Source organism: Lentibacillus salinarum, from assembly GCF_042679865.1.
Classification (GTDB): Bacteria; Bacillota; Bacilli; order Bacillales; family Amphibacillaceae; genus Lentibacillus; species Lentibacillus salinarum.
Window position 1 is genome coordinate 1 of the sequence record NZ_JBHTNH010000061.1, and the last position, 57,671, is coordinate 57,671.

The 57,671-nt window shown below is 42.8% G+C and carries 52 protein-coding genes and 3 pseudogenes (1 of these 55 running past the window's edge); 15 read left to right on the forward strand and 40 right to left on the reverse strand.

Annotated features, from left to right (window positions below):
• Window positions 1–90: 90 nt before the first annotated feature.
• The 5 genes and pseudogenes from ACFQ4A_RS18590 to ACFQ4A_RS18610 form a co-directional block, all read right to left on the reverse strand.
• Window positions 91–744, reverse strand: coding sequence for an arginase family protein (locus ACFQ4A_RS18590; RefSeq protein ID WP_382402893.1), 654 nt, complete (start codon window positions 742–744; stop codon window positions 91–93).
• 85 nt (window positions 745–829) lie between these two features.
• Window positions 830–1,627, reverse strand: a complete 798-nt coding sequence (locus ACFQ4A_RS18595) for an HAD family hydrolase (protein ID WP_382402894.1) — start codon at window positions 1,625–1,627, stop codon at window positions 830–832.
• Between the two features lie 19 nt (window positions 1,628–1,646).
• Window positions 1,647–2,157 (reverse strand): annotated as a pseudogene (locus tag ACFQ4A_RS18600) (maltose acetyltransferase domain-containing protein).
• 53 nt (window positions 2,158–2,210) lie between these two features.
• Window positions 2,211–2,347, reverse strand: a pseudogene (locus tag ACFQ4A_RS18605) (VOC family protein); the annotation flags it as partial.
• A gap of 215 nt (window positions 2,348–2,562) precedes the next feature.
• Window positions 2,563–3,945, reverse strand: a complete 1,383-nt coding sequence (locus ACFQ4A_RS18610) for a 6-phospho-beta-glucosidase (protein WP_382402895.1) — start codon at window positions 3,943–3,945, stop codon at window positions 2,563–2,565.
• A 160-nt stretch (window positions 3,946–4,105) separates the two neighbouring features.
• Between ACFQ4A_RS18610 and ACFQ4A_RS18615 the strand changes: the two genes are divergently transcribed.
• From ACFQ4A_RS18615 to ACFQ4A_RS18625, 3 genes are all read left to right on the forward strand, one after another.
• Window positions 4,106–4,987: a MurR/RpiR family transcriptional regulator gene (locus tag ACFQ4A_RS18615; protein ID WP_382402896.1), complete on the forward strand. Its 882-nt coding sequence runs from the start codon at window positions 4,106–4,108 to the stop codon at window positions 4,985–4,987.
• Between the two features lie 333 nt (window positions 4,988–5,320).
• Complete coding sequence (locus ACFQ4A_RS18620) at window positions 5,321–6,463, forward strand: helix-turn-helix domain-containing protein (protein ID WP_382402897.1); 1,143 nt, start codon at window positions 5,321–5,323, stop codon at window positions 6,461–6,463.
• Between the two features lie 160 nt (window positions 6,464–6,623).
• Window positions 6,624–7,142, forward strand: a complete 519-nt coding sequence (locus tag ACFQ4A_RS18625) for a hypothetical protein (RefSeq protein ID WP_382402898.1) — start codon at window positions 6,624–6,626, stop codon at window positions 7,140–7,142.
• Between the two features lie 108 nt (window positions 7,143–7,250).
• Here the strand turns inward: ACFQ4A_RS18625 and ACFQ4A_RS18630 are convergent, their stop codons facing one another.
• The 7 genes from ACFQ4A_RS18630 to ACFQ4A_RS18660 all read right to left on the reverse strand — a co-directional run bounded on the left by ACFQ4A_RS18630 (window position 7,251) and on the right by ACFQ4A_RS18660 (window position 12,183).
• On the reverse strand, window positions 7,251–7,901 hold the full coding sequence (locus ACFQ4A_RS18630; protein WP_382402899.1) for a transaldolase family protein: 651 nt from the start codon (window positions 7,899–7,901) through the stop codon (window positions 7,251–7,253).
• 32 nt (window positions 7,902–7,933) lie between these two features.
• On the reverse strand, window positions 7,934–8,734 hold the full coding sequence (locus ACFQ4A_RS18635) for an SDR family oxidoreductase (protein ID WP_382402900.1): 801 nt from the start codon (window positions 8,732–8,734) through the stop codon (window positions 7,934–7,936).
• 64 nt (window positions 8,735–8,798) lie between these two features.
• On the reverse strand, window positions 8,799–9,164 hold the full coding sequence (locus ACFQ4A_RS18640; protein WP_382402901.1) for a PTS glucitol/sorbitol transporter subunit IIA: 366 nt from the start codon (window positions 9,162–9,164) through the stop codon (window positions 8,799–8,801).
• A gap of 19 nt (window positions 9,165–9,183) precedes the next feature.
• Window positions 9,184–10,215, reverse strand: a complete 1,032-nt coding sequence (srlE, locus tag ACFQ4A_RS18645; RefSeq protein WP_382402902.1) for a PTS glucitol/sorbitol transporter subunit IIB — start codon at window positions 10,213–10,215, stop codon at window positions 9,184–9,186.
• Entirely contained in the window at window positions 10,215–10,775 is a 561-nt protein-coding gene (gene srlA, locus ACFQ4A_RS18650; RefSeq protein WP_382402903.1) for a PTS glucitol/sorbitol transporter subunit IIC, read from the reverse strand. Before srlA ends, srlE begins: the two co-directional genes overlap by 1 nt.
• Before the next feature lie 12 nt (window positions 10,776–10,787).
• On the reverse strand, window positions 10,788–11,222 hold the full coding sequence (locus ACFQ4A_RS18655; RefSeq protein ID WP_382402904.1) for a transcriptional regulator GutM: 435 nt from the start codon (window positions 11,220–11,222) through the stop codon (window positions 10,788–10,790).
• Between the two features lies 1 nt (window position 11,223).
• The gene (locus ACFQ4A_RS18660; protein ID WP_382402905.1) at window positions 11,224–12,183 is read right to left on the reverse strand and encodes a sugar-binding transcriptional regulator; all 960 of its coding nucleotides are present in this window, start codon (window positions 12,181–12,183) and stop codon (window positions 11,224–11,226) included.
• A gap of 175 nt (window positions 12,184–12,358) precedes the next feature.
• Here ACFQ4A_RS18660 and ACFQ4A_RS18665 point away from each other — a divergent pair, with 175 nt between their 5' ends.
• Entirely contained in the window at window positions 12,359–13,021 is a 663-nt protein-coding gene (locus tag ACFQ4A_RS18665) for an HAD family hydrolase (protein WP_382402906.1), read from the forward strand.
• A 95-nt stretch (window positions 13,022–13,116) separates the two neighbouring features.
• Complete coding sequence (locus tag ACFQ4A_RS18670; protein ID WP_382402907.1) at window positions 13,117–13,569, forward strand: hypothetical protein; 453 nt, start codon at window positions 13,117–13,119, stop codon at window positions 13,567–13,569.
• On the opposite strand, the gene ACFQ4A_RS18675 is transcribed toward ACFQ4A_RS18670, so the two are convergent.
• The 7 genes from ACFQ4A_RS18675 to ACFQ4A_RS18705 all read right to left on the reverse strand — a co-directional run bounded on the left by ACFQ4A_RS18675 (window position 13,566) and on the right by ACFQ4A_RS18705 (window position 23,834).
• A complete protein-coding gene (locus ACFQ4A_RS18675; RefSeq protein WP_382402908.1) occupies window positions 13,566–15,329 on the reverse strand; it encodes an L-lactate permease in 1,764 nt (587 codons plus the stop codon). The genes ACFQ4A_RS18670 and ACFQ4A_RS18675 overlap by 4 nt on opposite strands.
• A gap of 65 nt (window positions 15,330–15,394) precedes the next feature.
• The gene (locus ACFQ4A_RS18680; RefSeq protein WP_382402909.1) at window positions 15,395–16,177 is read right to left on the reverse strand and encodes a fumarylacetoacetate hydrolase family protein; all 783 of its coding nucleotides are present in this window, start codon (window positions 16,175–16,177) and stop codon (window positions 15,395–15,397) included.
• Between the two features lie 94 nt (window positions 16,178–16,271).
• On the reverse strand, window positions 16,272–17,732 hold the full coding sequence (locus ACFQ4A_RS18685) for an FAD-linked oxidase C-terminal domain-containing protein (protein WP_382402910.1): 1,461 nt from the start codon (window positions 17,730–17,732) through the stop codon (window positions 16,272–16,274).
• A 27-nt stretch (window positions 17,733–17,759) separates the two neighbouring features.
• On the reverse strand, window positions 17,760–19,163 hold the full coding sequence (locus ACFQ4A_RS18690) for a (Fe-S)-binding protein (protein WP_382402957.1): 1,404 nt from the start codon (window positions 19,161–19,163) through the stop codon (window positions 17,760–17,762).
• 232 nt (window positions 19,164–19,395) lie between these two features.
• On the reverse strand, window positions 19,396–20,712 hold the full coding sequence (locus ACFQ4A_RS18695; protein WP_382402911.1) for an FAD-binding oxidoreductase: 1,317 nt from the start codon (window positions 20,710–20,712) through the stop codon (window positions 19,396–19,398).
• A 418-nt stretch (window positions 20,713–21,130) separates the two neighbouring features.
• Complete coding sequence (locus ACFQ4A_RS18700) at window positions 21,131–21,583, reverse strand: hypothetical protein (RefSeq protein ID WP_382402912.1); 453 nt, start codon at window positions 21,581–21,583, stop codon at window positions 21,131–21,133.
• A 64-nt stretch (window positions 21,584–21,647) separates the two neighbouring features.
• Window positions 21,648–23,834, reverse strand: coding sequence for a malate synthase G (locus ACFQ4A_RS18705; protein WP_382402913.1), 2,187 nt, complete (start codon window positions 23,832–23,834; stop codon window positions 21,648–21,650).
• 142 nt (window positions 23,835–23,976) lie between these two features.
• Here ACFQ4A_RS18705 and ACFQ4A_RS18710 point away from each other — a divergent pair, with 142 nt between their 5' ends.
• Together ACFQ4A_RS18710 and ACFQ4A_RS18715 are read left to right on the forward strand one after the other, a co-directional pair.
• Window positions 23,977–24,861 carry a LysR family transcriptional regulator gene (locus tag ACFQ4A_RS18710; RefSeq protein ID WP_382402914.1) on the forward strand — a complete coding sequence of 295 codons (885 nt, stop codon included), beginning with the start codon at window positions 23,977–23,979 and terminating at the stop codon, window positions 24,859–24,861.
• A 45-nt stretch (window positions 24,862–24,906) separates the two neighbouring features.
• On the forward strand, window positions 24,907–25,476 hold the full coding sequence (locus ACFQ4A_RS18715; RefSeq protein WP_382402915.1) for a hypothetical protein: 570 nt from the start codon (window positions 24,907–24,909) through the stop codon (window positions 25,474–25,476).
• Window positions 25,477–25,625: 149 nt separating this feature from the next.
• Here the strand turns inward: ACFQ4A_RS18715 and ACFQ4A_RS18720 are convergent, their stop codons facing one another.
• Both ACFQ4A_RS18720 and ACFQ4A_RS18725 read right to left on the reverse strand, forming a co-directional pair.
• Window positions 25,626–25,841 carry a DUF2922 domain-containing protein gene (locus tag ACFQ4A_RS18720; protein ID WP_382402916.1) on the reverse strand — a complete coding sequence of 72 codons (216 nt, stop codon included), beginning with the start codon at window positions 25,839–25,841 and terminating at the stop codon, window positions 25,626–25,628.
• Between the two features lie 131 nt (window positions 25,842–25,972).
• Window positions 25,973–26,200 (reverse strand): DUF1659 domain-containing protein, encoded by a 228-nt coding sequence (locus ACFQ4A_RS18725; protein WP_382402917.1) that lies wholly within the window; start codon window positions 26,198–26,200, stop codon window positions 25,973–25,975.
• Between the two features lie 892 nt (window positions 26,201–27,092).
• Between ACFQ4A_RS18725 and ACFQ4A_RS18730 the strand changes: the two genes are divergently transcribed.
• Window positions 27,093–28,139, forward strand: a complete 1,047-nt coding sequence (locus ACFQ4A_RS18730; RefSeq protein ID WP_382402918.1) for an LCP family glycopolymer transferase — start codon at window positions 27,093–27,095, stop codon at window positions 28,137–28,139.
• Between the two features lie 70 nt (window positions 28,140–28,209).
• On the opposite strand, the gene ACFQ4A_RS18735 is transcribed toward ACFQ4A_RS18730, so the two are convergent.
• The 6 genes from ACFQ4A_RS18735 to ACFQ4A_RS18760 all read right to left on the reverse strand — a co-directional run bounded on the left by ACFQ4A_RS18735 (window position 28,210) and on the right by ACFQ4A_RS18760 (window position 35,035).
• Window positions 28,210–28,968, reverse strand: coding sequence for a 7-cyano-7-deazaguanine synthase (locus ACFQ4A_RS18735; protein ID WP_382402919.1), 759 nt, complete (start codon window positions 28,966–28,968; stop codon window positions 28,210–28,212).
• Window positions 28,969–30,765 carry an asparagine synthase-related protein gene (locus ACFQ4A_RS18740; RefSeq protein WP_382402920.1) on the reverse strand — a complete coding sequence of 599 codons (1,797 nt, stop codon included), beginning with the start codon at window positions 30,763–30,765 and terminating at the stop codon, window positions 28,969–28,971. It lies immediately after the preceding gene.
• Window positions 30,734–32,035 carry a lipopolysaccharide biosynthesis protein gene (locus ACFQ4A_RS18745; protein WP_382402921.1) on the reverse strand — a complete coding sequence of 434 codons (1,302 nt, stop codon included), beginning with the start codon at window positions 32,033–32,035 and terminating at the stop codon, window positions 30,734–30,736. The genes ACFQ4A_RS18740 and ACFQ4A_RS18745 overlap by 32 nt, the downstream gene beginning before the upstream one ends.
• 28 nt (window positions 32,036–32,063) lie before the next feature.
• Window positions 32,064–33,104: a glycosyltransferase family 2 protein gene (locus ACFQ4A_RS18750; RefSeq protein WP_382402922.1), complete on the reverse strand. Its 1,041-nt coding sequence runs from the start codon at window positions 33,102–33,104 to the stop codon at window positions 32,064–32,066.
• 99 nt (window positions 33,105–33,203) lie between these two features.
• Window positions 33,204–33,929, reverse strand: coding sequence for a WecB/TagA/CpsF family glycosyltransferase (locus tag ACFQ4A_RS18755; protein ID WP_382402923.1), 726 nt, complete (start codon window positions 33,927–33,929; stop codon window positions 33,204–33,206).
• A gap of 50 nt (window positions 33,930–33,979) precedes the next feature.
• Entirely contained in the window at window positions 33,980–35,035 is a 1,056-nt protein-coding gene (locus ACFQ4A_RS18760) for a glycosyltransferase family 4 protein (protein WP_382402924.1), read from the reverse strand.
• A 352-nt stretch (window positions 35,036–35,387) separates the two neighbouring features.
• Between ACFQ4A_RS18760 and ACFQ4A_RS18765 the strand changes: the two genes are divergently transcribed.
• The gene (locus ACFQ4A_RS18765) at window positions 35,388–36,110 is read left to right on the forward strand and encodes a glycerophosphodiester phosphodiesterase (RefSeq protein ID WP_382402925.1); all 723 of its coding nucleotides are present in this window, start codon (window positions 35,388–35,390) and stop codon (window positions 36,108–36,110) included.
• Window positions 36,111–36,164: 54 nt separating this feature from the next.
• Here the strand turns inward: ACFQ4A_RS18765 and ACFQ4A_RS18770 are convergent, their stop codons facing one another.
• A complete protein-coding gene (locus tag ACFQ4A_RS18770) occupies window positions 36,165–37,541 on the reverse strand; it encodes an outer membrane protein assembly factor BamB family protein (RefSeq protein ID WP_382402926.1) in 1,377 nt (458 codons plus the stop codon).
• Window positions 37,542–37,617: 76 nt separating this feature from the next.
• Here ACFQ4A_RS18770 and ACFQ4A_RS18775 point away from each other — a divergent pair, with 76 nt between their 5' ends.
• Window positions 37,618–37,887: a hypothetical protein gene (locus ACFQ4A_RS18775; RefSeq protein WP_382402927.1), complete on the forward strand. Its 270-nt coding sequence runs from the start codon at window positions 37,618–37,620 to the stop codon at window positions 37,885–37,887.
• Between the two features lie 71 nt (window positions 37,888–37,958).
• Window positions 37,959–38,699 carry a transposase gene (locus ACFQ4A_RS18780; RefSeq protein ID WP_382402928.1) on the forward strand — a complete coding sequence of 247 codons (741 nt, stop codon included), beginning with the start codon at window positions 37,959–37,961 and terminating at the stop codon, window positions 38,697–38,699.
• Between the two features lie 220 nt (window positions 38,700–38,919).
• Here the strand turns inward: ACFQ4A_RS18780 and tagH are convergent, their stop codons facing one another.
• The 5 genes from tagH to ACFQ4A_RS18805 all read right to left on the reverse strand — a co-directional run bounded on the left by tagH (window position 38,920) and on the right by ACFQ4A_RS18805 (window position 45,233).
• Window positions 38,920–39,705 (reverse strand): teichoic acids export ABC transporter ATP-binding subunit TagH, encoded by a 786-nt coding sequence (gene tagH, locus ACFQ4A_RS18785; RefSeq protein WP_382402929.1) that lies wholly within the window; start codon window positions 39,703–39,705, stop codon window positions 38,920–38,922.
• Window positions 39,706–39,720: 15 nt separating this feature from the next.
• The gene (locus ACFQ4A_RS18790) at window positions 39,721–40,542 is read right to left on the reverse strand and encodes an ABC transporter permease (RefSeq protein ID WP_382402930.1); all 822 of its coding nucleotides are present in this window, start codon (window positions 40,540–40,542) and stop codon (window positions 39,721–39,723) included.
• A gap of 50 nt (window positions 40,543–40,592) precedes the next feature.
• Window positions 40,593–42,107, reverse strand: a complete 1,515-nt coding sequence (locus tag ACFQ4A_RS18795) for a glycosyltransferase (protein WP_382402931.1) — start codon at window positions 42,105–42,107, stop codon at window positions 40,593–40,595.
• 127 nt (window positions 42,108–42,234) lie between these two features.
• The gene (galU, locus tag ACFQ4A_RS18800) at window positions 42,235–43,110 is read right to left on the reverse strand and encodes a UTP--glucose-1-phosphate uridylyltransferase GalU (protein WP_382402932.1); all 876 of its coding nucleotides are present in this window, start codon (window positions 43,108–43,110) and stop codon (window positions 42,235–42,237) included.
• Between the two features lie 11 nt (window positions 43,111–43,121).
• Complete coding sequence (locus ACFQ4A_RS18805; protein ID WP_382402933.1) at window positions 43,122–45,233, reverse strand: CDP-glycerol glycerophosphotransferase family protein; 2,112 nt, start codon at window positions 45,231–45,233, stop codon at window positions 43,122–43,124.
• A gap of 674 nt (window positions 45,234–45,907) precedes the next feature.
• Here ACFQ4A_RS18805 and ACFQ4A_RS18810 point away from each other — a divergent pair.
• The 3 genes and pseudogenes from ACFQ4A_RS18810 to ACFQ4A_RS18820 form a co-directional block, all read left to right on the forward strand.
• Complete coding sequence (locus ACFQ4A_RS18810; RefSeq protein ID WP_382402934.1) at window positions 45,908–46,195, forward strand: hypothetical protein; 288 nt, start codon at window positions 45,908–45,910, stop codon at window positions 46,193–46,195.
• 5 nt (window positions 46,196–46,200) lie between these two features.
• Entirely contained in the window at window positions 46,201–46,479 is a 279-nt protein-coding gene (locus ACFQ4A_RS18815; RefSeq protein ID WP_382402958.1) for a glycerophosphodiester phosphodiesterase family protein, read from the forward strand.
• Window positions 46,480–46,625: 146 nt separating this feature from the next.
• Window positions 46,626–47,666 (forward strand): annotated as a pseudogene (locus tag ACFQ4A_RS18820) (IS4 family transposase); the annotation flags it as partial.
• A gap of 95 nt (window positions 47,667–47,761) precedes the next feature.
• Here the strand turns inward: ACFQ4A_RS18820 and ACFQ4A_RS18825 are convergent.
• The 6 genes from ACFQ4A_RS18825 to ACFQ4A_RS18850 all read right to left on the reverse strand — a co-directional run bounded on the left by ACFQ4A_RS18825 (window position 47,762) and on the right by ACFQ4A_RS18850 (window position 54,523).
• On the reverse strand, window positions 47,762–48,115 hold the full coding sequence (locus ACFQ4A_RS18825; RefSeq protein WP_382402960.1) for a hypothetical protein: 354 nt from the start codon (window positions 48,113–48,115) through the stop codon (window positions 47,762–47,764).
• 224 nt (window positions 48,116–48,339) lie between these two features.
• Window positions 48,340–52,224, reverse strand: coding sequence for a CDP-glycerol glycerophosphotransferase family protein (locus tag ACFQ4A_RS18830; protein WP_382402935.1), 3,885 nt, complete (start codon window positions 52,222–52,224; stop codon window positions 48,340–48,342).
• Between the two features lie 506 nt (window positions 52,225–52,730).
• On the reverse strand, window positions 52,731–53,213 hold the full coding sequence (locus ACFQ4A_RS18835) for a transposase family protein (protein WP_382402936.1): 483 nt from the start codon (window positions 53,211–53,213) through the stop codon (window positions 52,731–52,733).
• Between the two features lie 338 nt (window positions 53,214–53,551).
• Entirely contained in the window at window positions 53,552–53,803 is a 252-nt protein-coding gene (locus ACFQ4A_RS18840) for a CDP-glycerol glycerophosphotransferase family protein (RefSeq protein WP_382402937.1), read from the reverse strand.
• A complete protein-coding gene (locus tag ACFQ4A_RS18845; RefSeq protein ID WP_382402959.1) occupies window positions 53,794–53,955 on the reverse strand; it encodes a hypothetical protein in 162 nt (53 codons plus the stop codon). The genes ACFQ4A_RS18840 and ACFQ4A_RS18845 overlap by 10 nt, the downstream gene beginning before the upstream one ends.
• Window positions 53,956–53,959: 4 nt before the next feature.
• Window positions 53,960–54,523, reverse strand: a complete 564-nt coding sequence (locus tag ACFQ4A_RS18850; protein WP_382402938.1) for a hypothetical protein — start codon at window positions 54,521–54,523, stop codon at window positions 53,960–53,962.
• A gap of 109 nt (window positions 54,524–54,632) precedes the next feature.
• On the opposite strand from ACFQ4A_RS18850, the gene ACFQ4A_RS18855 reads away from it, so the two are divergent.
• Window positions 54,633–55,436: a phosphatidylinositol-specific phospholipase C/glycerophosphodiester phosphodiesterase family protein gene (locus tag ACFQ4A_RS18855; RefSeq protein WP_382402939.1), complete on the forward strand. Its 804-nt coding sequence runs from the start codon at window positions 54,633–54,635 to the stop codon at window positions 55,434–55,436.
• A gap of 54 nt (window positions 55,437–55,490) precedes the next feature.
• Here the strand turns inward: ACFQ4A_RS18855 and ACFQ4A_RS18860 are convergent, their stop codons facing one another.
• Window positions 55,491–57,671 carry the 3' portion of a peptidoglycan recognition protein family protein gene (locus ACFQ4A_RS18860; RefSeq protein ID WP_382402940.1) on the reverse strand. 1,026 nt of this gene lie beyond the right edge of the window, so 2,181 of the gene's 3,207 nt are visible here — the last part of the coding sequence; its start codon lies off the right edge, out of view — the gene reads right to left on this strand; its stop codon occupies window positions 55,491–55,493.

Consider the following 57,671-nt stretch of genomic DNA (forward strand, 5'->3'; position numbering starts at 1 on the left):
AGGTGGTGAATGCAGAGCGAAGCAATCGAATCCATTCCCTTGTCCGGTTTTTGGTTTTAACCGGTAAATAATAGATTGGATGTAGCTCTATTATACTGTTTTTTCCATATTAAATAGCGGAGAGCCCAAATACTTAATGTTATTTTCTTCTACCCAATCCAATACTAGGTTACTATTCGTCTCCAACTCTTCTGTACGGGCAATTTTAATGCCCTTTCTCTGAATAAATTCCGTTTCATGTCTAGCTGTTGCTTCTAAGCCAGCAAGCATTATTTTTTTAGGATCGAAAGGTGTTTTAACTTGGCTTGCAAACGCTTGATCTCCTTCTCCTAAGAGATGTCCTAACACCATAGCATGAGCATTATTCATCTGTTTTGGCGTTGTAACATCAGGATGAGCGTCTATCCATAATAACCCTAATTCACCGTTATATCGTTCATTCATGTATGCCAGTGGAGCTTGATTAGCTAGGCAATCTCCACCGAACATGACAATACGATCCGGTTTATGGGCTTCAATGATATGATTAGTGGCTTCTAATTGTTCAAGAAGCTGACTTCTTGCCATAATCCCTTTCTCTTCAGATACTTTGCTGGTTTGGTTTACCGGGATCCTCACAGTGGGTTGTTCACTTTCCGGAGCCAGCCAAGCTAAGAGTTCTGAGCCTAGCCTATAGTTCGGGTTACATCCTCCTTGCCATTGCGGGAACAATAGCCTCAATGTTTTCTTCCTTTCATTACCCATTTAATCCCCTCTCCTTTTTTGTTTTAATCATTATAATTCTTCAACAGGTACAGTAAGTTTTGATATATTTTTTATTTCATCGCTATTATTGTAAAGCTAACAACCGAATGATTGTTTTCATGACAGCATCTTCTTCGTTAGAGCGGGTAATATAATTCGCAGCATCTTTTAATTCTTGAACGGCATTTCGGACAGCAAATCTATATGTGGCACGATTCATAAGTTCCAAATCGTTGTAACCATCTCCAAATGCCATTGTTTCTTCCCGTGTAACATTCAATAAACGCTGCAATTGTTCAACCGTCGTACCTTTATGAACGTTGGCATTTGCTATATCGATCCAAGCTGCTTCAGAGGCAACAATATAAGCCGATTCAAAAAAGGGAGACAGCTTTTCCTTCGTCTCAAAACTATTGCGTGATGGGTCGTGAACGGTAATCTTAACAAAATCACCTGTGATTTCTTTAAAATCAGAAACTTCCCTCACTTCCGCATAGGATCCTCTAACAATAGCTGCTTCTTCATCAGGAGTGTTTTCTTTTATAACTGCACCATTTTTTGTACATGCAATAATCGTATGGTCTAAGCTTATTTCCTCAAGGGAACGGATAATTTCTAGTCCCAATTGATTATTTAGCAGTGATTCATAAACAAATTCTCCGTTATGCTTGATTCGCGTTGCACTATCCCCTAAAATCCATAAATCAGTTGCATCTTCACCAAATAACTCTTCTACACGTTCACATTGCTTACCAGTAACAGGAGCAAAAACAACGCCTTTTTCGTTCATCATCTGTTTTACATCTTGGTACAGTTCCCTGTTAAAATCGCCGTCATTATTCAAAAATGTTCCATCCATATCCGTCAACACTAGTTTAATCATGTGATTTCACCCTCGTATCCTATTCTTCGATCTGTTTAATGACTCTTGCAGGATTTCCACCTGCGATAACATTACCCAGCACATCTTTTGTTACGACCGCGCCTGACGCGATGACGGCATTATGACCGATGCTGACGCCGGGGTTGATAACAGCTCACCCGCCAATCCAGATGTTGTCACCGATCGTTACCGGCTTTCCGTATTCTTTACCTGTTATCCGTTCAGTTGCATTTAGCGGATGAGTCGCTGTATAAATGTGAACGCCTAGTGCTATCAAGTAGTTATCACCGACCCGGATCACAAACATCGATAAAAACACAATCAAAATTAGCAAAAAATTTTCACCCACGTGTATGTTATAGCCATAGTCACAGCGAAATGTTGGCTCTGTACTCTTGCTGTCATCCGTCTCGAGTGACGCATTCACTAATCGTGTTAACCCTCTTGCGTTCATTCTTTTCTTAATTAACTCCGGGTCGGCAGGGTTTATAACATTCCCCATTCAACATTTTCTCTTTTTCTGATTGCATGTTTTGCATCTCCCTCAGTTCCCACTTCTCTTACACCGTCAATTCCAAGTGACAAACGATAGAAAATAAGATTCGAATTGCTTTTCTTTATTATGATACTTTGCGTTAATTTCCCATTAAAGTACGTATCAAAAAAAGTCTCCATCTCTTCTAAATCGTTGACCCAAATGGCCACATGCTCGATGTTCATCTCTTGTCACTCCTTGAATGCTGTCATATACCTTTTTAAAAATAATTCCGGGAGGGCACATAATCGATAACCCTCCCGATTATATGGCGGTGACGTTGGCAGCTGCTGAACCTATCGATTCACTCCTATTTTCATTTTGCAAGCGCTCCTTTGGTTATTATTAAAAACCCGCAAAAAGACACCAATGGCAATATCTTGCGGGTTTTATATATTCGTTAGTCTAAATCTTTCGCTACTTCATCTTCAACGGTAACGCCGGCTGCTTCCAGTTCTGCAATTTTTTCGGCAAACTGTGGTAAATAGTTTTTATGGGCAATTAATAGTTCATCTAATATACGTTTTGCCTTTTCACCACTTGAGATTAGCGGGTTTATCGTGAAAGCTTGCAATGCTACGCCATAATCGCCGGTCACTGCTGCTTCTTCCACGCATAACTCCATATTTTTCATTAATTGAAGCCAGCCTCTTTCCGCTGATTGCAAAGAACCGAAAGCAATTGACCTTGCCCCGGCAGCCCCGATATAGGCAGACACTTCAACAACATCATCCGGTGCCAAATCAGGTACAGCACCGTTATTTTTCGTTGACACAACCATATGCGTATTTTTGTTTGCATAGATGGAAGCAATCGTTTCACAAGCGGCATCTGAGTAATGGGCACCACCACGCTGAGCTAATTGTTCAGGTTTATAATCTAAGTCAGGATTCTTATACAACTCAAATAATTCTGCTTCGGTTTGTTTCACTTGCTGCGCCCTTGTCCCAACATTCGGATCATTGTATTCGTCAAGCATGTGCTTCAGCATTTCTTCAGAGCGGTAGTAATAACGATGATAGCCGCACGGAATCATATTCATCTGTTTCAATTGTTCAATGAAAAACGGAATATCGTGAATATTTGCCGGTATTCCCGAATCATTGCTATACATTTTATCAATTATTTCAGACGTAACATCATTTCCCTGTAAATCTTTCACCCGGTGCCAGTGGAAATGATTTAAGCCGGCAAAGGAATAGATTAGTTCATCCAACGTCTTTCCGATTAATTCCGGTTCAGCCATCATAGCGCCAACAGGAACATTGCACAAACCAAGAACCTTTTCCCATTTACCATAGCGAATAATGGCATCCGTAACCATTCCAGCTGGGTTCGTGAAGTTGATTAACCAGGCATTCGGGCATAATTCTTTCATATCTTCCACAGTGCTTAAAATAACCGGAATTGTTCGGAACGCTTTGAAGATGCCGCCAGCCCCATTGGTTTCTTGACCTGCCATACCATAGGATAAAGGAATCCGTTCGTCTTTTATCCGGGCATTTAATAACCCAACCCTAAATTGCGTTGTGACAAAGTCAGCATCCTTTAATGCTTCACGTCGGTCCATCGATAAATGAACTTTTACATCATAAGGAGACGCATCCCACATTCGTTGGGCCATCTTACCAACCGTTTCAAGTTTTTCCTTGCCATCATCTATATCGACAAGCCAAATTTCTCTTATTGGAAGTTCTTCATATCGTTTAATAAATCCTTCCATCAATTCTGGCGTATAGCTGCTTCCTCCGCCAATAGTGACAATTTTTACACCTTTTGACATACATCATTCCTCCCCTCCCTCTATTATAAAATAAAAGAAATAACGAACAAGGCAACAGAGCGCATCTCAATTGCCATTGACAAATTTATTTACAAAAAATGATTATTTTTGTGAATGCTATTTACAGCAGATCGTGCTATAGTATAAGTGGTGATGAGATATGTTACTAACGGAAAAGATGAAAGAAATTATTTTCTCTCCATCGGAAACGGAAATCGTTCATTATATGTTTGAACAACGGGAAAATATGAAAGATCAAACAACAAAACAGATAGCTGAAGCGACATATACACACCCATCTACGTTAATCCGCGTTGCTAAAAAACTTGGATACAGCGGATGGGTTGAGTTACGAAACATTTTTCTTGACGAAATTGACTATCTGAACAGTCACTTTCATGATATTGATGCCAATTATCCGTTCACCGAACATGACAATGTCATGACCGTCGCGAACAAAATGGCTTTATTAAACCAAATGACTATTAGTGACACGTTGTCCTTACTAAATCATGAGGCATTACAACAGGTAACCGCATTTCTAAATCAAGCAACAGATATCAAAATATTTTCGTTACATAACAATCTTCTCCTTTGTTATGATTTTAAATCAAAGATGATCAGAATTGGCAAACAAGTCAGCCTCTGTACGGTTGATTCTGCCTATGAAGCGGCAAACTGCAATTCGAACACATGTGCCATTGTGATCTCTTATACCGGAGAAACGACGGATCTGATCAATTTATTACCTATTTTAAAGAAACAGGGAACCCCTATCATTGCATTAACAAGCATCGGTGATAATACATTAACAAAACACGCTGACTATATTTTTAGAATCACTACTCGAGAAAAATTGTTTTCGAAAATAGGAAGCTTTAGCTCGAATGATTCCATCACTTTCCTTTTAGATGTTCTTTACGCATGTGTGTTTTCCAATGATTATAGCAACCATTTGGAATACAAAATTCGTATCTCCGAATATTTTGATCACCGGAAAAGTTCGAATGAGGTTATGCAAGAAGTTGATCACGATCATTAATCTCCAGCCCTTGTGAGATGAAAGGAGCATTCCGCGTGACGAAATAACATACATTAGGATCCGTACTACTGCCAAGACCCATCTGGAAGTTATTGTAGAACCACACACAATAGGCTTTCATCAGCACACCTTTCACTTGACTTTTTTTAGTAAATATTTACAAATATACAAAAAGGTGTGGGGAAATGAATCATTATGATATTGGTTATCAAGACTGATGACACACCAAAATACGAAGAACGAAAGTATAAAGATATCCTAAAGCGGAAAAATCAGGAAAAATACGAAGGTCGTTAATATTTCCAATGCATTTAAACGAAAAGGAGCATTACCATGGAAGTGAATCAATTCAACCCCAGGAAATTAAAACAAGCCAGGATTTTCCGTGGTCTCACGATATCTGAATTGGCACAATCGACTAATATAACAAAACAAGCCATCTCCCAGTATGAACAAGGCAAAATCACACCACGAGTAGAAACAATGTTTAAACTTGTTAATAAACTTAATTTCCCCCGCGAATTTTTTTATTCGTATGATACAACTACCGGATATAGTAGCTACACCTTTTTTAGATCGAAAGTCAACGTCAGTAAAAAACGGTTGAATGCTCAAGAACAAGTCGTCAATTTTCTGTTTAACGGCCAGCAATTTCTGGAGCAATATATCGAGTTCCCAATGTTAAATATACCCGATGTTCCTATTAAGGACTTTTGGGAAAAGGATGAAATAGAAGACCTGGCAGATAACGTCAGAAATATGTGGGGAATTGGTGACGATCCAATTCATAATCTCATTTTTGAATTAGAGCGAAACGGCATATTCATATCCGGCATATTGACGAATACACAGGAAATAGATGCCTACAGTCAAAAGAAAGTTATAAATGGACGGGATTATTGTTTTATGCTCCTGGCTAAAGATAAAAAATCCGCTGTTCGAAGACAATTTGATGCAGCCCATGAATTTGGCCATTTACTAATGCACAGCTGGATTGAGGAAGATACAGATTTAGAACCTGACGAAAAAAGGCGAATGGAAAAAGAAGCCGATTATTTTGCATCTGCACTGTTATTACCAAAAGAAGCATTTATATCCACCATATATAAATCGAAACTGGAAGAATATATCCATTTAAAAAAATATTGGATGGTTTCCATTAATGCCATGATTGTACGGAGCTATCACCTGAATTTAATCAGCTACACGCAGTATCAATATCTGCAGAAGCAGCTTTCCCGTAAAAAGATGCGAAAGAGAGAACCATATGATAATGTATTACAGCTCTCCAATCCGGGAATGTTAAAACAAGCAGTGACTGAATTATTGGATGATGGTGCCATTAAACCCATACAAATGATTAAAGAATTAAAAATGTTTCCGGGTCTGATCGAGGACGTATTAAATCTGAATCCCGGAACACTTGATGTAAACGCAGAGAACAAGAATACGTTAGAGCTAAAAAGAAAAATTTGAACTAGTATGTACCATGCAAAACACGTTGTTCCATTATCCGTTCGTTTTTAGCTTCATAATGCCCCTGTGATCAAAAACAGAGAGACTGATCTGGAGATTTATCTTCCGGGTCAGTTTCTCTGTAATGCCGCTCTCGCTCGGGTTGGGGCCGCTCTCGCTCGTGTTGAAGCTGCTCTCGCTCGAGTTGACCGCGCTCCCGCTCGACTCGGAGCGCCTCTCGCTCGAGTGCGGGCGCTCCCCGCTCGAGTTGGGGGTGCTCCCGCTCGAGTTGAGGCTGCGCCCGCTCGAGTTGACCGCGCTCCCGCTCGGGTTGGGGCCGCTCTCGCTCGAGTGCGGGCGCTCCCCGCTCGAATTGGGGGTGCTCCCGCTCGAGTTGAGGCCGCTCCCGCTCGAGTCGGAGCACCTCCCGCTCGAGTTGCCGTTGCTCTCGCTCGAGTTGACCGCGCTCCCGCTCGAGTCAGAGCGCCTCCCGCTCGAGTCAGAGCGCCTCCCGCTCGAGTCGGAGCACCTCCCGCTCGAGTTGACCGCGCTCCCGCTCGAGTTGCCGTTGCTCTCGCTCGAGTCAGAGCACCTCCCGCTCGAGTCGACCGTGCCCTCGCTCAAGTTGCAGCTCTCGCACGATTCAGGGCTGCATCGCACGGTTCGATGCAGCCCCTCCCCCAACTCACAAAAAAGTTGACCACCGCACAACGGCGATGGCCACTTCTAAACTATTCAACTACCATTCAACTAAAATGTATTCCGCTGCCGGCCTCTCGCAACGAGTCGTGCGGGTATACCATCCTTTTTACAAATCCTTAATCTTATTCCAGTCCTTTTGAAATTGTTCCATACCAGCATCTGTCATGGTGTTATGAAGCATTTTTTCAAAGTTGGCATATGAAATGGTTAAGGCATCAATGCCATTTTTCGATAAGTCCACCAGATGCTGTGAATTTCTAATGCTGGCTCCTATTATTTTCGTATCAAAACCAAGGTTCTCATACGCTAAATAGATATCATTTATGAATTGAACACTTGACCCGCCTGTGTCATCGATTCGCCCCAAATAAGGACTGATATAGGTCGCACCAGCTTTTGCAGCGAAAATGGCTTGAGGAATCGAATAAACTAACGTCGCGTTTGTCTCAATTCCTTTTTCAGAAATCCTTCTGATACCTTCCAGATTATCTAATGTGAATGGGAATTTAATCACAACCTTGTTGCTGCACATATTTGCAACCGTGAGCGCCTCTTCAACTGCTTTATCCGCTGTAGCTCCAGTTACTTGGTACCAAATCTTACCGTCCAGCTTTTCGTCAATTTCACGAATCAACTCAAATGGCGCGCTTTCTTCCTTGGATAAAATGGTTGGATTTGTGGTGATCCCGTCCATGAATCCTAACTTATTAACAAGGTCAATATGCTTTAAATTAGCCGTATCCAAATATAGTTCCATTTAATACATCCTTCCAGAATATTGAATAGCACCTATCCTCTTGATTTACCACCGGATATGTTAATCGTTGTACCCGTGATATAGCTGGAATGATCAGAAACCAGGTAGTTTGCCAAGTCGGCAATTTCATCCAATTGTCCAACGCGTCCTAGTGGAATCGTGCTGGCATAGTTCGTTCCTAATTCATCGACGCTGACATTTCTGGTGTAGGCCAACGCTTCATTATAGGAATCGGTGGTTAGACCGGTTTTTTCATTGATTCCCGGAGCAACTCCGACGACACGAATATTGTATTTGCCAAGTTCTTTTGCCCAAGACCTCGTGAAACCATTCAATGCACCTTTTGTGGCAGAATAACAGCTTTGACCGGATGAGCCTTCCATACCTGCCTCAGAAGTCATGTTAACAATGACGCCACTTTCTTGTTTTACCATATGTCTGCTAACTGCCTGTGCACATAGGAATGGGCCTTTTACGTTAACACCTGTCATGAAATCAAAATCAGATTCATCCAGTTCATATTCTGGTTTTTCACCTTTCACATCTACCAATAGTCTTGGGCGGTTTACGCCGGCATTATTGACTAATGCATCCACTCTGCCAAACTGTTCAACCGTATAGTCAACCATTGCTTCAACGCTTTCCTTGTTCGTTACATCACATTTGACTGTGTAAGAGCCGTTTTCACTTTCGCCGTTCTCAACGTTCAAATCTGCAACGACAACGTTGGCATTGTTATCTAACAACCGTTGTACAATATGTTTTCCTATGCCTGAATTTCCGCCGGTCACAATCACAACTTTTTCGTTTAAGTCAATCCATGATGTTGTCATAATCCAAACTCCAATCTCTATTTTTTCCTATAATCATTAGAAAGAAAAGTCGTGTTAAACGACTTTATCTTTCTACTTTAATGACATCGCCAATCGTCACTTCGTTAATTTCTTTATTTTCGAGTGACAGGGTACCAGGTAATTCGGCTTCTGTGGCACCGTCGAAACGTAATGTAATGTGCCCTAAATTGGCCAAGTTTTCATTGACCGCACTGCCGATAGCGGTAATTTCATATGAATTATCACCAATGATAAGACTGTCCCCCGCTTTTATATTTTCGCGAAGATCATTCTCTGAATGCAGTATACAAAATTCCGCGAGTTCCTGAGGGGCGTTATCTTTAAACATGATTAACATCCCTTGATCCAGAAATTCCGTTACTGATTCACCCAATTTGTTTACTTTTGTTTGATAAATGACTTGACTCATTGTTCACCATCATCCTTTTCTAAGATTCATACATTCCGAAACTTGCTAGCCATGCGATAAATACAGTTGGTGCCCCTGTTAAGAATCGTCCATATAATACTGCCGGGACCCCAACTTCAACCGTTTCTGGTTCTGCTTCTGCCAAACCAAGTCCTACAGGCACAAAGTCTGCAGCCGCTTGGGAGTTAATCGCAAAAACTGCTGGAAGCGCGTATTGAGGTGGTATATTCCCTTTTCCAATTTCAACACCGATTAATGAGCCGATAACTTGTGCAATAACTGCCCCAGGCCCAAGAAATGGCGACAATAATGGAAAAGATACAATTGCTGACAAAATAATCAGTCCCCATATACTGCCAGCTAAAGGCGAAAGGAAACTAGCAAATAGATCGCCTATTCCGGATTCCAAAATGATACCAATCAGCATTGCAACAAATGCCATAAATGGCAGGATTGTTTTAATAACTGTATCAACTGCTTCACGTCCGGCCTGATAGAAAACACCTACAACGTTACCGACACCCTGGCCAATCCGGGCCATTAAATTTGGTTTTGTTTGCTCACTGACTTTTTGTGTACTATCGTATTTTCGTTTTGGTGCATCCTCTGCCTGTGCGTTTTCCTGTTCTTCAGCAGTTTCTGTTGATTCCTGTGCTTGCGATTCAGTTGATTGATCCGTGTCAGCCAAAGCAATGTTGTTTGTTTTAACTGCGGAAGCGTAGATATCCTCTTTAATAAAGTCAGCCATTGGCCCGCTTGGACCCGTGGGTTTCAAATTAATCGTATAAATCCGCTTTTTTGGATAGATGCCAGCTCTTAATGTTCCACCGCAGTCAATAATGACACAGGCGATTTCGTTTTCAGGTACACTCGTATTAAAACCGTCAACCAGTTCGCCGCCGCTTAGGTCTGCGATTTTTTTAGATACGTCTGACATGGTACCGCCAGTTATATTGACAATCTTGTTTTTTTGTTCATTAACTGGAATGGTCAACGGACCGCCAAAACCGCCGGAACCGGCATGTACAGTAATTGAATAATATTCTGCCATTACGATACACCCTTTTCTGTATTCAAAGTTTTAGGAAGTTTAACGTTTTGTTGTTTCTCGACGTAGGTGACACATAAATCCGTGATCCATCCTCTTAACATGTTTGTCACAACACCAACTAATAAATAACGCAGCGCCAAATCAGTCGTTCCGAATCCCAGTTCCGTGATACCTGCAGCTACACCCAAGAAGACAAATAGTTCAGCTGGGTTAACGTGCGGAAACAAACCATTCATCGAGTGACAGGAATAGCTTGCTGAAGCATAATACCCGGGCTTATACTTTTCCGGCAAAAATCTGCCGAGAGATAATGTCATCGGGTTAAGCAAGAAGAATGTCCCGACAAATGGCAGAACCATATATCTGAGAAAAATATTTTTGGATGATGCCATGGCCAATTTATTGATTCGTTCTTCACCGACCAAATGAACGACGGAATTCATGGCTACTAATAACACAAGCAGCAACGGAACGATATCTGTAACAAAACTGACAAATTGTTCGCCGCCTGCTTCAAAAAGGCCAATAAACCCTTCTGCTAAATTTACAATGACGTCCATAGTAGTACCTCCTTATGATTTACTAAAGCTAGAAACTAACTTGCCAAAAGGGCTCTTGGAAGGTGGAATTTCTTCACCTTTGGAAACCTTCTTATAGATTTGAACAGCTTCATCAAATGCTTTTTTGGTGAAACGATCCATTTTGTTATAAACCGCTTTGTCTATATGGAGTAAATCCTGTCCCTCCAGAACGGAATAATCCTTAAATCTGGCTAAAATCGTAACACCTTGCATCTTCTTGGCTGTTCTAATTCTTCTTTTATTATCCAAGGACATCAAGAGAACAACGCCTGATCGCAAAATTCCTTTTGACCTGCCAATCGATACGCGCCCTTCAGATCTTAATTCGTTATAATGTTTGTTGAAATTTTTAATTTGCGTTGTTCCCAATAATGTTTGAAGAATCCATGCGATCATAATAGCAGCCATTACAAGTAGAATTCCCATATTATCCCTCCTTGTCTATCAATCTCTTAATCTCAAGAGCTGTTTCCTCATCAGTCACCAACGTGTTAATGAATTTTCCTTTCATCGCACCGATAATAGATCTTGCTTTCTCTTTCGAATAAGCAATTCCAATTGAGTAACGCAGGTTTTTCAGTTTTTCAAGTTCAACGGCAATCGTCCGTTCCGAAATAGATGAGGTAATGGATTCACCTTCAAGCGTATAGAAACGTGAACAAATGTCACCAATAGCCTGATGTGCCTCCAACTCTTCCTGATCCTGCTGGCCAAGGAATCCGGACCAGATCATATTAGATGATTTCAATTGCGCACCAATACCTACAATGGCTATGGATAATTGCTCCCAGAATTGAGTTATTTTTTTCATATAATTTGAATTTAAAATTTCATGAGCGGTTTCTCTCGATTGATGAACTGCTGCAGCATCTATAAAATGCGATTCGCCATTAAAAGCCTGAGCAAGTTTGTAGACAATGGCATTTACGTGAAAGTCAACTTCCATTTCGCCAGGACCACCTACTAGTGGGACACAGGTTACATTCTTGGGGTTTAATTCAGTCAGCTGATTTACCGTCGTACCCAAAGTTGTTCCCCAAGCAGAGCCAATCGTATCACCATCTTTAATCACACGATTCAGTAATTTGTTAATCGACTTTCCGATCTCTTCATTATCAAAATGATGACGCTCTTCGTTTGAAGGGACAATAACAACTTCCTTCATATCAAAATACGTTGAAAGTTCCTCTTCTAAATGAATTTGATCATTTAATTGACTTTGCACTGTTATTTTCACAATGCCTTCTTTACGTGCTTTCTTAAGCATCCTGCCAATCGTTGTCCGATATATACCCAATCTATTTGAAATCTCAGCTTGTGTATAATCTTCTTCATAGTATAGTTTCGCAATCTTATAAAGTAACCGTTCCTCTTCTCGATTCATCATCCACCTCCCCCTTGCGTTGCTCATATGTGCATATCATGCTCATGTGTGCCTGAAACTGCTTTCATTATATAAAGGTTTTTGTCGAATGTCAACGAAAAATGCGCGAGATTTTCTTTCTGTTGATAATGTAGTATGATAATAGTTAAATTGAACACAAGAAGGGGATAACGCCATCATGATTAAAGGCATTATATTTGATTTTGACGGATTAATTCTAGATACTGAAGTTATCTTATATGAAGCGTTGAATGGGATTTTTGTAGACCACGAGAGTCACTTACCAGTCTCCAAATGGCAGGAACAAATTGGAACCCAGACCGGTTTTTCGCCATTTGCTTATTTAGAAGAAATTACTGGGATTCGTGTTAATCATCAAGAACTTGAAACACGTTTGGATAATGATCTTCATTCGAGGTTATTGAAAGAGAAGGCACGTCCCGGGGTGAATGATTATCTGAAGACCGCTAAAAATCTGGGGTTAAAGGTTGGATTAGCTTCCAGTTCCAACTATGCGTGGGTAAGTAAATACTTAAAAAACCTAGACCTATTCCATTATTTTGACTGCATCAGGACCTCTGATGATGTCGTAGTGGTTAAACCTGATCCTGCTTTATATACTCATGCAGCAAAATGTCTTGGCTTAAAAACAGAAGAGTGCTTGGTTTTTGAGGATTCGGCAAATGGGGCGTTGGCAGCCAAAAATGCTGGAGCTAAGTGTGTCATCGTTCCAAATGATATCACAAGAGATCTAGACTTTTGTACAGTTGAGTACAGAATTGATTCAATGGCTGATAAAGGTTTGGCGCAAGTTTTGGCGATAGTGGACGCAAAAGACTAATGAGGATGCTATTAAAGTCGTAAAGGTCTAGTAGAGTGCTTCTTAAGGTTTTTGCTTAAAATGGCTCGCTCGAGTTGGCGATGCTCCCGCTCGAGTTGCGCCGCTCCCCGCTCGAGTTGAACGCGCTCTCGCTCGAGTTGAGCGCACCCTCGCTCGAGTTGACCGCGCTCCCGCTCGAGTTGACGACGCTCTCGCTCGAGTTTCGACGCTTCCCGCTCGAGTTGAGCTCGCTCTCGCTCGAGTTGAGGCCGCTCCCGCTCGAGTTGGCGCTGCTCTCGCTCGAGTTGCGCCGCTCCCCGCTCGAGTTGACCGCGCTCCCGCTCGAATTGACCGCACTCCCGCTCGAGTTGAGGCCGCCCTCGCTCGAGTTGACCGCGCTCCCGCTCGAGTTGGCGCTGCTCCCGCTCGAGTTGCGCCGCTCCTCGCTCGAGTTGACCGCGCTCTCGCTCGAGTTGGCCGTGCTTTCTAACGCCACCCATACCGCCCACCCCACAAAAAACAGCCCTGCCTCCTCCAGACAGGACTGCTTCCCGAAACATCCCAGTTAGGCGATATTCCGCTTATCCAACGCGGCCAAACGCTTGTTATTTGTTGCAATGAAGTAAATGGCGATGGCCCAAATAATCAGCGCTAAAATCGATCCGATGTTGACAATGCCTTTATCAGCCGTCCACATGATCGAGTAACCGATGGATCCGGCGAGTAGTGCGTAATACACAAACGGAATCAACGTTTTCCGGATAATGTGGCCTTCTTTGCCGACGAGCCCGACGACAGCAGATGCGGCGACAACGTTATGCACGCAAATCATGTTGCCTGCTGCACCGCCGACTGCTTGCAGGGCGACCATCCATGTCGGATCGCCGCCGATGCGCTCACCAACGCCGAACTGGAAGAGGGAGAACATCATGTTGCTGATGGTGTTGCTGCCGGCCACAAATGCGCCGAGTCCGCCGATGAACGTGGCAAAGATTGGATAGACGGATCCTGCTAAATCGGCAACACTCTCAGCAAGGACGAGCGGCATTTCCTGAAAGCCGGCCGCGCCGCCGTCTGTATTCAGAAAGACCTGGACCATTGGCACTGTAAAGACGAGTGCTGTGCTGGCCGAGATCATGGTTTTAGCTGAACTTTTCCAAGCGGTGGCAAATTCGTGTCCTTTCATGCCATGCATAAAGTATGTCAAAACGGCAACGACGATGAAAATGAAGCCTGGTGAGAAGAGAATTTCCCATTCTGCTGTAATATCTGTACCAAAAATATTCGGAATTTTTATGATAGCGGACTGGAGCCAGTCACCGACGACCGTCAGCCGTGAAATGATTAACAGGGCAGCGATCAGCACGTATGGTGTCCACGCCCGCCACATGCTGATTTTGCCGGCATTCACATCGGTCTGCTTTAATTCGACCTTGCCATTCCAAAGCGGGTCCCAGCGGTCTTTCGGTTCAAAATCCCACTCGTCGCCTTCTTTCGGCATCAGGAAGCCTTTTTTGGCGGCTGGTACAACAACCAGCAGGCCGATTAAGCCACCGATCATGGCCGGGAATTCAGGGCCGAGCAGATAGGCAACCAAGACATATGGAATTGTCATGGACAGTGATGCGAAAATGGCAAACTTCCATACCTGCAAACCTTCGCTGAATGATTTATTTTTCCCGAAAAAGCGTGTCAGAAGTGCAACTAGAAACAGTGGGATCAGAATACCCGAAATCGCGTGGAGCAAGGCGATTTTTCCGGCGAGTCCAAACACGAAATCAGACACATTGGCAATCTGACTCAGCGGCTCAACACCGGAACCGACACCGACAATGATTGGTGTCCCCACCGCCCCAAATGAGACGGGGGTACTCTGGATGACCATACCGGAGACAACAGCAGCCATCGCCGGAAAGCCAAGGCCCACCATGAGCGGTACCGCAACGGCTGCTGGTGTGCCAAAACCGGCCGTTCCTTCAATAAACGATCCGAAAAGCCAGGCGATGATAATTACCTGAATGCGGCGGTCCGGTGTAATATCCGTGAAACCGCGCCGAATTGTGTGCAGCCCGCCACTTTCCTGCAGGGTGTTCAAAAGCAGAATCGCACCAAAAATGATGAATAATAGCGTGACAGCAACGACCAGGCCGTTGACAGAAGCAGCGGCGACCTGCGGAAATCCTACTTTCCAGACAAAGAGTGCCAACAGGACAGCTACAATGTAGGATATCGGCATGGCTTTACTGGCCGGCCATTTAAGGCCTACCAGAAATACAGCAACGACGATAATTGGGAGCAACGCGAGAACGGCTAGGACTCCATTCTCCAAAGTAATCTCCTCCTCCATTCATTTTTTATATGCTAAAACGGCCGATTGACCGTTAGGCATCAACGTTACTGTATACTGACACCGGCCCTTTGTTCGACAGAATTATGCAGTTCGCCGATACCGGGGACCTGACACATGATGGCATCGTTTGCTTGCATCATTTCGGCGCCCAGTGGACTGCCGGTTAAAATGACATCTCCCGGCTGCAGTGTCATGACCGTTGATAAGTAAGCGATCATTTTTCGCATTGAAACAATCATGTGGGTTGTCGGGCTATCTTGTTTCTTGTCGCCGTTCAAATAAGCTTGAACGCTGATGGTGTCCGGATCGAGTTCTGTTTCGATGCAAGGGCCAAGCGGTGTGAAGGTATCAAACGACTTGCCGACCATCCAGTGGCCGTCTTCATGGAAATATTGCGGTGCTGTGACGTCGTTGGCCACGGTGTAGCCAAAAATATAATCGGTCACGTCATCCTCAGCAATGTGGCGGGCTGGTTTGCCAATCACGGCCGCCAGTTCGGATTCGAATTTTACCTGCTCAATGCCTTGTGGTATGACGATGGGCTGGCCGGTTCCAATGACCGATGAAACCGGCTTATGGAAAAATACCGGTAATTCCGGCGGTTCGGCTGGTAAATCGTTCTGGTTACCGACATAGTTTGCCCCGATTCCAATCACTTGCCTCGGTGTAAGCGGTTCCAACATTTCGACTTCGTTTGGCTCAAAAGGATGACCCGCCATTTCCCAATCTGAAAATATATCCCCTTTAATCGGCTGGATACCGGCGTCGGTGACAATTCCCTGTAAAATCGTTTGCTCGTTCTTTGGCTTAAATCTGATAAACTTCATCGTTCGATTCCTCCTGTTTTTGATAGAATAAAAGGCGATCACAGTAAATGACTTTATGGGGGACGGGCAGTCATCCGCCCCCCTTTCTGCCGCTTTAAACGCCTGCTGCTGTTTTCACGTCCTGTTTTACTTCAACACAGCGACCCGGCTCCGGAAAGAGTTTTCCCGGGTTCAGCAAATCATCTGGATTGAACACGTGCCGGATGTCTGTTTGTGCTGCCATTTCCTCATCACTGAAGATAAACCGCATTTCCGCTGATTTTTCGATGCCAACACCATGTTCACCGGTAATCGAGCCGCCAACATCGGCACAGACCTGCAAACAGTCCGACCCCGCTTTGGACGCCCGCTCGCTTTCCCCGGGGACGCTGGCATCAAACAGGATGAGTGGATGCAGGTTGCCGTCGCCTGCGTGAAAAATGTTCGCGATCCTTAGTTCATATTTGCGGCTGATGTCATTGATCCGTGCGAGCACTTCGGGCAAGCGTGTTCGTGGGATCACGCCATCCTGAACAAGGTAGTCAGGCGAAATTGCCCCCATCGCACCGAAGCCCATTTTGCGGTTCGCCCACCACATACTGCGCTCCGCCTCATCTTGGGCCACTTTCACTTCACGCACATAGTTGCGCTTACACACGGTTAAAATGTCATCGATCTGATCATCGATACCGGCCGCAATGCCGTCCACTTCAATCAGAAGAAACGCCGCAATGTCTTGCGGATGCCCGACCGGATAGGCCGAAGCCTCGACACCTTCAATCGCAATGTCATCCATCATTTCCAGCGCAGCCGGGATGATACCTGTTGCGATAATATCGGACACCGCCTGACTGGCATCATCAATATCGTCAAAATAGGCTAAGGCAGTTTTTTTGCCTTCAGGATTTTTCAATACGTTCACCGTAATTTTCGTGACGATGCCAAGGGTCCCCTCTGACCCGGTGAGAAGACCGAGCAAATCATAACCAGGCTGATCCGGGACACCGCTTTCACCAATATCCACAATATCGCCGTTAGGGAGTACCACTTCAAGGCCTAAAATATGATTGGTTGTGACGCCGTATTTCAGACAGTGTGCACCACCGGAATTTTCCGCGACATTGCCGCCAATCGTGCAGGCATTCTGGCTTGACGGATCGGGGGCGTAGTAATAGCCTTTATCCGAGATTGACTGGGTCAGCTGCAAGTTAATATAGCCCGGTTCGACAACAGCTTTACGGTTTTCCAGATCGAGGTGAAGCAGCCGTTTCATCCGGACAAGACTGATGATCACTTCGCCTCCCATTGGCGTCGCACCACCACTTAAACCGGTGCCTGCGCCGCGCGCAATGTATGGGATCGCCAGTTTGTTCAAACATTGGACGACATCCGAAACGTGTTGGCTATTCTTTACGAACACGACCGCCCGGGGCATTCCTCTTTCCATAGTGTAGCCGTCACACTCATAGGCCAGGAGGTCCCCTTTCAAATAGAGTACGTTTTCGTCACCAACAATGGCCATTAGCTGCTGGGCAATGGCATCCGGCTTTTGTTTCGCTTGCTTTTTTCGAAACATCTTGTTCACCCGCTTTCGGTTTGATTCCTATAACTCATATTCGTGCGCCTTCTGTTTATCTTTTTCATACGCCCAATCAAGGAGCTGGACGGTATGGACGACTTGCTCACTGCGGCCGTATTTTTGCACGCCCATCGCAATCTGCAGCATACAGCCGGGGTTGCCCATGGAAATCATATCGATGTTGTCCGGCACATCAGCCATTTTACGGTCAAGCAGCTTACCGGCCATCTCAGGATGGGTCAGGTTGTAAATCCCCGCACTTCCACAGCAGCGGTCCGCATCAGGCAGATCAACCGTCGCCACACCCGGGATGTCGTTCAGGATTTGCCGCGGTTCAGACCTGACACCCTGCCCGTGCGCCAGATGACAGGCATCATGATAGGTTACGGTGGTGTTCACCTCCGATTGTGGGCGTTTGAAATCATGGTCATATAGGAACTTGGTAATATCTTCAATTTTATCGGAAAATTCCTTTGCCAGTGGCAGCATTTCCGGATTGTTCCGAAACAGCTCATCATACTCCTGGAGCGCACAGCCGCAGCCTGCCGCATTGACCAGAATTTTGTCGTAGTCTTTGAACGCTTCAATGTTCCGTTTGGCCAGCTGTTTTCCGGTATCCCTTTCACCGGCATGAATATGCAGTGCCCCGCAGCAACCCTGATCCGACGGCAAACCAACCTCGAAGCCATTATGGGTGAGGACATGGATCGTCGCTTCGTTCACGTCGTTGAACATTTCATCCATGATACAGCCCGTCAGGATGGCAACACGCCCCTTAGGCTCACCTTCTGCCGGCACAACTTCAGGATAGCGGCCCAAAACCGGCTTCCCGGCTTCCGGAAGGGTTGCTTCCATATCTTTTAAATGATCCGGCATCACATTGAGTGCCCCCGTTTTCCGGACCACTTTTTGTAGACCACTCTTCTGGTAAAACCGCATCAAGCCGCCAAGTTTATTCATCCGCTTCTGATGCGGGAAAAATTTGTTGAGGACCGTCTTTTTAAACGTCCCAGTAACACCTGAGGCCGGCATCGCCTGATTGATCTGGCCGCGTGCTTCCTCGATCAGACCACCGACCTGCACATTGGCCGGGCAGGCTGTTTCGCACGCGCGGCAGTCCAGGCAGCTAAACACGGGATCGGCAAAGGCTTCATCAACACTGATTTTGCCTTCTGCCACCGATTTAATTAAATAAACACGACCGCGTGGTGAATTCTGTTCCTCGCCGGTTTCCTGATAGGTCGGACAAGCTTCCAGGCACAAACCGCAGTGGACACAGTCAGCCCATTTCGAGGCATCAGGAACATCCTCCCACAGATAGTTTCCGAGCGGGTTCGTCTGGCACGGTGGCTCGGTCGTGTCTGCCTGGTGACCTTCCGTGACGGCTGCGTGATGGAATTGACCAGCAGCCTTGGCGCCCTTCAGCATATCGCCGGGACCGTTTGCCGTAGCGGCAGCGGGATGGAATGGTTCTGCCTGCATATCGCTGGGGCCACCCGCCGTGACAGTATCGTGATTGAATGGTTCTGCCTGCATAGCACCACGGCCACCCGCCGTAGCGACAGTGGGATGGAGTAGTTCCGCCTGCATATCGCCGGTTGCAGCGGCTTCGCGTCGGCCGGCCTTGCCTTTCAGCATATCCGCTAAGCCCATACGCATCTTAAATACCTCCTACAAACCGTTGTCGGTTCAGTATTTTCTTCGGATCATTCGTCCGTTTAATGCCTTCCAATAATGAAAAATAGGATGGCTTTTCACCCCAGGCAGCAAATGACGCCCTTAATGTGAATGGCAAATGGGTGGCGACGGCGTATCCATGCCTTTTTTCCACCGCTGAACGAAGCGCTTTCAGATAAGCGATAAGGTCTTCCGGATACCCGTTTATATAAATACGGGAAATCCCGTGACCGGCACCGCCATGGCCTTCCACCGACACATGATACGTCGCGGCAAGTTCTGCCGCCTGTTTTAAAAGCCCCGGAACATCGGCTGGCTGACTGCCAATTTTGACAGCCGCTTGGGTGTTGGCGTCGTTCGGTTCATCATGATGACCATTCGGGGCCAAGCGGCGGAATTGCTTCCACCAATCGCTTGCTTCTTCCTCATGCAGCACTGTCTGCCTGACATTGGATGGCAAGTTGTCGTTGACCCATTTTTCCTGCTGGCTGACGGCTTTTTCCTGATCTTCAAAGGCAATGGCCAGTGTATAAGCGCGCTGGCCAGTTATTTTTTCAGCGATCGTGGGCGTTAACACTTCAAGTGAGACCGGTTCCATCATCGAATCCAAAATGCGAGCGGCAAACGGATAAATGTCTTGTTCATGGCCGTCCGGAAAATGCAACAGTAACAGGCCTTCATATTTGGGCAGCGGGCGTAATTTCAACGTGATTTCGCTGATGACACCGAGCGTTCCCATCGCCCCGATGAACACCTTATTCATGTCATAACCGGCAACGTTTTTGACCACCTTGCCCCCTGTTCGAATCACCCGTCCGTCCGGGTAAACAATACGTGTTCCGATAACATGATCCCGCGCCGACCCATAAAGCAACCGCTTGGGGCCACTGTCATTGGCTGCAATCACCCCGCCGATCGTTGCCAGCTCCGGCCAAGCGGGATCAAGCGCCAGACACTGCCCTTCTGCAGCAAGCTGGTCAGCAATTTCCTGAATCGTTGTGCCGGGCCTCACGGTCATCGTCAGATCACCGACCGAGTGCTCGACAATCCCTTTGAAATGGGCCAGCGAAAGCAAAATATCCGCCTGCTCCATGGTGCCGCCATAGCCCCGCTTCGTACCGCCCGCCATAATATTTACCGTTAGCTCGTGATCGTTGGCATAGGCCAGCACATTCGAAATATCTTCTTCGGAATACGCTTCAATGATCTGATGACCGCCATTCCCAAGCATATGACCCGTGTCATCATGTTGTTTAATCTGTTCTTCCGGTACAACCGCTTCGATCGTTGATGGCATCATGTGGACCCCCCTTAAGTTAATTTGTTATATAACACGTCGACATGTGCCGCTTGCAGAATTATTCGATTAAATGGCATTAGACAGCCATTTGTTTTATCTTCAGTAAATCAATGTTCTATAACAAAGTCAAGGTTGTTTTTTAAAAAGTGCAAAAATTGATGATATTCGCGGGCTAATTATACCGATCGACATGCTCGTTGCTGTCAGTTGTTAATCGTGCTGATGGGTTGTTCACTTGAAGCATGCTGGTGCATTTGGTGTGGTTACTGCGCACGCTTGAGTTGACGTGGCTCCTGCACGATTTGGTGCTGTGCTCGCTCGAGTTGGCGGCGCTCCCGCTCGAGTTGGTGCTGTTGCTGCGCGATTTCGGCGGATGCTGCGCGACTTGATGCGGTTGCTGCGCGATTTAGTGCGGCCGCTACCGCTCGAGTTGCGCCGCTCCTCGCTCGAGTTGGCACTGCTCCCGCTCGAGTTGTGCTGCTCCTCGCTCGAGTTGGCGCCGCTCCCGCTCAAGTTGGCGCTGCTCTCGCTCGAGTTGGTGCTGTTGCTGCGCGATTTGATGCGGTTGCCGCGCGATTTCGGCGGTTGCCGCGCGATTTCGGCGGTTGCTGCGCGATTTGATGCGGATGCTGCGCGATTTCGGGCGGGTGTTGCGCGATTTCAGGCGGCTGCCGCGCGAGTTGGTGCGGTTGCCGCGCGATTTGATGCGGATGCTGCGCGATTTCGGGCGGATGCTGCGCGATTTCGGGCGGGTGCTGCGCGATTTGGTGCGGACGCCGCGCGATTTCGGGCGGGTGCTGCGCGAGTTGATGCGGTTGCCGCGCGATTTCGGCGGTTGCCGCGCGATTTCCCCCTCGACGCGATCGATCATTCCTTAATAAACCAACAGGAAAAGATGAGAGGGGTGCCTCCCATTTTCCTGCTGGCTTTTACGTTTACCTTGCTGTATCGGCCATTTCCTTTTCTTTTGCTTCAATCCGGCGCTTATGCAAAATGGGTTCGGTATAGCCGCTTGGCTGCTCTGTTCCTTTAAAGACAAGGTCACAGGCGGCCTGGAATGCGACCGAATCATCATAATCTGGTGCCATTGGCCGGTAAGTGGGATCGTCGGCGTTTTGCCTGTCAACGATTTTGGCCACTCGCTTCAATGTATCCAGCATTTGCTTCTTGGTGCAAACGTCATGATAGAGCCAGTTGGCGAGCATTTGACTGGAGATGCGCAATGTGGCACGGTCCTCCATCATCCCAATATCATTAATGTCCGGCACTTTGGAACAGCCGATACCCTGCCCCACCCAGCGGACAACATAGCCGAGCAGTGTTTGCGCGCTGTTGTCCATCTCTTGCTGGATCTCATCAGCGGTCCACCATTGCGCGTCGCCGGCAACCGGAATCTGTAAAATATCGTCGCGGTAGTTGTGTAGCTGTTGTTCGATATTTGCCTGCACCTGCTTAACGTCAACTTGATGGTAATGCAGCGCATGCAGGGTGGCAGCTGTCGGTGACGGAACCCACGCTGTGTTCCCACCGGCCTGCAGATGACCGACCTTCTGCTTTAACATATCAGCCATCAAGTCCGGCATCGCCCACATGCCTTTCCCGATTTGTGCTTTACCTTTCAAACCGGCAGCCAGACCGACATGGACGTTATTGTTCTCATAACCGTTTAGCCAGACTGATGATTTCATATCCCCTTTGCGGATCATTGGGCCCGCTTCCATGGACGTATGAATTTCATCACCTGTTCGATCAAGGAAACCGGTATTAATAAAGACAACACGGTCACGTACTTCATTGATGCAGTTTTTCAGGTTCAAAGATGTGCGGCGTTCTTCATCCATGACGCCAATTTTCAGCGTGTTGCGCGCCATGTCGAGCATGTCTTCAACCCGGCTGAATAATTCATTGGCAAACGCGACCTCATTGGAGCCATGCATTTTCGGCTTGACGATGTAAACCGAGCCTGCATTAGAATTCTGATAAACCCCATTAGCGAGCAGACTGTGTTTGGCCATCAGGCTGGTGAAAACACCGTCCATAATGCCTTCAAACATTTCCTCACCGTTTTCATCCAAAATCGCACTGTTCTGCATCAAATGACCGACATTGCGGACAAACATGAGCACACGGCCGTCGAGGGTGATTTCCCCGCCGTCTGGAGTAGTGTACGTGCGGTCAGGATTCAGCTTGCGCGTCACGTCTTTCCCGCCTTTAGTGAACGTGGTGGTTAAATCACCTTTGTTCAGTCCGAGCCAATTACGGTAAACGCGTGTTTTATCTTCAGCATCGACCGCGGCCACCGAATCTTCACAGTCCATAATGCTGGTTGTCGCTGATTCCATGAAGACGTCTTTCACGCCAGCCGGATCGGTTTTACCAATGGCATGGCTAGCATCAATCTGGATATCAATGTGCATACCGTTATTCCGGAGCAAAACCGCCTCAGGACTCTCAGCCGGCCCTTGGTAGCCGGCAAATTGTGTTGCATCCTTAAGCCCGATCGTTTTGCCATTGTCGAGTGTCACCTCAAGTGTGCCGCTGGTTACGGCATAGCGAGTCGCGTCTTTGTGGGATGCTGACGCGAGTGGTGCGCGCTCATCAAGGAAAGTTTTCGCAAAGGCGATCACTTTTTCCCCGCGGACCGGATTGTAAGTACTCCCTTTCTCGGCGCCGTCTTCTTCGCTGATGACATCTGTTCCGTAAAGCGCATCATAGAGGGATCCCCAGCGCGCATTGGCAGCATTCAAGGCGTAGCGGGCATTATCAATCGGCACCACCAACTGCGGCCCGGCCTGCTTGGTGATGACGTCATCAATGTTTTCCGTCGTAATCTGAAAATCAGCCACCTCGGGCTCCAAATAGCCAATAGCCTTAAGAAACGCTTGATAGCTGTCAGCGTCCGTCACATCATGCTCTTTGTGCCACTGATCGATCTGCTGCTGGATCGTTTCCCGTTCAGCCAGCAACGCTTTATTTTTCGGCGTCAAATCAGCAACGAGCTTTTCCAGATCCCGCCAAAATTGGTCGCGGTCAAGCCCTGTCCCTGGCAGCGCCTCTGAATTGACAAAGTCATAAAGTTCTTGTGCCACCTGCAAATTCCCTGCTCGAACGTATTCTGTCATGCCGACTCCTCCCCTTTGTGCTTTTCTATAGTTTATTATAAGCCGGTCAGAAACAGAAATATATATTTTGCATGAATACTATTCCATTTGATTATACCTTGACGTATAATAGGCATAATCAAACCTAAAGGGGTGTCTCGCTATGGACATCAGGCAAGTCGAATGTTTTGCGGAAGTCGCCCGGCAATTGAATGTCACCCAAGCCGCCAAAACACTGCATGTCTCACAGCCTTCCTTGAGCAAAACGATCAAAAACCTGGAACGGGAGCTCGGCGCACCACTTTTTTACCGCGGATCACAGAAATTGGCACTCACGGACGCAGGTGAAGCCTTCCTCGTCAACGCAAAAAAATTGCTCGCTGCCTATGATAACCTGACGTCTGAGCTGAACGATGTCATCGATTTAAAACGCGGCGAAATCAAAATCGGCATTCCACCCATCATCGGCGCCGCCTTTTTTTCGCCATTTATCAGCCGCTACAAAGAAGCCCATCCATCGATTGATCTGTTATTAACGGAAGTCGGCAGCAATAAAATCCGAGAAGGCGTCAGCGAGGGCGCGCTCGATATCGGCTTAATCTGCAACCTCCCCACCCATAAAAACAAACTCGACATGATTCAGCTGTTAAATGATCCGCTCATGCTGCTTGTACATCAGGACAACCCGTTAGCGGAAAAACAGACGATTGACTTTGCGGCAATTGAACATGAGCCGCTCATTTTGTACCGGCATGATTTTTCCCTCCATGACAAAATCATGCAAGCATGCGCGGAGTACGGCTTTGAACCGAAAGTCGTCTGCGAAAGCTCACAAAAAGACTTTATGATCGAGATGGTCGAAGCCAAACTGGGTGCGACACTGCTCCCGAGCCGCATCTGCGGGCAAATTGAGAATGAACAGCTCGTGGCAATTCCGTTTACCCGGCCTGAGGTCAACCTCGAACTCGGCATGATCTGGAATAAGGAAAATTATTTGCCGTATGCCGTAAGAGAATTTATCAACATGTCGGAAGCGATTAACGTGTGAGTGGTAGTGCTTGCTAGCGAGTGAAGGGGGGGAGTTCGCTCGAGTTTGGCGGCGCGCTCGCTCGAGTTGGCGGTGCTCCCGCTCGAGTTGACGCGCCCCTCGCTCGAGTTGCGCCGCCTCTCGCTCGAGTTGGCGGTGCTCCCGCTCGAGTTGACGCGCCCCTCGCTCGAGTTGACTGCGCTCCCGCTCGAGTTGCGACGCTTCTCGCTCGAGTTGGCCGCGTTCCCGCTCGAGTTGCGACGCTTCTCGCTCGAGTTGCGCCGCTCCTCGCTCGAGTTGCGCCGCTCCTCGCTCGAGTTGCGCCGCCCCTCGCTCGAGTTGGCGACGCGCTCGCTCGAGTTGGCCGCGCTCTCGCTCGAGTTGCGCCGCTCCTCGCTCGCGTTGGCCGTGCTCCCGTTCGAGTTGGCCGCGTCCCCGCTCGAGTTGACCGCACTCCCGCTCGAGTTGAGCGCATTCTCGCTCGAGTTGGCGACCCTCTCGCTCGCGTTGGCTGCGCTCCCGCTCGAGTTGGCTGCGCTCTCGCTCGAGTTGCGCCGCTTCTCGCTCGAGTGGCGCTGCTCCCGCTCAAGTTGCGCCGCCCCTCGCTCGAGTTGCGCTGCTCCTCGCTCGAGTTGAGCCCACTCCCGCTCGAGTTGCGCCGCTCCTCGCTCGAGTTGGCCGCGCTTCCGCTCGAGTTGCGCGGCGATCCCGCTCGAGTTCCTCCCCAGCCTAGCGCCCTCCATACATAAGGGGCGCTGAATTTTCAGCACCCCTTATTATTTGCCTTAATCCAATTCAATTTCTTCAACAGTCCGCTCAACAATCCGTGCTTCTTTGATGGAGACGACATCGCCGCCTGATGATGTGAAGGCATTCTGATTGATGATTTCGTCCATCGCTGCTTTGATGGCTTCCGGATCGGCCGGCTCGACCGGCTTTTCCAGTGAGTAGGTTACCGTCTTGTCATCGTCATTTAAAAATTTCAATTCCAATTTTTTCATCGTGTCACCTCCTGTCTATATTTAATCAGTCCTCTGTCACTTTGCTCACCGCCCAACGATAGCATTCTTATTTGATGCCGATCCCCCAAAATCGTTGAGCGGCTGGTGGCGTCATGCGCTCCTATACTTTCCTATTCTTCCCCGCTGATTTCGGAACTGTCTGTCCGTTCCACGTCCAACAGCGGGCGCTCCTGCAATGATGTGACAGCATTCGCGATTGCGTAAAGCTCGTCGGCTGTCGCTGTCGTCTTCACATTGTTGAAGCCTTTCGTTTTATAAAGCTGCTCCCCGGTCTCCTCATCCACACCATCATCCAAAATCAGGCGCAGGCGGGAATCGATTAGTTGCTGCTCGGCCATGTCGTTCACCTCCTTTCACCCCTACAATCGTTCGAAATAACAAAATGGGGGCGTGCTCCTGCAAAAAAAATTTTTTAAAGAAACACGCCCCTTTTGCCGGGTTGGGGACGATTATAGTTAAAAGAAGGGGAATTTTCAGCGGCGGCCAGAAATCAGCATAGATCGTGTATGGAGGGGTACAGGCTGCTCGATCGGCTTTGCACACCATTAGATAGAAGGCGCAAGATTGAGTGGTGTTGTCGGCTATTCAATCGGTTTTGTGTTTGCTCGATTGATTGCAGCGCAACCTCGGCAGGTTTATGTCCCGCCCGATTGATCTCCCGATTTAGCGCTACGCTCGCCCGGTTTAGCACAACGTTCATTTCATGTTGTGCGCAGATTGATCGGTTTTAGTGCACCTTTATATCTTTTAAACCAAAATCATGCCTTAACCTTACCCAATTGTGTGAATAAAATGTTAAAATAGGACATAAGTACGTTATTCACCACATAAATTTTGTTCTGAGTATCAAACAGACATTTAATAAACAGGATTTCTCGCTAGACGTCCAGAATCGCCTAATGCGGCTTCATTGTTAGGTGATTTAAAAAAATCCACTAATTTTTGAAACGTTTTTAGCCGTCCATACGTCTAATCTGATGACTTTTTTCGACATGACATACGATTATCATACGATTTTAATAAAATTCTAATTTACTTACGTGCCATTTCATAGTAAAATTAAGTTTGGTTTTTCATTATAATGCTTTAATTTATATATAGGATGACCTTATAAGAAACATTTCGACACGCACTACAAAATTAGTCGAAATATGCTATGACATTTTTAACGGATTTTCGTCCGATAATCGTATCTGACTAAGATGGATATGATCAGAGAGGAATTTTTTTATGACTGATGATTCAAGAAAGACGTTGCGAAAACATAAAAAACGCAAATTGCGAAAGCGAGCCTTCTTTATATTAATCCCTTTATTCGTGATTGTCGTCGGTTTATCTTATGCAACTTATTTGTATGTAAAAGCGGATTCGGTGCTGTCGGACTCTTATGAGGATGATGGCAAAGAGAAGTCTGATTTGCGGGAAGAAAAAGTTGATCCGACCGAGGACAATGTTTCGGTCCTGATTGCCGGTGTTGATGCGAGTGATGTTCGCAAAAACGCGGAAGATTCGCGCACTGATACACTCATGCTTGCCACGTTGAATAAAAACGACCAAAGTGTCAAAATGCTGAGCATCCCACGTGATTCACTCGTTTATATTCCGGAAGTCGGCCATGAAGATAAGATCAATCATGCCCATTCTTATGGGGGAATAGAAGCTACCCGTGACACGGTTGAAAACTTACTGGATATTCCGGTCGATTACTATGTGAAACTCAACTTTGAAGCGTTTATCGATGTGGTCGATGCCGTTAATGGCATCACCGTTGATGTCCCATATGAACTCCATGAACAAAATTCGAAAGATGTCCAGGGCGCCATTCATCTTCTCCCCGGCGAACAGGAGCTGAACGGCGAAGAAGCATTGGCACTTGCCCGGACGCGGAAATTGGATAATGATATTGAACGCGGAAAACGCCAGCAGGACATTATCAAAGCGGTTGTCGACAAATCGGTTTCCATGAGTTCCTTACTCAAATATGATGATATTATAGAAGCGGTCGGCAGCAATATGTCAACGAATATGACATTCAGTGAAATGAAAAGCTTCGTGTCATATGGAACAGCCGGAAAAGATCTGGATTTTGAGACGTATACTTTGGAAGGTACAGACTATCAGCCAAGCAGCACGTACTACTGGCAAGTGGATCAAACCGCACTTACGGAGACAAAGCATATGTTAAAACAGCATCTCAACCTGGAAACAACCGCTACCGTGTCTGAAGAAGAAGGAAGCTCATCAACCACTTCAGATGAGTCTAACAGTTCTTATTAGTATATCAGCCAGCCTGAAATTGGGCTGGCTTTTTTGAATCCGGAAACGCCGACTATCGTGTCTGTTTGTTTCACCTATTCGCTTCCACCAATCGTTTAAATTTGCCAATCCCTCGTTTATAGCCCTGCCACATCATAAATTTGGCTTTGTCAGCTGCGTTCGGCACAGGTACCCGCCGGCCGAGTCCTTCCTCACGTGTATATTGACACGGGTTGCATAAACCACAGGCACGCCCACCTTTTGTTGGATTGTGACAAAACCAGGTTTGTTCCATCATGTGCCGGAAACCGGACTTTTCGGCTGCTGCGCCCATATCCAGTTTCGTCATATGCAACAACGGAAAGCGATAACGTGAAAATAGCTTCAATGCAGTATCGGAAAGACTATCCGTCATCTGATAATAGCTGTCGTTGTCTCTTTCCTTTAACACGACATCATGCTTGATAAAATTCATCACGTTATCGTCCTCATGAATGCTTAGTTCAAGATCGTCAAGCTTCAAAAACTCGGTATAACGGGCAAGCCAGTCATGCTGATCGCCTAAATGCGCCCTCGACGCCAACTCATGATATTGTCTTGTAATCTCGTCATGGACCGGTATGCCTGTCCGCTCAATCGTGATCGTCTCTCTTATGTGTTTTCCAGCTTCCGGGTCCGACTGCTGCATCATCGCTTTAATCTGCTCCATTGTCTTTAATTCCATGGCGGTTGATTTCCGGCGCCGGTCAAGCACATAAAAGGGCTGGACGGTTTCCTGCTTATTCAACACGACATCCAGCACGCGGAATGTCGAATCCCAGCCGCCTGTCCAAAGGATGTTGTGAATCATTTAAGAACGCCCCTTCCTTTGATGTTGCCTGTACAGCGTTTGCATCAAGTTAATTTGCTGTATTTCTTCAAGTTCTTGAACCATTGAATGGGGATTTGTTTTATTCATTCCAGGGACTGGTGGATATCTACCGCTTGCATACTTAGTCAACGCCTGCTGCCATTCCGGACTTTTCATGACTGTTTGCCATGCAGCCCATGGTCCTTGATGGCCTTTAATCCGGCCTGTTCGAACACCGGCTTCCCTTACAGCCCACATTACAAATTCAACAAATGCATTCACGTACCACGGAAAATAAGGCAGTCGTCCTTCGCTGTGCAGCAGCCATTTTGTCGGCTTGAGCTGCCACTTGAATGCCTTGTGGAACAGCCGTCTATTCAATTTCCAACGTTGCGGGACGGCAGCACTGATTTTAACGACGTCGTTGACCATAAACGGTTCATAGCTCCGGAAAAGCCGACGGTTGACATGCCAATTGGGAATATTCATGTTCATCGAGCTTGGCCACAGTTGAAACCATTCATCAGCCGACCCAGGGCGAAATTGTTTGACATATTGCCAATGTTCCTGTCGCCGCTCTGTTAACGCCCCCAATACATCAGTAGAAAACAGCCGGCTTCTAACCGGTGTGCGCCTAGAATGGCCAGGCTGCTTCACCTGAGGCAAAAACGGCAAACGGCTGGAACCACGCAGCTTTTGAATACGGGCACCCTTCAATAGGGCATCCGAAAACAAGCCCCCGAAAACAGCCGTATATGTATTCAGCTGACACCTTTGATGAAAACCATATGTATGGGCGTGAAAATATTGTGATCCGCCGCCAGCCAAATCCGAACTTGGTGGCAACATCGTTAAATAATGCAGCTTGTCGCGGGTGGTCAGATGAAACTCAACGCCATAAGCACTTGCAGCTTTTTTGGCCTGTCTACCTTCCCGGTTCATACTATCAAGAAAAATAAACCCATTCGGTGTCTGATCAGCATTTTCTGTCAACAGACTGGCTATAACGCGTGAATCCTCACCGCCACTGATGAACTGGGCAACTTCTGTCACATTGTGTGTCAGCTTTTGTATGTCATGTTGCACATGCCTTTGTAAGTCTTGCGCCGCCTCCTGAATCGATGAGTAGTGATATGTCTCGTCCGGAATCCAATAAGGTTCGTGCCGCCATCCTGCAGTACTATCCCTCATCACATGTTCCGAAGCAGGGGCGATTTGTCGTATCGTCGTATAAACCGTATAAGGAAACGTCACGACGCCATGCAGTAAAAAGTCTACAATGGAGACAGCGTCGACCTGCTCCAGTTGACCGGATGCTTCTGCCAACATGTCAACATGCGTGGCTAGCATTACCATTTCGGTATTTTCATAGGTATACACCGGGATAAAACTCATGAGATCGGTCACACAGATAACCTTTGACGATTGTTTGTCGATCATTAGGACAGCAAAAGGCCCGCTCACATCGTCATCCCATCTCATCTTGCCGTCACGAACGCGTCTGTAAATAGAATGCGTCCCCGCCACATCAGAGCCATTTTCCAAAAACGTATTGTCCCGGAAATATAAAACGGGCCCCCCAATCACAACACAAATAGACGTATTCGTTTCATATGGCTGAAAACCGTTGTACAGATTGTGGCTGACGGCTAAAGAGCCCCATTCGCCGTGAAATTCATGGACTTCAGGCCAATCTTGATGGTATATGCCTTTGATTGCCTCTGCTAATTTTCCCTTGTCAACCGGTCTTCTGGAAAAAATAAAATCACTCATCATTACCGCCATCCGACTGTTCATGATCATAATGCCTGCTCTTTTGCAATGTGATGCCTATCAAACCACTATTCAGTATGGCCCCTGATACGCCAAAACATGCAATCGCGGTTAAATCACTTGCGAAAATATAATAGCCGGCTGCCAGAGCCGCAATCCTCGTAATTAACATGATGATGGTAAATCGTAAATGAAATGCTTGAGCCGACAACACGGGAAGGGCCATCACACTTGGCCGGTTGATAAATCCGAAAAACGTCCAAAGGGCCATCCATCGCGCATATTCCCCTGCCGTCACCCAATCGGCGCCGAACACAAAACTGAACAGCCAGGGACCAAATATGATGACGGTCCCGAATGGCCCGACCCCGACAGCTGCCAGGGAAAGGGTGGCCTTCCTAATCAATCCCGTCACGTTTTCCCCATTGTTTGCCGCTTCGGAGACCCTTGGATAAAACACATCTCCGACCGATTTGCCAATCAATTGGACTGGCAAGCTGAGCACTGATTTACCGATCGCATAAAAACCTGCTGAAGCCGGGCCGAAAAAACCGGACAACAGTAACGTCGGCAAACTTTGTGACGAGGCATTGATGAAGACTTCAGGTGCTCGGTAGGCCGGAAAGTCCCAATGCCGTTTGGCAACTGACTTAATTGACGAGCGTGGTTCCCGATGATGCTGTTTTTCTGCCGGTTTGGCGAACAACATCAGCAACAGTGCTTTGACACCCTTCGACAGAGCGGATAGGACAATCAGCACAGATGCGAATGGGTAAAAGAAGCCAACACCCACTTTACTGCCCTGAATGATCACGGCTTGCACAACGGTCATTTTCGCCGTGATGGCAAATTGTTTCGTCCGGATAAGCCACTGCTCAGCCGTTTGCAGCAAACCGGCAAACAGCATGACAACCGGGATTAAAAATAAAAACGACGCCACATCCTGCAACTGAAAAAGCTGAACAATCGATGTCTGAAAAAGCAGTAGAACAACAGCTGACGCAACAGCCATCCCCACTGTCACCGCGAGCGACAACCGCAACAGGGCCCATGCATCTGTCTCCCGCTTCGGCAGGACGATCGCAATCGGGTAAGTTAACGCGGCAACGGGACCCACAATACTGACAATCGCGGTAAAGACACCCATTAAGCCATATGCTTCCGGTCCATACAGACGTGTGATCAGGGGTGATAGGGCCATGATGACAGCCTGGGCAGCAGCCGTCCCGCTAGCCATGACCGCGACATCCCGTACAAATGGCTTCTTGGTTAATCGCCTCATTTTACGCTTCAACCCCACACCCCTTTTTCCAACGTTGGTGTCAAATCCATAGCACATTATAAAGATGCTTCGGCACCATATAGCTTAAATCTTTCGCCCACGTTCGCATCTTGCCATCGTTGCAGATTCTCCGGTACACGTAGAACTTTTGTTGTAATGACAGCTTGCGGCGGTTCAGGACAGTAAGCACGGCACTCTTGACCGCCTCTTTGAATAACGTCCCGTCAAAGATTTGCTGACGCTTATTATGTATGATCATTTTATTCAGCACATCAGGCAGCTTCATAACCGTTTGGTCGCTCAGATCACGCACATAATTGTCATTAAAAAAATCATTAAATACGTGAAGCTCGTCATCGGTCAGATCAAACTGATAAAAATCGAGAATATCATGGTGTATTGCATCATTGACCTGCTTTCTGCGGGTAACTTTCGCCGATTTTGACTGTCGGGTGACATTGGCATGCCCTGTCCGGTATTTCATCAACACCTCAGGCAGGATGGACAGCCGGCCAACTTTTGACAGCTGAACCCAAAGATCATAATCCTGCGCCACAAAATAAGCTGAGTTGTAACGGATACGATGCCTTCTTAGTGTCGCTAGCCGGATAAACGCCGTCGGATTGCTGATCTGATTCAAGAACAAGAGACGCGCACGAATTTCTTCAGGTTTTATCGCTTTTGGCTTCAGCGTTTTCGTGATTTTCCCGCCGACTATCTCATAATAACTACCGAGCGCATCTATGTCCGGATGATGTTCCATAAACGCAACCTGCCGTTCAATTCGGTGAGGATGCGCCATATCATCAGCATCCATCACCGCCATATAGCGCCCTTTGGCTTCCCGCACCCCTCTGTTGCGTGTATATGGAATACCGCGGTTCTGATCGTTTTGCAGAAAGGTAATCCGGGAATCTATATATGCCCGCACGATATCTGCCGACCGGTCGATTGATCCGTCATCGATAATGAGAATCTGCAAATGCATATATGACTGCTGCAATATACTTTCCAGTGCCTCATGGATATAGCTTTCAGCATTATAAAGCGGTATGAACACCGTCACCAGCGGCTCTTTCATTTGGTTATCTCCTTATGTAAAGCTGCTTCATTTAGTATGCAACAATTGACACTTGAATAAACCCGCCTCCAACGTAAAAAGAGCCAGTGCTCCACAGCACTAGCTCCTTTTAAAGACAATCCGTATTATAAATTCAAATACCTTCAGAATTCGTTTCCAGCGGAATGGCTGCTTCAGCAAGCGGTAAAGCCACTCCAAGTTCAGGTTGATCCATATATCCGGTGCGCGCTTGGCGGTACCAGCCAAAACGTCAAAACTGCCGCCAACCCCCATGAAAACACCTTTGGAAAACATCTCCTTGTGTTCAGCGATCCACAGCTCCTGCCGTGGAAGGCCTAACGCCACAAATACGAGATCAGCACCTGAGCGCGCAATAGCGTCTGAGACTTCAGGGTCATCGACATCAAAAAAGCCGTGATGCCGACCAGCGACGCGAACGTTGGGGAAGTTCCTGTTCACTTCAGCAACGGCCTTTTTATTAACTGTTTCTTCAGCGCCCAAGAAGTAACAGCTTAGACCATGTTTATCGGCATATCGAAGCAAATCTATCATGACATCATAGCCAGCTATCCGCTCCTGAAGTGGTTGTTTCATAGATTTAGCCGCCAACAAGATTCCTGCACCATCTGGAACGACATAATCTGCCTGTTTAACACTTTTTTTATAAGCAGGATCTTCTCTGGTCTGCATGACAATTTCCGGGTTGGCCGTGACGATAAAGCATGGTTGTTCATTCATTAAGCGCGGCTGAATAAACGCGCGCAGAAATGTCTCTTTTGTCGTATTCAGAAAATCTATATCCATTATCGTCACATAATGACTCATGATTGGCACCTTTCCAGTAAAGCATCGTCAGCAGTTGGCCCCATCCGATACTAAGGGCGCTGCCGCAATCCTTTTACAAAGTTTGTCAGCGGTTTGTAGTCGCTGTTGATCATTTCCAGATTTTCAATCAATATTTGCATGGTTAATAATGTAATCGAAAAAATTAAAATCGAACCCCACACCGTCGTCATTGAAAATAATATCGCGGATACACAGAACATGCCGCTAAGTGCATAAATGAACAGAACCGTCTGTTTATGGGTAAAGCCTGCCCGGATCAGTCTGTGATGCAAATGAGCACTGTCAGGTCTTGAGATTGGCTGTCTGTTGATGAAGCGGCGTATAATGGCAATCAGGGTGTCGGATATCGGCACCCCAAGAATAAAAATCGGGATGATAAACGAAATGACCGTGACATTTTTAAACCCGAGCAGCGCCAGCACTGAAATCATGTAGCCCAAAAACAGGGCACCGGTATCACCCATGAAAATTTTGGCCGGAAAAAAATTATAGCGCAAAAAGCCTGCCGTACTGAAAAAGAGAATGAATGCCATCGTAGCAACGTACACATTGCCCATTATCACGGCCATCACCGCCAGCGTCAGCAATGCAATGGAGGAGACCCCGGCAGCTAGACCGTCCAAGCCGTCAATCAGATTAATCGCATTGGTCACACCAGCGATCCACAGTATGGTCACGACCGAACTGAAGAAACCAAATTCAATCTCCCCGCCAAACGGCAAATTAATGAATTCCACCTGAAGTCCGCCCCAGAACACGACGAACACCGCGACAGCAAGCTGTGTAAGAAATTTTACTTTCGGTGATAAATCAAGCACATCATCCAAAAACCCGAGCGCGATCATGACAATCGCTCCAGTCACAATAGCCAAATGGTATTCACCTGTAGGCTGAAGAATAAGCAGTCCAGTCATAAAGCTTATAAAAATAGCCAGCCCGCCCAGTGTCGGGATCGGATCTGTATGCATTTTCCGATGGTCCGGTTTATCAGTTGCATTCAGCCGTTTTGCAAATTTTATCAAGAGTGGTGTTATGACGAATGATACGAGCATTGTTATCATAGCTAAAAGCACAATGGTTACCATTTAGCGCACCTCATTCAAAAGCTCTCTATAATAGACGTTCGAAATCATATAAATGTTTCGGAGTGGTTTACATTCAATTTACATAAGCAATTCAACTATACATTATAAACCTTTTTGTCGAAAGTAGCTATAGAAAATTTCGTATTTCCAGTCTCGTATGTCCATTTTGCTACCATACCCATCTAGTGACATTATCATGCATGTTGGATTGAATACATGAATGAAACATTTTGAAACATTTACGTTGCCCGGCTATAATGTAATTGTTCATACGACCAAAAAACAGAACAGCATTTAGACATTGATTCCAGTGACGTAATAAGTCACCATTCATAGAATTGGAGTGTTCCATATGGTACTTAACTTTGCCCATCGTGGCTCACTGACAGAGGCTCCGGAAAACACGCTGCCGGCATTTCAGAAAGCGATTGACCACGGTGCGAAAGCAATTGAATTAGATGTGCAGTTATCCAAAGACAATCGTTTAGTCGTTTCCCACGACCATAAATTCACCCGATTCAACAAAGACGTCACCGGTCTTATCAAGGATTATACGCTTGCGGAAATCAAACAAATCGATGTCGGCTCTACATTCGGAGAAGCGTATTCCGGAACAAGCCTCCCAGCACTTGAGGAAGTCCTGACCATTTGCCCGAAAAATATTCGGTTAAATATCGAAATTAAAAATATCCCTGTTATTTATGAGGGGATTGAACAGATTCTGCTCGATACACTGACAGCCTATAACAGAACGCAAAACGTGATAATCTCTTCGTTTGACCATGTCGCTTTGCAAACGGTTCAGACCATTAATCCCAGCGTCGACCTTGGTATGCTGTTCTATTACCGGATGTTGTACCCGTGGGATTACGCGGCAACAAGCGGTTTGAACATCCGCAGCCTTCATCCCAATCAAGTCTATGTTGATCAAACGTTTGTTCAGGAATGCAAACGCCGGGGTTTTGAGATTTATCCGTTTACAGTTAATCATTTTGAACGGTATAAGGAACTTGTCAGTTTTGGTGTTGATGGGGTGTTTTCGAATGAGCCGAGGGTGTTTGGTTCTTCTAGCTGACTTGACGACATCAAAAAAATTAAAAACCCTGCCAAGACAGGGTTTTTTACGTCATCATGACCGTCTGCGCCTCAATATATAAATAAGTATGCCTATTAGCACAATCGCAAGAACGCCTACAACAATATACTGGATCAAGCCATTGCCTTCATCCGTATTAACATTACTTTCACTTTCCAGCGCAGAGTCCTGTTCGATCTTTTCCTCCATGCCGAAGTCTGACAGCGGAACAGCATAGACATTCGAATCTTGACTGCCTATTATCAGTGTATCATTCATAATAATCGGTCCTGATGGTGCCAGCGTGCCATTCAGCTCCTTGGTCCCGACTACTTCACCGGTCTCTGTATCTAGTGCATAAACCATGCCTTTTGTATTGGAGAAATAGACAATACCGTCTTGTGCAACTGGTGGAGCTTTCATAATTTCATTCTCGTACTCCCACTGCTTCTCTCCTGTCTTTAAATCATAGGCGTAAAATGTTTTGGTAATCGGGCTGCCAACAAAAATCGTTCCGTCATAAATGATTGGTGCACCGGACTTATTATTTTTAACAAATTCCCCTTCACCGAGACTTTCTTCCCAAATGATATCACCGGTTTCAGTATCCATTGCGTATAGCCAGTGTTCCGGATTGTCACTGTCACCGGTCAATGCTGTTGTTACAACGATATTATCTGAAACCACCGGGGGAACATCATCCAATCCTGCAAAGACATTCGGAAATTCTGTCTGCCATTTGATGGTATCACTTGTTAAATCGTATGCGGAAAATTCATAAGGGAGTGGACCACTGCCACCTACGTATAACGTATCTTCAGTCAGATTGGGAGCTGACATGCTTATAGTTGATCCGATTTCTGTCTTATGTAATTCTTTGCCGCTTTCCAAATCCAGCTTATACAAATGCTTATCCCCGGTCGCAGCATATACTGAGTCATCATAGTATACCGGTGTCGGCATTACCTCGCCTTCCGTATTATACTTCCAGAGTATATCACCGGATTCAGCATCCAGTGCCAATACGCCATTTTCTCCGGTTCCCCGAATACCATTATCCTGGAAGTAGCGATTTCCAAAGCCTACAAACACTTTACCGTCATGGTAGATCAATTCTGAATGCACCCAGTTTGGTGCTTTATTCTGCCATAATTTCTCACCAGTTGTAATATCAAAAGCAAACAAATCACCAGTGTTATGATTACCCACAAAAAGTTTGTCGGCGGCAACAACCGGGGTGGCCCTAACTTCATCAGCTGTTTTAAATGTCTGATACTCCAGCGGATCAGAACCATTATCAAACACAGCATTTTTATCATTATTTAAACGGTATTGATGCCATTCTTCCGGGCCAAAAACCTCAGCACTAATATTTGTTGGCAGAGCTAACCATAATATAATACACAATAACCACAAACTTATTTTTTTCATACCCAATCCCCCCTTGTATATGTTTAGACCTCATTTTTAGGTCTCTAAAAGCTAGTCTGACCCGGGACGAAGAGAAATGATCGCTCAGTCGGTTTCACGTTACCACCAATCGTCCCGGCATCAAGAAGTTACAGGATCCATCACCAAACTTGTCAAGAAGCATGGATTCGAACAGATCCTATTTGGTCTGGAACACACTGGCGTTTACTCGACGCATACGGCCATGTATCTAACCCGCCATCTGGACTTTGGCATCCAGCATAGAAATGTCTATAGTTTAATCGAGGTCTTATCAAGCAATTCAAGAAATCCAACTATCTGGATGCCCCCAAAAATGATCGGCTAGACGCCTGGTTCATCGCCGCCAAACTGCGGGCCGGGCATTTGCCGAAACCTTTTACATGGAGTGAACCGCTTATGACACTACAACGACCGACGCGAGCTCGTTTCCACTTGATGCAGGATCTGACGCAGGAAAGCAACTTCCTGATGACGAATTTGTACTTAAAGTTCAGTGATTATACGATCACTGGACCATTTAAACAGAACAAGTTGTCAGCCACATCTCTTGCGGTCATGGAAAAATTCGTGTCGGAACTGATTAGCATGCCGTTGGACAGGCTGATCGAGTTTCTCGTCCTGCACGGAAAAAACCGTTTTGACGACCCGGAAGAAGTTGCCCGCTCCTTACAGAAGGCAGCACGTTCTTCCTATCGTTTGCCTGAGTCCATGACAGATTCTGTCAACCTTGCCATGGCCTCAAGCATTCGGGTAATACATGTCGTTCAGAAACAGCGATTAACGATCATTTGGGAACCATCCCGCAAACGCTGGACACGGTTCCGGGAATCAGCCCGATATTTGCCCTCCGGAATCCTGTCCGAAGTGGACATCAATGACTTTAGAGGCCAACAAGAATTGGCAAAGTATGGCGGCCTTGCCTGGAATCAAAACCAGTCCGGTAAATTTACCGCCAAACGAACACGGCTCGTTCATTCCGGCAATCACTACCTGAAACACTATCTTCTCGAGGCGGCAAACAGTTTCGGGTGCACGACCCTGTTTATGCCCAGTACTATGCTAAAAAATAAGCGGACCCAAAAGAATTTGCCGATAAAAGTGCCCTTGCGCTTACAGCTTGAAAACTGGTGCGGTTGATCTTTTACCTGCTGAAGACCAACCAAATTTACCACCAGGAAGGGGGAATCCGACAGAAAAATTAATGAATCTACCGTTCAACATGATTCCACCTATTATTTGACATTAATGTTAATCCCTGTAAATCACTTAGGGTGGGCTAAGTAACACCACCTTCAATGCAGCAGGATTTTTGAAAATTTATCTTGACATATTACCGCTGCTCTATTTTTTAAACTCATTATTTTGATCCGTGTATAGATTTTCTTTTATAATCTTCACGTTCTTTTTTAGACATTTTTTTAAACTGTTTTAGAAATTCCTCGTATTTCGGAATAATTTCTTCAACAGGGCCAAAATCTTTTACCATACCATATTCCAACCAGAGAATTTTATCACAGAACTCCTTCATTTGCCCGATTGAATGGCTGACAAAAATCATTGTTTTTCCTTTTTTCTTAAATTCCTTCATCTTATTAAGACTTTTCTCTGCAAAGGCTTTGTCACCAACTGAAAGAGCCTCGTCAATGATTAAAATGTCTGGATCTATACTGACTGAAATTGAAAAGCCTAATCTCGATTTCATTCCACTGGAATAAGCTTTAACAGGCTGATCAATAAAATTACCAAGCTCAGAAAATTCAATGATATCTGGTTCCAGCTCTTTAATCTCTCCTTTATTGAAGCCTAACATCAAACATTTCAATTCAATATTGTCCCTACCAGTCAAATCACCTTTTAACCCTGAAGCAACAGCAATCAGTGAAGTTTGGCCATTCACTTTTACTGACCCGGAGGTTTCAGGAACAATACCAGCAATGATATTAGATAGTGTTGACTTCCCGGAACCATTTATCCCGATAAACCCAACAACATCACCTTTCTCAGCTTCAAAATACACATCAGTTAGAGCGAAAAAATCTTTCCCATAACTTTTTGGAGTTAAAAGATCGAGCATTCGCTCCTTTGTACCATTATACAGTTTATATTTTTTAGTTACATTTTTAGCGATAATCGCTTTTTCCATTACCTTCACTTACTTTCATAAGAAATCAATAAAGTGTCTTCTGAACTTAACATGGATTTTTGCTCCAAGTAGGAATAAAACAATAACCAGTCCCCAAAAGAAAAGTGTATATTCCCAATGGGTTATAAAATACCAATCCACTCCAAACAATGCATATCTATAGCCTTCAATTAGGTAATAAAGCGGATTGAGCTTCATTAAATTCATTAGAGTATTAAATTCACTAAGCATTGATAGTGGCCAAAGAACGCCGGATAAATATAGCATCATTCGTAATGTAGAATTTAAAAGCATATGGACATCCCTAATGATAGTAGATAAGGTTGATGTTATAAGGGATATAGCAAAAAATAAACAAAACGATGCAAAAATAAAATAAACGAGCTGCAGATAATATATATTTAAAAAATAACCAGCAAACTGGAAAATTACAATTATTACACCTAACATAAATAAATGGACATAAAACTTAGAGAATATGACGAAATTAGGTATAACACTCATTGGAAAATTCATTTTTGAAAGCATGCGCAATCTTGTATAAATGGATTTTGATCCTTGGATGGTGGACTGATAAAAGAAAATCCAAAGAAAAAAGGCAGCTAACAACCAAGCAAAGAATGGTACTTCGACCCCACCTACATAAACAGGGTCCCGCTCTCTCAAAGTACTGAATACAAACCAATATATAACGACTTGAATGGCAGGATTAATAACTTCCCAAGCCATCCCCAGGTAATTATTCCGGTTATGACTTTTTAACTCATACAAAGAAAGTCTTCTTATTAAATAAAAGTGCTGTATTTGCTCACGTATCACCGTCAATGCAGTTTTCATTATGATACCCTCTCTGTATCTTGATGGCATATGACATAAATAAGACCAGTTTATATGCTACTTATTAATTCATTCCATCTCTTGGTATAATCCTCTAAACTAAATCTCGTTTTAACATCTAAAGCTTTAATTGACAGCTTTTTTCTTAAATCTTTGTTTTCCATTATTTTTACAATTTTATTTGCCAATTCCTCTTTATTCCCTTTTGGAACAACAAAACCATCTACTTCATCCCTTACAATGTCTGATGGCCCATACTTCGAGTTATAAGTAACAACAGGAGTTCCTGCAGACAAACTTTCTGTTAACACCATACCAAAACCTTCGTAATCTGATGTCAGAATCGAGCAAGCTGCTGATTTATAAATTGCCGATGCATCCAATGCAAATTCTTTAAGTTTTACATTATCCTGTAATCTTAACCTTTTTATTAATTGCTGTAAATTATCTTTTTTCTTTCCAAATCCATATATATAGTACTCTGCGGACGGGATTTTTTCAACAACGAACTTAAATGCCTCTATTGCTTCATCCAATCTTTTTTGCTCTACATACCTTGCTAATGTAACTGCCTTATATGGGTTATATTCTACTTCCTTCCTAACATCATGCGTTACATGTTTTGCTGGGTGTGGAATAACTGTGAGATTATTATTGTCATTTCCAAATAAATGCTCTACATCTTCTTTTTGTTCCTCTGTGAGAAAGACAACCTTATCAAAATGGTTTAAATTATCAAATAACGTCATATAATTTTTTTTAATCTCCGCTGTGTTATCAAATGGCTTTTTAAAATGGTTATTATGGACAACTGCAACTCTTTTTAAATTATTATGTCCCAGCTTTAATGCCAATTTATCCATATCACGTTTATCAGTCATAATCACTGGCGTTTTGATTTTTTTAATCTTTTTTTCGACCCAGCTTTTTTTCAAAGATTCCATTGATTTAAATTCTTTTGGGGTTTTATCAAAGACATTAACCCTGCCTGTTTTTCCAGTTTTCGGGTCTATCCATATCGTTGCATAACATTTTCCCTTGTTATCAAAGTAACGGTCTATACTTGGTTTATTTATGGTTATATCCATATGCCTTGTTCGAACTAAATAACCTTGTTTGTTATATTCTTCTCTCCTTGTTCGGTGCCTTCCTTCATTCATGTAATCTATAAATAACACATTTCCTTGTTGGTCAAAACGTTTATACTTCACATAGAAGCCGTTTTTATAATAGCGGTATGATGAGTTTGTTTTCTGTTTTTCATCCTTGAATACTATAAATCCTTTTTCATTTGCTGATTTGTTTACTTCACTTTTTTTGTGACGCTCCTTATGGGAGTTTAGGTCCACAAACATGTTATGTACCTCTATGTTTCGGTTCAATAGTCCTTTATTATATATTTCTTCAATTATCTCTTTATGGTTTTGCTGAAATGAAAACGTTAAAATAACGACCTTATTGAATTTCCTAGCCAAAGTGTTTGCCCTTGTGAACATAGCCTTTGTCAAGCCGCCTCTAACAATGTCTATAGAATTACTTAAAATAATTGGTGTTATTTTTTGCACAGTATTCTCCCCATTTCGAAAAAGTGATATCTTTAGATCACATATAGTATTCGTCATTTCTCTCAATTTGTGGGTTTGTTTATACGCATGTTTAAAAACGTATCACAGCATGATACGTTTTATTCAGTTATATTACTGTTTGGTTTATATTAACTTCTTTTAGGTAATTTAACAATGGTTCACGCAAATCGTCATGCGTTAATGCAATTTCTATCGTTGTTTTTATAAATCCAAATTTCTCTCCCACATCGTATCTTCGACCTTCAAACTCATATGCAAATACCTTCTGCATCTGGTTCAGCTTTTCAATCGCATCGGTTAGCTGTATTTCACCTCCCGCACCTATACGATGCTCTTCTAAATAGTCCAATATCTCGGGTGTTAATATATACCTGCCTATAATCGCTAAATTAGACGGGGCAGTTCCCTGAGGGGGTTTTTCAACAAATTTGCTGACCTCATAACGGTCTCCTGCATTATTGACAGGGTCAATTATTCCGTATCGATGTGTATCAGATTCAGGAACTTGCTGAACACCAATAACAGAAGAATTGGTGGCATCATATTCATCGATGAGCTGTTTAAGACATGGTTTTTGGCTTTGAACAATATCATCTCCAAGTAAAACAGCAAACGGTTCATCGCCTACAAATTTCTTTGCACACCAGATGGCATGCCCCAATCCCTTAGGTTCCTTTTGCCTGATATAATGTATATCAACATTTGCCGATGCTTTCACTTTTTCGAGCAGGTCAAATTTCTCTTTTTTCTTTAAGTTTTCCTCTAATTCAGGTGCATAATCAAAGTGATCCTCAATGGCCCGTTTCCCTTTCCCCGTAACAATCATGATATCTTCAATGCCAGAATTTATTGCTTCATCCACTATATATTCGATTGTGGGTTTATCTACAATCGGAAGCATTTCTTTTGGCATAGCTTTCGTGGCCGGAAGGAATCTGGTCCCTAATCCTGCAGCTGGAATGATTGCTTTTTTTATACTCATATTCATTCTCCTTAAAATACTTTGTCCACGACTCTTTTAGAGGCATTTCCATCCTCCAGATAACAAAACTTTTTATAAAATTCTTCAGTAGTTTGTGATGGTTCAAAACCATTTTGCTCGATTTTTTTAACTTCATTAATGATTTGTTCTGTTGTTTTAACCAATGGACCTGGAGCCTTACTTTCCAAATCGAAATAAAACCCGCGTAAATTATCACGATAATCCTCTATATCATAAACATAAAAAAGCATTGGGCGTTTGAGATTTGCATAGTCAAAAAACACAGAAGAATAATCAGTTATTAGCAGATCCGCAACCATATACAATTCCCTGATATCTTCATGTTTCGAAAAGTCATATGCAAACCCCTCATAAGTTGATAAATCAATATTCTCTGCGACAAGGTAATGTAATCTTAGTAAAATAATGTACTCATCACCTAATTCCTCTTTCATCAAAGCTATGTCCATCCTCAAATTAAACTTATATTTACCCTTTTCATAAAATTGATTATCCCGCCATGTTGGAGCATACAGAATTACTTTTTTATCTCTCGGGAGATTATTCGCCTCTTTCAAATCACTGATCGTTGCTTCATTATTGTCATTTAATAAAAAGTCATTGCGAGGATAACCTGATTCAATCATGGTCCCATTAAACTGAAATGCCCTTCTGAAAATTTCAGTTGAGTAAGCATTTGGCGATACCAAATAATCCCATTTATTTACTGCATTCAGGAAATTTTGTTTGTACTTTTGTGCGTTTGTTCCGGGCATATGGACTTCATCCATATCAGCCGCTAAACGCTTTAATGGAGTCCCATGCCATGTTTGCAGATATGAGGTATGAGATGGCTTCGGTATCCATAAAGGTAACCGGCTGTTACTGACCCAATATTCCGATCTGGCCATTAAAAAGAGCCACTTTATTGAAAAACGCCGTATGTATTTCACGTCTTTATTTTCAAAAATTGATAAATGTCTGCGGTCAGCACTCCAATACATTTTGTAATTTGGGTAGTATTCCAGCAAATACTCATAAATCGCACGTGGACTGTCACTATATTGTTTCCCTAAAAAGCTCTCAAACATAATTAAATTCTTTCTTACTGGGATTTTACCCAAAACTGCAAATGCTATTTTATACAGTTTCAGTAAGAACCTACTCCTTCGGATTTTAACCCATTTTGTTCTTATGTTATTTATTACTTCTCTCTTAAATTTATAATCGGAAACTTTTAATGATAAATACTTCGATTTTTTTGTGGGTTTATACTTTATTTTCAATTTGTAAGGATGATACCTAATCACTTTACTTTGCACAGAATTTGTAAGACGACTGTAACGCAAACGTACACTTCGAATCACTTTTTTTATGCCATTATGTTCTAAAGACAGTTCCAAATAAAATTTAAAATATTCATTCTGGTCGAAATTAACATGGTTTAGAACATCAAAAAAACCATGAAAACCAGTGTTATCCATATTTTCATTACCGATATACTTTTCGTCTAAATCTGGTCTTTTCACTTCTTTTAATGGAAATTCAATTTCACTTTCGTTCAAGTTATTAGTAACAATCATTTTTACGTCGAGTAGTCTGTATTCATCTGTTTGTAATAGCGGAGGATAATTAAAAAACCCTGAAAAATATAGTTTTTCTCCTTTAAAATAAACTTCTTCTAACATCCCAAATAAATGATACTCATTCAAACGAAACGATACATTACCTTTCCGAGTCGTATAGGGATAAAATATCTTTTCTGACTCTGGCAAGACGATTGCATAAAACCGCAAATAGTCACGATTACTTTTAATTCTGGCTTTTTTTATTTCTTTTTCCTTCCTAAGAAAGACATTTAGATCCCATATATCGCAAACCAGGAATAAATCCTGATACATATCAAAAGAAAATTCCAATGAAAATACTGTGAATGACTCTATATAGTTTATTGAAGAAACCGTTAAATTAATTTCTTCATCTCCATATCTGTGAGATAATGTAAAATAAATATCTTCTACTTCGTTTATATACTGATTACTTAAGCTTACTTCAATTGCATAATAATTGTCTCTCAATGAGACATTTAAAATCCTTTTATTTTTCATTTCTCTTCCTTCCATGGTGAGTAAAAACCCCCTCTTAGTTGTATAAAAGGTATAGTGATTATTATATCTTTGTTATAATATAAATTCAATTATTCAAAGATGACAGTTTTATTACTCACATTCTCAACTTTCGCACCTAGAAAGTTTTAATAAAACCTTTGCTAGCCAATGCCTATGGCAACTTAAGTATTTCCATTGACAGCCAGATCGTACATGAAAAAAAACCCCACTTTTGGTATAATGGATTTAGGAAAACACTATCAAAATAGAAGAATACTTATGATTGAACTATGAATAATTCAGGTTCAATGATTGTTTTATAGTCTCAGAATGGTCGTTATATTTTTTTAAGTGAATCATAAAAATGTTGCTCCCCCTCAAATATCTGTTTTAGTTTCTACCATTTATCTTAACAATTTACAATTAATCTGCAATAATAATCTTATCACTAAACTACCTAGGAGTGTCTGAATGAAAAAAATCTATATTCTTCATACTAGTACTCATACTAGCCCTTACTGGCTATAAATCTCTTAAAAAACATTATGGACGAGATACCATCTAATAGCTCATGCAGCTGGTGGAATAGACAGCCTATCCTATACAAATAGTAAAGAAGGTTTTTGAGAAGTTACAAAGAGGGGTACAAACTGTTTGAGTTTGACTTGTCATTAACAAGTGACTGAAAATTGGTTGCACGTCATGGCTGGGAGGAATCATACGGGCAAAAAAGCACTAATTCAGAAAAAGCAATGTCTTACAATGAATTCATGCACCTACCTTACTATAAAAAATATACGCCTATTGATTTTAACATGATTATCAATCTCATGAAAAAATATACTGACATTTATGTCATCCTGGATGGTAAAGTTAACTCACCAGAAGACACTAGAAAGCTTTATAAAGAAATTGGAAATGCTACTAAAAAGTTAAATAAAAATGTCATGAAGAGACTTATAATAAAGACGACATAAAAACCATTCGCCAGTATGGATTCCAAGATCTTCTTTATGTAGTAGGGCGAGAAAGTTATACACCACGTTCATTGGCAGAGTTTTGTAATACAAATAACATTAGAGCTGTAAGTCTATCAAGGAGTAGAACCAATAAAGTCCTGATTGACACATTAACTGAATATGATATTAAAGCTTACATATATACTTTAAATAATATAGATGAAATGAGAAAGTTCATTGACCAAGATGTTAATGGTTTCTTTACTGACTTTATCATTCCAGAAAAAATTGGTAGAAAGTAAAAAATATAATAAACCCGTGTTGGCCGATGCCAATGGTATCTGAGATATAGTTACTGACGGCCAGATCATACACAAAAAAACACCTCCACTTTTGGTATAATTAATTTGAAGAAAAAACTACCAAAGTAGAAGACGTGTCTACTACAATAATAGCGAAAAACAACGTAAAAAATCAACTGCCAAATGAAATTAAATCAACATTTAGAGAACTCAGAGTACTCAAACACTTGCGCAACGTAGATATTACGAAGTTCTTTGGATTTTCTTGTGGTTATATTTTCCAGTTAATTTTTAGTTTAATCTTGGAAAACAAAAACTAGTACCGGATGCGTGATAGCAAAAAGGCAGTCAACATACCAGCCAAAGATACCGTATATAGGTTTCTGAATCAATCAACGAACGTTCAATTGACGCCGTTTTCTGCTTTCCTTGGCTGCTTCCGCGATTAGCAAAGTGTCAAAACTAACACGTCATGACCGGCCGAAGGTGTTCATTTTGGATGATTCATCTTATGATCGGAGCCGAAGCAAGCATGTGGAATTTTGGCCCGTTGTTTTGATCATGTGTCCCCAAAAATGCGCTTTAATGTTGACATTGGGATGGGAGACGGTGCAACATTCATCCCTGTCGATTTTTCATTATTGAGTTCAAAAAAGAGTCGAATTAACGGTATCTCTGAAAATATTAATAAACGCAGTTCAGGTTACAAGCGCCGAAAAGAAGCACTGCAAACGGCACCGGAACAGATTCCCGGCATGGTTGGCCGTCTGGCTAATGCTGGTGTCGATGCATCCTATGTTCTAATGGACTCATGGTTCACACAGCAGCCTCTCATAAGGAGATAACAGAACAAGGTCTTGAGTGATTGGCATGGTCAAAAAGCTAAAACAACGTAATCTTGTCGACGGAAAACGAGTCTCCTTAGATGGATTGTATCGTTACGTCTGGCTGAACCAACCGATGGAAAGAAAGGCATTTTGCGCTCTATCCATACAACACAAGCCATTGGCCTAGCCTTCAAAGTCATTTTCGTATGCAACCGCAACAAGAAAAGCGATTGGCCCACGATTCTGAGTACCGACCGTACCACTGAGTGACCAAAAAATTATCCGTATTTACGGTATGCGTTGGGATATTAAAGTTTTTTAAAAACAACAAAATCTTTTTTAAAGCTCCAAAAGGAGTTTTCAAAGCCGAATAGATTTGCAAGGTACTTGTCCTTTTTACCGTTTAATTTTCATCTATACCGGATGTTACCTTCCCCTATCTTTAAAGCTTTTCTTCACAAACCCGACGACATTTCAATGCGACCTTTTAATTCCGATTCAGCCCCCTTGCACATATATACATGGGATCCCTTTTCTTCCAGGTAAGACCGAAACGCTGCTGTAAAGATAAAGTCTCCGGCACTTTCTTTTACAAAGATGAGTTGATCCTGGTCATAAACGATTTCCCCTGGCATCCCTCCCATCACTTCAAAAGCTTTTTCATGCGCCCATAATACATCTCTTGTTGTAAAAGGCCGGTCCAGCCACATGACCGCTTTAAATCGCGAGTGAGACAGTACAAAACTGATAAAATAAAGCTTGATATCCCCTCCTTTCGTTGTCTGTTGGTTGGTTTCCTCGAATTCCACTTGTGCCTGCTCTCCCATCGGAGGATCTGGTATGGGCTCATACTAACGGACTTTAAGGACTTTTGGTAAATGATAATGCTCACGCAAGCTCTTAACATAGTTTCGAACCGTACTTTCGGCAACCCGTGCATAACCGATATTGCCTGGCCAAAACTAGTGTCTTTATTTCCATGAAAGTATTTTCACCTCATTTTTAGAAAGACAGTTTACCTTTACAATATCTCTTAATTCTCATTTAGGACCTTGTTGTAGAACATCTCTAATGCACGATCACTATAGGCCTTGATATCAAACTTCTTAGCAGTTATTTTACCAGCCAAATAGTCATTCATAGCCTTTTTTAGTCCCTCGATGCTGTTTTCACATATTTTACCGTAGCCACCCTCTAGTACTCCTCTGCTTGTTACAATATCAGTTGCAATGATAGTCTTATCCAGCGTCAAGGCTTCATAAAGAACTAAGCCTTGGCCTTCGTAGTTAGATGGGAAGACAAAACAGTCGGAGCGCTTAAGATATGGATACGGATTAGCTTTATGACCGATCAAGTGAACTGACTTTTGCAGTTTTAGTTCATTAATGACCGACAGCAGCTTGTACTTAAGTGGACCATTTCCAAGTATAAGTAGTTGTGATCTTTGGGTAGTTTGTTGAACCCCTGCAAAGGCACGAATTAATTTTTCCTGATCCTTTTCACCTGAAAGGCGTCCGATTGTTATAAATACTGTTGAGTCTTTCGAAAATAACTCTTCGTCCGCCTTATCATCAAGAGGTAATGTGGACTTTTCTATGACCGTAGTTGGATTTTGTACGTTTTCAATATAGTCAAATTTCGATTTCGGTATACTGAAGGCTTTGCTTAAATTTTGCTTGTTCACTTCTGAAATAGACTTAGAAACAGAAATGATCTTATTGTATTGCTTATACTGCTCGAATATTCTACGTATCTCTGGATACTTGTTCGTATATTCACCATACATATCACTATGCGCGTATATCACGTTCTTTCTAGCCTGATTAGGATTGTTGGCCAGTAAATGACTATAAAATAAAGAGTAGCCACTAAAGTTAACAATATAGTCAAATTTTATATTACCAAACAGGCGAATATACTCCTTCTGGTATTCCTCCTTATAATTATGGATAATCTCATCATTAGCAATCCTGTAATTTTTCAAGTTTCTGGTAAAAACACCTGCATCGCTAATGGTCATAGGTCCATTTTTAGGTATAATATTAACATCGTCTTTTATTTTATCTAATTGTTTTAACCGTTCTGGATAATTAATAATTGAATCCGACAGTGTAACCGTTATGTCGTATCGCTTCTTGTCTATACCGTTTACTAGACTGATAAATGCTGAAGTAATGCCATTTGGCTGAAAGCTTCCCGCGTAGAACAGTATTTTTTTCTTGGTGGTATCCTTATCTATGGTATCGACAGTAATTTTATCAAATAAAAACCAATCAATTACTCGCTTAGACACATTGCCATCGTCCTTGTAAACATATTTTGCTTTTGCTTCGAGATATTTATTGGTTGGTTGAAAGGATGTTAATAAAAGGTTTCGTACAGAAGCAATCATTTGATCGCTTGATTGTACAACTTCTCCAGGCAACTCTTCCAGACCAAAATATAAACCTCTCTCCTCTGTATACTTTTCATAGTCATATACATAGTGAACAATTGGCTTTCCGGTTACAAGAAAGTCAAAGAATACGCTGGAATAATCGGTTATGAGTACATCAGTAATTCCTAAAATTTCATTGATGTCAAATTTGTTTGGAACTCCTATAATATTAGGTATATTTATATCCTGTAGCAAGCCTTCAGCAACAGGATGTCCTCGAAAAATGATATTTGCATCAAGATAACTGAGTCTTTCTAGGTCATTCATCAACTTCTGAACATCGAACGATTTCTCTGAAAGCCCACCACGCCAAGTAGGTGCATACAGAATTACTTTCTTGCTATTATCGACACCAAGTTTATCTTTTATTAAATTTATTTCCTTCATAGTTTTAAAAGTTAAATCGATTCTTGGGTAACCGGTAATAGCTAATTCACCTGGATAAATCGATGCGACTTGATGCGGTTTGAGCTGGTGTTCATAGGTATACAGATTAGGTACGAGCAAATGCGTCGCCTGTAAGAAATTACGTGTACCATTTACATAATCCATTTTTGAAACTTTAACATCATAACCTAAAGTTTTCCACGGAGTTCCATGCCAAGTGTTCAGATATCGTTGACTATCTTTCAAAATAAAGAAATAAGGGAATGTTGTGTCGTTAATTAAAATGCTAGCTGTAGCTAGATACCTGTAATACATGTCTGTGTAACGAGTGATAAATATGACATTTGTCAGACTTTTATATTTATCTGGCACAACATCATAGTTATTGACGGTCCATATAAATGTATAATCTTCGAACCTGTCATCATTTAACATATACCTAAAAATAGCTAGTGGGTTACCGGATACCCTGGTACCCGCCATACTTTCAAACAGTACTGTTTTTTCAACCACCTGCAATTTTTCATAAAAAATATTGTAACGAATTCGTCTCGGCATCTTATTGTTACCGTTGCGGTAAACATCGTTCACATAATCCGCCACTAAATTGGCTTCGTCCAAGACTTGTTCGTATTCTTTCGTGTCACCGCTTTTATGCAATGCTTTCAGTAATTTTAAGTACCACTGATGATTGTAGTTGCTATTCCGAGCAATCGCCTGTTTGTAGTAAACTACTGCTTCTTTGTAGTTTCCGGTGGTTTCATAACACACAGCTAGCCTAAAATGATATTTCGACTTTATCTGATCCAAGCTTAAAACCCTTTTATATGAAGATATTGCTTTTTCTTTATCACCAAGTTTTTCGTATAGCATGGCTAACCTAAATAATGGTTCTGCCTCTTCTATTCCAGTGTATGCTTTTATAGCCAAGTCGTATTGATTGTATGACTGATGAAAAACGCCAATCCCTAATAGTTTACTATTAAACTTTTCATCACACGCTAACGCCTTATTGTAAAACTCTTGACTTGCTCCTATATCACCCATTCGTTCACACGATAGCCCAGCCATATAATAGATTTCTGAGATTGTGATTGGAGATTCAATTTTGCTGTTCCACATATTGGCTGCCTGTTGGTATGCCTCGGCCGCATCAGCAAAATGCTCTAATTCAAAATTTGCTTGCCCTAATCGATTGTAAAATTTAGCTGTAGAGAAACCAAGTTCTTTCGCCATCAATAAGCTTTCTTTGGCTTGATACCACTTCTTCTGAAGCACTAAGGCAACACCTAGTATGTAGTGTGTAGCTGCTCTTTCCCCGTTGAGTTCTATGGATTGTCGAAGGTTGTCTTCAGATTCGACAAACTGTTTCAACTGCATATTAATTTCTCCGCGCAAAGTAAGATATTTAGCTTTATTATTTTTGTTAGTTGTACCTATTACGCAGTCAATCTGCTCAAGTGCTTGTATGAATTTTTTTTCCTCGAACAGTTTTCGTGCATACTTGTAATAAATTTTTGCATGAAAATCCGTGAACTCCCCGTTACCGTCTTCGTTTGTGCTAGTAGCGATGGCATTTTTAATTTGCTCAAGTGCCTGTTTGAACTTTTTTTCCTTGAACAATTTTTGAGCATACTGGTAATAAATTCTTGCACGAAAATCCATGAACTTCCTGTTATCATCTTCATTTGTGCTCGTAACAATGGCATTTTTAATTTGCTCAAGTGCTTCTTTGAACTTTTTTTCTTTAAACAATTTTTGAGCATACTGGTAATAAATTCTTGCACAAAAATCCATGAACTTCCTGTTATCATCTTCGTTTGCGCTCGTAGCGATAGCATTTTTAATTTGCTCAAGTGCTTGTTTAAACTTATTTGCCTTGTATAATACATATCCATACTCGTAGTATTGTGAAGAGGTTAAAACACGATTATTTGTTCCAAATGACTTTTTGTAGAATATTGCTGCAACTGAATATTGCTCCTTACTCTTATATAGACGTCCAAATCCAATTAAAATCCTCTTTTTAATAAACTTGAAACTAACATTATCTTTTATTTTCATTAATTTCTTGTTTTGCGGTTTACTTTCCATTTTTAGATTTAATACCTCTTTCTCGGTTCCTTGTTTCGCTGTGTTGCCTTATTTTTGTTATCTAGCAGTGAATTTACAGCCAATTCAACATCCTCTAGTTTAAAATAAGAAAAACATTCTTTGATATCAGCGTCAGCTCTAAGAATATACATTCAGATCAACACAACAAGACACTTTAAAAATTCGATTAAACTATCAACTGCCAAGTGGACTTGGAATAATTTGTGTGTTTTTTTCTTATTTATTTTTCATCGTAATTATTTTGTAATCTCCCTAAAAAAATAATGGTGATGGCATTTATGTTTGTACCATTTTTGTCCACTTTTAGGTGAATTATCAGTATAGCAACCTTAAAGTTTTACTTTCACAGCCGTTTACCCAGTCTATTATAAATGGGTACATCTTTTTTAAAATATGTAATAGTTGTAAGCTAGTTTAGTATATCAGGAAATATACAAAAAACACAATACTTTTTAATCAGAGCCAGAGCTGACGCATAAATTAATTTAAAAATCTCGCGAAGCTGCGATTGTCTTTTTAAAAAAATCAACAGCTACGTTATAAGCTATACTAAACCAGAAGAACACCATCGTCACCAAATAGCGTTTATCGACAAGGTAATTTTGGAATTTCTTTTTTCGAATCAGATGTTGTAATAAGTGGATATGGGCATCTTCGATGTCTTCGATATCGATAGTTTTCAAAACGCGTTTTAACGTATCTTGATGCGGCAGGGTCTCCAATTCCGGGAAATAAGCCTGCAAATATTCAAAGAAAACTGGTCGACTTATTTTCCTCCCTGCTTCGCGACGGGAGGCATACTGGAAAACAAAAGAAAGAATATCAAAAAGCAACACCACCTGTAATTGATGTTTACATCTCTTGGGATTACGTGGATCATCAATGTGAGAGAGCTTCTTTAACAACTTTGGAAGCAATGGACGAGAAGCTCGTAAAGTAGCTTCGGCTGTCTCCTGGCGGGCAGCCATCTCTTCTTCCTTGGTTTGCCAAGTACACTTGCGAATAGGCAGTGTCGCCTTTGGGGGCTGTGGTTGACCTTGAGCTTGACGCTTTTGACGTAAGTCTTTTTTTTGATTTTTGCTTTCAACGGGCTTTTGTCATGGAGGATTTTTGAGTCATCTTTTCTCACTCCTTTCTTCTTTTTGTCCTAGAAGTTCGGAGCAGTCCGAATGAAACGAGTAGACATAAACATGTTTCGGGGAAGAGGAATATTGGCTGTACCGATCCATTCTTCTCCGCCCCTTTTGGGTAGTATTGGATTTCATTTTGTGTAGCGGATTCATCCGCCTGATGTGATTCGTGTCCATCAGCTCAAATGTGTTTGGCAAGTAAAAATTAGATAAAATGGCAGTATTTTTTTACTTGCCAAACACATCAAAGGGGTTCCATGCCACGTTTGAATGTAGATGGTTTCAGATCTCTTATTCAAATAGGTGGGGAAATTTTGATTGTTCACCCAAACCTTTGCCCTAGCTAAGTAGTAAAAATAGCTTGGGCTTCCTCTACTAATACGTTTTATATCTTTGTATTTTAAATCATATTCCTGCTTCAGACCCAAATTATTTTAAAATTAGTTTTTCGTCGTAATAATTCTTTATATATATACTTTGGATTACCAATTCTTATTTTTACCATCTTTGAGAAATCATGAAATTTAATTTCAAAATAACAATCAAAAACGCCTAGCTGGATAAAGTCATTTTTAAACAGTTTTTTAAATTAAAACTAATTTTAAATTTATAGTGTTATTTTTAAAATTGTTAATTTCAATAAAGGGCTTTGGTTTAATTTCACGATTCACTAATAAAGAAATGTTCCCTTTTATTGTTTTATACAACAGATAATAATTATTATTTACCTTGAATGGTTGAAGGCCAGTGGTTTTTGTATTATGAAATTTTCCCAACCTCAATATATAGTCATCTGTATCACCATCATGATTATTTTTTAGCTTGGATTTCAACGAATTAAGTTGCATTGCAGTTTTCTTGTCAGTAGTCACAACAATGTATAAGTTAAAAACCTCTTCTGTACTTTCGCAAATCTCCGGGTGGTCTTTCAAATTAATTTGAAATGAGAATTGGTTAGTAAACTTTTCATTGTCTACCTGATATTTCTTCTCTGAGAACCTAGCCAAAAACATCAATCGTTTTACCTTAACACGCTGGTCACCAAGAGTACCTTCAATATATATAGATTGATTACATTGTCGGATATCTAACGTATTTTTTAATATATCTGGTATATTATCCGTTGTTAAATTGTTGTGTGTTGGCATAAGATAGACTCCCTCGAATTTTCTAGTGTACTAATTCTTGTTTTTGTCTATACAATGATAAGATAATTTGTGATAATTATTTTATCATTATTTTCATTGGAGGCATAACATGATGAGAAAAATTATAGTATTCATAGTAATCCTCATTCTTTCTTTATCAATAAATATTTTGCGAAAGGAATATTCTTGGACAAAACATCATCTTATTGCCCATGCAGCTGGAGGAATTGAAGGTAACAAGTATACAAATAGTAAAGAGGCTTTCCTAAATAGTTACGAAAACGGCTATAAATTATTTGAAATAGACTTATCGCTGACAAGTGATAAACGGTTGGTAGCCCGACACGGATGGGATAAACCCTTTGGTCAATCTTTTTTCAGACCATCAAAGGTGCCAGAATTTAATGAGTTTATGAATGACCCATATTACAATAAATATACACCAATGAATTTTAAAATGATATTGGATTTATTAAAGGAGTATCCAGACATATACGTCATCCTTGATGGTAAAGTGAAATCACCGGAGGATACTAAAAAACTCTATGAAAAAGTTAACGATGCTGTTAAAGATCTCGATCAAAGCATTACTAACAGAATAATACCGCAAATGTTTTACAAAGAAGATGTGGAGATTATTCGTCAATATGGATTTCATGATTTGTTATACGTTGTTGGACGAGAAGATTATACTCCAGAATCTCTCGTAGAATTTTGTATGTCTAATGATATAAATGCTGTAAGTTTATCCAAGAACAGAACAAATAAGTCCATGATTGATAAGTTATCTAAACATAACATTAAAATCTACATGTATACTCTAAACAAAAAGAATACAATGAAAAAGTATTTCGAACAAGGAGTGAATGGTTTCTTCACAGACTTTGTCACTCCGGAGGAATTCCACAGCTGAAGCAAAAAGATTGCCGTACCATATATTAAATGGTACGGCTTTTTTGTTAATCTGTCACTGGGATTCTAAATGACTTTCGTGTACCCAGACTTCTTCTCCGTCATTTAAATTCCCTCGATACCACATATTGTTGTTACCTACTTTTTCTGTTAAATTAACTTTGAATTTCTGACCTTGAAGCTGTGCATCTTCATTCTTGAGGTTCTTTATGCCACCCCAAACCCGGTCATAAATATTGATGTGTTCCTTTTGCTTAAAGTTGAATGTCTTTTTCTTTTTATCTACTCCTGCGTGGGAATATGTTTTAATATCGGATGAGTTGATCCAGCCAACCGTTCCGGAACTTGGCTCCTCACTTACCTGATAAAATAATTTCTCACCTACCTCAGCCTGTTCTTTAATGAAATAGACCTTATTGGTGCGTTCAGATCCTGCTTTCTCTGCAGAACGAAAGTTAGTCAAATCCTGATAGACACTTACTTCCGCGTTATATATTTGGCCTAGTCTGCTTGTACTGCTTTTTTCGATTTGGAATAGGTCACTTTCATGTACCCACACATTTTCATCGTTTAGTTCTCCCCTGTACCAAATAGTTCCACCTACTTTTTCAGTTAAGTGAACGTTGAACTCCTGCCCTTGGAGCTGTACGTCTTCAATCATTTGATCCTTGGCACCACCCCAGGCATGGTCATAAGCTTTAATATTATCTTTGTCTTTAATATAGAATGTCTTTTGTTTTTTATCCACCCCTGCATGGGTATGAGTCTTAATATCATCCGAACTGATCCAACCCACTGCGCCATTCTTAGCACTCGGTTCTTCACTAATCAGATAATACAATTTACTGCCTATTTTAGTTTGCTTCTTAATAAAGTACACTTTGCCTACTCTCGAATTACCGGCATTCTCTACAGCATCCGGATTGCCCATTTCCTTATATATATTTACCTCCGGATTTTTGATCTGCCCAAGTCTACTGGTGCTGCTTTCTTCACTTTTGTTGAGGTGACTTTCGTGCACCCACGCACTTTTACCATTTATTTCGCCTCTGTACCAGATGTTATTTTCACCCACTTTCTCAGTCAAATTAACACTGAATTTCTGGCCTTGGAGCAGTGCACTTTCAATCCTGCGATCCTTGGCACCGCCCCAGGCATGGTCATAAACATTGATATTATCTTTATCCTTAAAGTAGAGTGTCTTTTTCCTCTTATCCACCCCTTTATGGGTATGAGTCTCAATATCATCTGAACTGACCCAACCCACTGTGCCGTTCTTAACACTCGGCTGTTCACTAATCAAATAATATAATTTATTGCCTATTTTAGTTTGCTTTTTAATGAAGTACACCATGTCAACTCTCGAATTGCCTGCATTTTCTACAGCATCCGGGTTTCCTAATTCCTTATATATATTTATATCCGGGTTTTTGATCTGCCCCAGTCTACTGGTACTGCTTTCTTCACTTTTATTCAAATGACTTTCGTGGATCCACACATTTTCACCATTTATTTTACCTCTGTACCAGATATTATTTTTGCCTACTTTCTCAGTCAAATTAACACTAAGTTTCTGACCTTGAAGCTGTGCATCTCCTGTCATTAGATTTCCTGTACCGCCCCATATACGATCATAAATGTTAATATTATCTTTTTCCTTGAAGTAAAATGTTTTTTGCTTCTTGTCTACTCCTGCATGTGAATGGGTCTTCATGACATTTGCATTAACCCAGCCAATTGTTCCATTCTTACTGCTGGGATCGTCACTGATCAAATAAAGCTTTTCCTCGCTGACTTCCATTTGTTTTTTTATGAAATATACTGAATCCGTGTATTCTGCACCTGCCTTTTTAGTTAATGCCGGTTGATCCATATCAGGATAAATGGTTGCTTCTTCATCTTCTATCTGGCCTAGTCTACTCGTTTTACTTTCCTCTCTTGTTGTCAGATGGCTTTCATGCACCCATAGTATCTCACCATTGTGATATCCCCTGTACCAGGTATTGTTGCCTACTGTCTCGGTCTTATGGATGTTAAACGGCTCGTATTTAAAATCTGCAAAATCACTGTCATCATAGACTTTATTCTCACTTCTGTCCCAAGCTTTTTTATAGGCAGCTCCTTCGCCTTTAAAATATAGTGTCTTCTCTTTATTATTCACTGCTTTGTGGACGTGGGTTTTTAGATCTTTGCCACGCACCCAGCCGACTGTACCTCTTTTACTGCTTGGTTCATC

What these genes read in the sequence shown, in the direction of transcription:
- ACFQ4A_RS18590 (WP_382402893.1), bottom strand. Translation starts at nt 744, where the DNA reads ATGGGTAATGAAAGGAAGAAAACATTGAGGCTATTGTTCCCGCAATGG.
- ACFQ4A_RS18595 (WP_382402894.1), bottom strand. Translation starts at nt 1,627, where the DNA reads ATGATTAAACTAGTGTTGACGGATATGGATGGAACATTTTTGAATAAT.
- ACFQ4A_RS18610 (WP_382402895.1), bottom strand. Translation starts at nt 3,945, where the DNA reads ATGTCAAAAGGTGTAAAAATTGTCACTATTGGCGGAGGAAGCAGCTAT.
- ACFQ4A_RS18615 (WP_382402896.1), top strand. Translation starts at nt 4,106, where the DNA reads ATGTTACTAACGGAAAAGATGAAAGAAATTATTTTCTCTCCATCGGAA.
- ACFQ4A_RS18620 (WP_382402897.1), top strand. Translation starts at nt 5,321, where the DNA reads ATGGAAGTGAATCAATTCAACCCCAGGAAATTAAAACAAGCCAGGATT.
- ACFQ4A_RS18630 (WP_382402899.1), bottom strand. Translation starts at nt 7,901, where the DNA reads ATGGAACTATATTTGGATACGGCTAATTTAAAGCATATTGACCTTGTT.
- ACFQ4A_RS18635 (WP_382402900.1), bottom strand. Translation starts at nt 8,734, where the DNA reads ATGACAACATCATGGATTGACTTAAACGAAAAAGTTGTGATTGTGACC.
- ACFQ4A_RS18640 (WP_382402901.1), bottom strand. Translation starts at nt 9,164, where the DNA reads ATGAGTCAAGTCATTTATCAAACAAAAGTAAACAAATTGGGTGAATCA.
- srlE (WP_382402902.1), bottom strand. Translation starts at nt 10,215, where the DNA reads ATGGCAGAATATTATTCAATTACTGTACATGCCGGTTCCGGCGGTTTT.
- srlA (WP_382402903.1), bottom strand. Translation starts at nt 10,775, where the DNA reads ATGGACGTCATTGTAAATTTAGCAGAAGGGTTTATTGGCCTTTTTGAA.
- ACFQ4A_RS18655 (WP_382402904.1), bottom strand. Translation starts at nt 11,222, where the DNA reads ATGGGAATTCTACTTGTAATGGCTGCTATTATGATCGCATGGATTCTT.
- ACFQ4A_RS18660 (WP_382402905.1), bottom strand. Translation starts at nt 12,183, where the DNA reads ATGATGAATCGAGAAGAGGAACGGTTACTTTATAAGATTGCGAAACTA.
- ACFQ4A_RS18665 (WP_382402906.1), top strand. Translation starts at nt 12,359, where the DNA reads ATGATTAAAGGCATTATATTTGATTTTGACGGATTAATTCTAGATACT.
- ACFQ4A_RS18680 (WP_382402909.1), bottom strand. Translation starts at nt 16,177, where the DNA reads ATGAAGTTTATCAGATTTAAGCCAAAGAACGAGCAAACGATTTTACAG.
- ACFQ4A_RS18685 (WP_382402910.1), bottom strand. Translation starts at nt 17,732, where the DNA reads ATGTTTCGAAAAAAGCAAGCGAAACAAAAGCCGGATGCCATTGCCCAG.
- ACFQ4A_RS18690 (WP_382402957.1), bottom strand. Translation starts at nt 19,163, where the DNA reads ATGCTGAAGGGCGCCAAGGCTGCTGGTCAATTCCATCACGCAGCCGTC.
- ACFQ4A_RS18695 (WP_382402911.1), bottom strand. Translation starts at nt 20,712, where the DNA reads ATGATGCCATCAACGATCGAAGCGGTTGTACCGGAAGAACAGATTAAA.
- ACFQ4A_RS18700 (WP_382402912.1), bottom strand. Translation starts at nt 21,583, where the DNA reads ATGATCGATCGCGTCGAGGGGGAAATCGCGCGGCAACCGCCGAAATCG.
- ACFQ4A_RS18705 (WP_382402913.1), bottom strand. Translation starts at nt 23,834, where the DNA reads ATGACAGAATACGTTCGAGCAGGGAATTTGCAGGTGGCACAAGAACTT.
- ACFQ4A_RS18710 (WP_382402914.1), top strand. Translation starts at nt 23,977, where the DNA reads ATGGACATCAGGCAAGTCGAATGTTTTGCGGAAGTCGCCCGGCAATTG.
- ACFQ4A_RS18720 (WP_382402916.1), bottom strand. Translation starts at nt 25,841, where the DNA reads ATGAAAAAATTGGAATTGAAATTTTTAAATGACGATGACAAGACGGTA.
- ACFQ4A_RS18725 (WP_382402917.1), bottom strand. Translation starts at nt 26,200, where the DNA reads ATGGCCGAGCAGCAACTAATCGATTCCCGCCTGCGCCTGATTTTGGAT.
- ACFQ4A_RS18730 (WP_382402918.1), top strand. Translation starts at nt 27,093, where the DNA reads ATGACTGATGATTCAAGAAAGACGTTGCGAAAACATAAAAAACGCAAA.
- ACFQ4A_RS18735 (WP_382402919.1), bottom strand. Translation starts at nt 28,968, where the DNA reads ATGATTCACAACATCCTTTGGACAGGCGGCTGGGATTCGACATTCCGC.
- ACFQ4A_RS18740 (WP_382402920.1), bottom strand. Translation starts at nt 30,765, where the DNA reads ATGAACAGTCGGATGGCGGTAATGATGAGTGATTTTATTTTTTCCAGA.
- ACFQ4A_RS18750 (WP_382402922.1), bottom strand. Translation starts at nt 33,104, where the DNA reads ATGAAAGAGCCGCTGGTGACGGTGTTCATACCGCTTTATAATGCTGAA.
- ACFQ4A_RS18755 (WP_382402923.1), bottom strand. Translation starts at nt 33,929, where the DNA reads ATGAGTCATTATGTGACGATAATGGATATAGATTTTCTGAATACGACA.
- ACFQ4A_RS18760 (WP_382402924.1), bottom strand. Translation starts at nt 35,035, where the DNA reads ATGGTAACCATTGTGCTTTTAGCTATGATAACAATGCTCGTATCATTC.
- ACFQ4A_RS18765 (WP_382402925.1), top strand. Translation starts at nt 35,388, where the DNA reads ATGGTACTTAACTTTGCCCATCGTGGCTCACTGACAGAGGCTCCGGAA.
- ACFQ4A_RS18770 (WP_382402926.1), bottom strand. Translation starts at nt 37,541, where the DNA reads ATGAAAAAAATAAGTTTGTGGTTATTGTGTATTATATTATGGTTAGCT.
- ACFQ4A_RS18775 (WP_382402927.1), top strand. Translation starts at nt 37,618, where the DNA reads ATGATCGCTCAGTCGGTTTCACGTTACCACCAATCGTCCCGGCATCAA.
- ACFQ4A_RS18780 (WP_382402928.1), top strand. Translation starts at nt 37,959, where the DNA reads ATGACACTACAACGACCGACGCGAGCTCGTTTCCACTTGATGCAGGAT.
- tagH (WP_382402929.1), bottom strand. Translation starts at nt 39,705, where the DNA reads ATGGAAAAAGCGATTATCGCTAAAAATGTAACTAAAAAATATAAACTG.
- ACFQ4A_RS18790 (WP_382402930.1), bottom strand. Translation starts at nt 40,542, where the DNA reads ATGAAAACTGCATTGACGGTGATACGTGAGCAAATACAGCACTTTTAT.
- galU (WP_382402932.1), bottom strand. Translation starts at nt 43,110, where the DNA reads ATGAGTATAAAAAAAGCAATCATTCCAGCTGCAGGATTAGGGACCAGA.
- ACFQ4A_RS18805 (WP_382402933.1), bottom strand. Translation starts at nt 45,233, where the DNA reads ATGGAAGGAAGAGAAATGAAAAATAAAAGGATTTTAAATGTCTCATTG.
- ACFQ4A_RS18830 (WP_382402935.1), bottom strand. Translation starts at nt 52,224, where the DNA reads ATGGAAAGTAAACCGCAAAACAAGAAATTAATGAAAATAAAAGATAAT.
- ACFQ4A_RS18835 (WP_382402936.1), bottom strand. Translation starts at nt 53,213, where the DNA reads ATGGCTGCCCGCCAGGAGACAGCCGAAGCTACTTTACGAGCTTCTCGT.
- ACFQ4A_RS18850 (WP_382402938.1), bottom strand. Translation starts at nt 54,523, where the DNA reads ATGCCAACACACAACAATTTAACAACGGATAATATACCAGATATATTA.
- ACFQ4A_RS18855 (WP_382402939.1), top strand. Translation starts at nt 54,633, where the DNA reads ATGATGAGAAAAATTATAGTATTCATAGTAATCCTCATTCTTTCTTTA.